Genomic DNA, 57,671 nt, shown 5'->3' on the forward strand with positions numbered 1-57,671 from the left:
CCTGCAACATCGGAATTACGAGGATTTTTGTTGATTATTATGTGCGAAGTTTGAGTTAATTAAATATTCTGCCCGTTTACTTAAGATTCTTTTTTTATCAATGCTTTCCTACTCCTAAATGGCCTTATCAAAAAATCCGTTTGATAGGGTATCAAAAATTATTTCCCGCCCAACCGGTTCTCAGCCCCTTAAAATCCCAGCAGATCCAGCACCTTATCATCGACATGGCGGTTCTTGCCAACAAAGGGATAATTGTGAATATGCAGGGCCGGGTTGAAATTCAGTTCGATGATACTATAATTCTTGTCGTCAGGGACTTTTTGAATATCCTGGATAATGATATCCGCGCCACAGATTTTGGCTCCCACCGCCTGCGCCGCTTTAACGGCAATAGCCTTGTAATCAGCAATGATCTCATCGGTAAAATCAAGGCTGTCACCGCCAGTGCTGATGTTGGAATTTTCCCGCAGATAGACGGTTTCGCCAGGGCCGGGAATGGTCTCGATCGATTTAGACTGCTCGCTGAGAAAGGCAATTTCGGTTTTATCCAGCCGCAACTTCTCCAATGGCGTGACATAGCCCTTACCCCGCAGCGGATTCAGGTTTTTCTCAGCTACCAGTGCTTCGATGGTATGCACCCCATCGCCCACCACATTGGCCGGAACCCGATGAAGAATCCCCACTACCTCATCGCCGATAACCAGAAAGCGATACTCCTTGCCGGGTATGAATTCTTCAATCAGCACCGCGGTATCATGAGTGAAAGCCTGGATTACTGCCATCTGGTAGCAACTTTCACACTGGAGATTCTTATGAATCACAATCCCCAGCCCAAAGTTCGAGGATTTGGGCTTCACCACAATATCTTTGCCCCGAAATTCTTCATAATACACCATCGCTTCGGCTGCCGATTTGACCTTAATCCCGGCCGGCACGTTGATGCCCTTTTCACGCAACACCAGCTTGGTGACTTCTTTATTCTCCATAATCAGCGGTGCGATATAGGTGTCGGCTGATGTCCGGGTCGCCTGTTTGACATACTCTATTTTATCGCCTTTTTTAAGCCGGATAAAATTGTCTTCAAGATCCAGGATCTCAACCGCAATCCCTCTGCGCTCGGCCGCGTTAATCAGCATCGCCGTTGATAATTCCAGTTTTTTATCATTTTTTTCAAACATCACTCTTCTCCCTTTTTATCGCCGCAGCTCTGGCTATAAAGTCTTGATTCTTTATTATAGCAGTTTTAACTATTGATAACAGTCTGTTTTGAATAAAGTATCCAATTTTTGTTGACATTTTTGTAGCATCAGTATAGAATGAGCTTGTGAATTATTTAACTAAATAGAAAGATAGCTCCGAGCCTTGATTACCTAAAGCATTGCTATGGGATCAGGCCGATAGGGTGTAGATGGAAACGTTTGCGCCTCCACGTTGGGAAGGGGTTAATTCTTCAAATCACAAAGCAATATTCTGATTTATTTAGCATACTTGTTTTGATTTGGTATGCTTTATTCTATTTCAGTATGCTTATTTTGCTTCGGCTTGCTATGATTTGATTGCGTTAATTTAAGAAGACCAACTGGTCTTCTTTTTATTTTTGTTTTAATGATTCCGGGGGAAGTGGCTTCCCCGACTTGTTATGCACCATCAGATGAAAGGAGGTTTCAATTAATGGAATCAATCACATTAACATCAGACTCTTCCTAACCCAGTTATTCTATCCACGATTCAGATCATCGGAAATCATGAAAGAATAAAAAACTTTGGAGGAACTATGGAAACCAAAAAATATTTTGCACCATCGGAAATTGTTGACGTTGCCATTGGCGCAGGGATAAAAAAAGTCTCAACCCCCTATTTAAAAGAATTCATGCTGGCAATACTGGCCGGTGTTTTTATCGGCTTTGCATCAGAAGGTTCCAATATGGCCGCTTTCAATCTACTGGCAGATCCGGGGACTTATGGACTTGGCAAATGCCTTGCCGGAGCGATATTCGGTACCGGACTGATGCTGGTCATCATTGCCGGTGCTGAAATGTTCACCGGTCAGACCCTGATCACTGCCGCCGTGTTGGACAAAAAAGTCCGACTCTCTCAAATGCTAACTAATTGGGGACTGGTATGGATCGGAAACCTGGTCGGTGGCGTCTTTCTGGCCTACATGATGAGTCAGAGTGGGCTGTTCAACAGCGGTGACAGCCTGCTGGGTGCCATGACCATCAAAATTGCCGTCGGAAAAGTCACCATGCCGTTTATGTCAGCTTTCTTTTTAGGGCTTATGTGTAACTGGCTGGTCTGTTTAGCTGTCTGGATGTCCTTTGCCGCTAAAGACATTACCGGCAAGATTCTGGCCATCTTTTTTCCCATCTGGCTGTTCATCACCTCTGGTTTTGAACACAGTGTGGCGAACATGTATTATATTCCGGCCGGGATCTTAGCCAAAGCCAATCCCAAATGGGTGGAAGTTGCCCTGGCTCATGGCGTCACCCAGGATAAACTGGATGCGCTCAACTGGACCTCCTTTTTTCTAAACAACGAACTGCCCGTGACTCTGGGTAATGCAGTCGGCGGTGGCCTGCTGGTAGCTGCTTACTACTGGTTTGTCTATAAATCAGACTTTGGTAAAAAGGATGAACTTAAAAACTGATTCCCATCCATTAGACCCTGATCCATCCGCTCAAAAAAGTCCGACAGCTGAGTTACTTCACCTCAGCTGTTCGGACTTTTTTATCGCAACTGTTGTGGTTATACCTAATCTGATCAACTCAGATATTAACCGCACAAGGGGCTTTATCTTGATAAATCCGTAGCAATCAAAGCTCTTTTAACAGCACCGTCAAGCGCTCACAGGTATCGTCCAGCTCGCGAATTTTATCACCCAGCTGTTTCGAGGTATCTTCTTTATCGACGATGACCCGATTGACCAGCTCGCTGAGTTCCTGTTTTAGTGTCTGCGATTCCCGCTCCAGCACGCCCTTAAAATCCCGGACACTCTCGCGGACCTTGTACTGATAATTATAAATCATGTTATTGATATTGTGCTCCACGTCAGTCTGCATTTTGCTCAGATAACGGGTGTAGATTTTTTTATTGACGTAACCCCGGGGCATCAGGTAAACCAGATCATTCATGTCCACCAAAAAGGCCGCCGGCTTCTGATTGACCTTGACATAGAAATCATCCCGAGAGGACAGGGTATGTACGGTAGTGTCAACCTGATAGTTAATACCGAAGAGTTCCGCCACCACTTTGCTCAAAAAGGCCTTCAGATCATCAATTTTCTGATTGAGCAGCTCAGCCAGATGTTCGTACCCCGACGAAAGGCTGGCTAGACCCCGCTCGCTGAGGTCATTGAGCTGGGTCGACAACTGGATTTCCAGTAGCGTCATCAACACTTTTTCCAGTTCTTTCGGTTTCGCCTCCCGATTCTTTTCATAAGCGGCGGCCATTGCCACTGTCAGTTTTTCCCGAATCCCGGCAGAACCGTCCTGTAACTCGGTCCGAATCTGCTCCAATAGCTCATCAATATGGCGCAGCAGATAAAAGGTGGCATCTTTGGTAATCTGATCCAGACTGCCCAGCTTCTCTTCCAGTTCCCGGCGTTTTCCCTCCAGATTTTTAAGGGGCATGCCATAAGCCCGGCGGTACAATTCCAGGTGGGAAAGGGCCACCCCCAGCACCTCGCGAAATTTGATCTGCACCGATTCGACAATGATCTGATCGGCCGAAACTGTAATGTCTGCCGCTATTTTTGCAAACAGCGTATCCATCCCCGCGTTGGTTTTGGCACTGATGGCAAACAGCTCAATGGTATCCACGGCCATAATCTCACAGAGAATCTCATGGCAATAAGCCAGATAGATTTCCAGATCATCCTCGCTGATGGTATCGATCTTATTAATCGCAAAATAGAATTTGGCAGTGTAATTTCTGGCCTCAACCAAAAATTCCCGCTCGATTTCGTTAATCGGACTATCCACCGAGAGCATAAAAATGATCGCGTCGCTATCCTTCATAATGGCATAGGCTTCATCGGTATTGTTCTGATGAATCGATCCCACCCCGGGAGTATCCACCAGGGTGATGCCGTCTTTGAGAAAATCATCGGGCAGAAAAAGATTGACAAAAGAAACCCCCTTCTGGTTGTTAGGGTTCTGCTGTTCGGCAATATACCCCACCAGCTGCTCCAGCGCCACCGTCTGACTCTCCCCGCTTTTAAAATGAACCACAGCCAGCTCATTTCCATATTGGATGCGCGTCGCCACCGAGGTCACCGGAATGATCCCCACCGGCAGTACCGCTGCCTCCAATACCCCATTAATAAACGAAGTTTTACCCCGTTTGAACTGGCCAATCACAGAAATGACCAGCTCCCGGTTGGCAATTTTTGTTTTTAGATTTTCGATTTTTCTGATGTCTTCTTCACTAACCCCTGTTCTCTGGAGTAAAGCTGTTACAGTATCAATCGTTGTCATCATATTTTTTTTGCTCATCCACAATTCCTCTCTTCATCGGATCTTTTGACTGCAGCTGGTATTCATTTTAATGTTTTTTGCACAAATCAAAAAAGCCGATGCTCCTGTATAATTAACAGAAGTCATCAGCGTGTCAGCATTTTGGCCAAAGTCAGGGCGAACTTCATCACCTGTTTAATTAGTTAATCGATTCAGTCGAAAAATTCAATCGCTAATTGTCATATTTGTCCAAATATGATGGCAATTATTCATATTTTAATTTTGATTTCGATTTCATTCCACCTTTTGTTGACACGATTATTGCTCCATGATAACATTATTTCATACAAGGTGATGGAGTTCACCTGAATTGCGTACCAGCTGATGACTCCTGCAGGATTTGTAATGCTGCAGGTTTTTTTATTGTCTGAAATTACCCGCCCTTACAAAAACTGATAAATAAAACCCTTCGTGTCAAACTATTTGTTCACTTGAGTCAGGAGGACTATCATGAAAAAATATTACTTTATCGCCGCTGGCGGCGCTGTTGGCGCCCTGTTGCGGTTCGAGCTCAAAAACGCCCCCACTCTTTTTCAATCGGCGGATCAGCTGATCAATCTGGCCCTGACGATTTTGGTCATCAACCTGATTGGCTGCCTGATATTGGGGATGCTCAATGCCGTTTTCTCAAAAACTGAACGAATCAGCACCGATGTCAAGCTGGGCTTAACCGCTGGATTGGTGGGCGCCTTTACCACCTATTCAACCTTCTGCAAAGAGAGTCTGAATATTCTCGATGCCGGCTACCTGCGTTTTTTCTGTTACTATGTGGCGGCCTCCATTATCCTGGGGGTCGGTGCTGTTTACCTGGGCCATCTGATCGGCCATCATATTTTACATCCGGTAGGCCTGAATCTGGTAACCCGATTCAGCATTGATACCAATTAAGGAAAACAACTCATGGAAACTTTATGCGTCATTGTCGGCGGTGCTTTAGGCAGCACCACCCGTTATTACCTGGGCAAACGTTTTGCCTCCCGGCACCAGCACATTCCGGTCGGGACCTTTATCATTAACGTGTCCGGTGCCTTTCTTCTCGGTGTCGTCACCGGTTTTGATATCTCAGCCCTGCTTTATGGTTTATTTGCCGAAGGCTTTCTGGGGGCCTATACCACCTTTTCCACCTTTATGTTTGAGGACTTTGTCCTGCTCCAGAATAACCGGATCCTCAGCGCCATTGTCTATGTGCTGGCTACGCTGGTTTTGAGCTTTCTGGCTTTTTATGGCGGATTCGTCGTTTCTGCTGCATTTATAAGTTAACAACAAAATTTAACAAAAAAAACACATCAGCGCCTTTTACCCGGCAATGATGTGTTTTTTTTAATTAGTTGGTTTAAAGCGCTAACCCTTCACCACATTCCGAAACTCACCTTTTAGGAAACAGGCCAGATTATCAACAGCAATGTCCATCAGCCGTTGCCGGCTTTCCCGGGGGGCCCAGGAAATATGCGGCGTGATAATGATGTTTTTGGCCTGGAGCAACGGGTTGGTCAGTTTGATCGGCTCGGTGGAGACCACATCGACCGCGGCGCCGCCGACCTTACCACTGTTGAGGGCATCGCGGAGATCTTCTTCAACAATCAGCTGGCCCCGGGAATTATTGATAATCAGAACCCCATCCTTCATCTTGGCAATATTTTTGGCATTGATGATCCCCCGGGTTTCGGCAAACAGTGGGCAATGGAGGACGATCACATCGGCTGCTGCAAACAATTCGTCCTGGGTTACATATTGGCAGTTTTCTGCTTCCAGCTCCGGGTATTTATTGATATCATTGGCCAGTACCTTCATCCCCAGGGCTTGGGCAATGTGACCGGTACGCTGGCCGATTTTTCCAAAACCAATGATTCCCATGGTTTTTCCACTGAGTTCAATCAGCGGGTGATTCCAGAAACACCAGTCCGGGTTATTTGTCCAGTCACCGCCCAGCACCGCCCCGGAATGATCACCAACCCGATGACACAGTTCCATCAGTAGCGCGATGGCAAACTGCGACACCGCATAGGTGCCATAGGTGGGAATATTGGACACGGTAATACCCTGTCCACTGGCGGCTGCCACATCCACCACGTTATAACCGGTGGCCAGCACCCCAATATATTTAATCTGTTGGCAAATGTCCAGGGTTTCGTTGGTAATCGGAGTTTTGTTCGTGAAAATTATTTCCGCATCACCAATCCGCTGGCAAACCTCCGCTTCGGTGGTTCGCTCATAAACTGTTAACCGCCCCAATTTTTCCAGATTTTCCCAGCTGAGATCACCGGGATTTAATGTATATCCATCTAAAACGACTATTTTCATTTCGGTCACCTGTTTTCTGTACGATTTTGTATGCTCTCTTTTGTCACTTTCTTTTTTACTCCGGCAGCACATCCGGCGGCGGCGCCTTGATCAGAATCAGCTCCAGGGTTTCGGGATTGAAGTTATTGAGATTCATTTTGGTATTAAAGGGTATTTTTAAAACCGTCCCCGCCGGATAGGCGTAATAATCCTGATCATCCAGCTGCAGCGAGACAATCCCCCGCACGACTGTCATATAGACGACAGCATTGGTATAGTGCTCGGGGAATCCGTCACTCTGATTTATAATTACATGCATATAATGAAGGTTTTCATCGAGAATAACCTTTTCAACCACCTTGTCATCTCCGCCTGTCAATTTGAAAATCTGCTCAACCATTGTCTTTCTCCTTTTCTGTTCGCTTCTGCAACCATACAATTGATACGATGTTAGGTATATACCCGAGTGTCAGCATTTTAAAAGATTGAAACCAGTATTTTTTAGCTGTAACTAAGAAATTTTTAGCTTATCTGCTGTTTTTTAACTGTTTGAAATTGAAAGCTTTTATTTAATCACCTCCTGGTTGATTTTATCAACTATAATCAACTGCAAATCGATTGTGCTTTTATGATAAAGGTTCTATAATCAGGATGAGGTGATGAAATGAAAGAACTTAATATTGGTAAAACGATCGTAACCAAGCGGCGCGAAAAGGGTTTGACCCAAGAAGATCTGGCTGCCTATATCGGGGTGTCCAAGGCCTCGGTTTCCAAATGGGAAACCGGCCAGAGCTACCCGGATATTACCCTATTACCCCAGCTCGGAGCCTATTTTAATATTTCCATCGATGAACTGATGGGCTATTCCCCCCAACTGACCCCGGCAGCGATCAAGGCCCTTTATCATCGGCTGGCCGATGACTTTGCCAGCATACCCTTTGATGAGGTTCTGGCCGAATGCGAAACGATCATTAAAAAATACTACTCCTGTTTTCCACTGCTACTGCAGATGGCGGTACTGCTGGTCAATCATCATATGCTGGCTGCTAATCGCAAAAGCGCCAAAACGATTCTGGATCAGGCCGTCACGCTGTGCCAGCGGATCAGAGCCGAAAGCGATGACCGGAACCTGACCCGGGATGCGATCGCAATTGAAGGCACCTGCTATCTGATGCTCAACCAGCCGGCACAGGTTATGGAACTGCTGGGTGAAACTGTCCGCCCCTTCCCCACCGATACCGAAATGCTGGCCCAGGCCTATCAGATGGCCGGTAACCCGGACAAGGCCCGGCAGGTGTTGCAGATCAGCAGCTATCAGCATCTGCTATTTCTGGTTTCCACGGCTTCCGCCTATCTGATGCTCAATGCCAATGATCTTGGCTCGGTTGAAAAGATTCTGACCCGCACCCTGGGGGTGGCCGAGCTCTATGATCTGGATGCCCTCCACCCTAATACCATGGCTCAGGTTTATTACGCCGCCGCTCAGGTCTATGCCAGTCATCAGGATGCCGACACCGCCCTGGCCTATCTGGCTGACTATACTAAGGTCTGTGTTTCTGACTTTTTCCCCTATGCCCTTCACGGTGACGACTATTTTGACGCCATCCAGCCCTGGTTTGAGGATTTCGACCTGGGAGTAGGACCTCCCCGCAGTGAGGAAGTCATTAAACAAAGCATGCTGGATGGCTTGGTGGAAAACCCCCAGTTTGACTTTATTAAAATGGATCGCCGCTTTCAGGATCTGATAAAACAATTGGAAGCACATTTAATTAACAAAGGAGACAATCAATGAAACGACTCGGAATATTTTTAGGATTAACTTTTTTTCTGACCTGGGCTCTGGAATTCGCTTTAATGGCCAATGGCGGGCTGTCCAGCAGCTATAGCATTTTTGTTCTATCAGCGGTAATGCTGATGCCGGCTATTTCAGTGGTGGCAACCCGGCTAATTACCAGAGAAGGGTTTAAAGATTTTGGGCTCAAGCCCCATCTGAGAGGTAATGTCCGCTATTATCTGATCGCCTGGTTTGGCCCGGCGCTGCTGATTGCATTGGGCGCACTGATCTATTTTCTGCTGTTCCCCAGTCAGTTTGACCCCACCATGAATCAGATGGCCAGCCTCTATGCGGCACAGGGTGTATCCCTGCCAGAAGGTACCCTATTTACCATCTTTATCGCCCAGCTGGCGTTGGGAATTTTTTTAAGCCCGCTACTGAACATCATCACCACCTCTGGCGAAGAAATCGGCTGGCGCGGTTATCTGCTACCCAAGCTGATGGAAAGCTACAGCCCCCGGGTTTCGATTATTATTTCCGGGGTCATCTGGGGTTTGTGGCATGCGCCGATCATTGCTATGGGGCATAATTACGGCACCGGCTATTCCACCGCACCCTGGGGCGGGATTCTGGCGATGGTCGTCTTCTGTTTGTTTATTGGTTCCTTTTTCTCATTTCTGGCAATTCGCACCAAAAGCTTTTTGCCGGCTTCGATCGCCCATGGTTCCCTGAATGGCTTTGCTGCTATATCAATCTGGTTTACCCTGGGAACCCCCAGCCCCTTTCTCGGGCCCTCGCCCACCGGCGTCATCGGTGGCATCGGCTTAATTATCGTGGGTATCATCTGTTTTATCCTGATTGGAGCAAAAAAACCAGAATTACCGAAATAATGTATCAATTGGAAAGTCGCTTATTGTCATTTTTACAGGCAAACAACAAGCGATTCTTCAAATTTTTATCGACATTTCATTAATACGTTACTAGTATCTTAAATAATACTAATACCACTATTAATTTAATTTCTTCTTATTTGTATGCATGATTCTAACCTGATAAAAAAAGTCTAATATCATAAAAAATAAACGGTTTTACGATAATTAATGATTTTAAGTTGACATTATCATATAGCTTTGATATAATGTAATCAATAAAGTTGTGAAGTATATACTTTGAGTAGTTTTTCTGGTGAGCCTGTTTACGTGTTGAGAAACGTGGAAATATGTAAGCCGGGAGCATAATAAACGAAATCTGTATAAAAAAACATTTTTATGGAACTGGGGCTTGTGTAGGATCGAGAGGTCATACACTATACTATTGGACATTTTTGTCACAAATGGTATATTGTGAGTTATTTTTATAGCGAAGCTAGGGCACTCTAACTCTGTATTTTCAGAGTTGGAGTGTCCTTTTTTTATCGGTTTTTCCTTTACGATTTTGGATTTCTCGACGAACTCGGTATACATTGCTTTTCCTTGATTTTAAATCACTCAATCGCGAATGATTCAATCAAGTTAATATAAATTTACTACTTACATTCAGGAGGAAAAATGAAAAAGAAAAGAATAATGATCATGATTTTAGTGGTGCTGCTGGTCGGTGTTTTAAGTGGCTGTTCCGGAGCATCCGCTGACGAAACCACCTATTCGAAGATTATCGAAAAAGGTGAGATGACCTTTGCTATGACTGGTGCCTATCCCCCCTTTAACTTCATCGATGAAAATGGTGAATTGGCCGGATTTGATATTGAAATCGCCCATGCTATCGCCGCAAAAATGGGGGTCACAGCCAAACCCATCACCGTCGAATGGGACGGCATCATCGGCGGCCTGACTGGGAATCGCTTTGATATGATTATCGGCAGTATGGCGGTGACAGATGAGCGCCTGAAGCAGGTTAGTTTTACCGATCCCTACTACTATGACGGGGCCCAGTTTTTTGCCAAAACCGGTTCCGGATTAAAGAGCATCAGCGAACTGGAAAATGGCAAAGTCGGCGTTGTAACCGGTACCACCTTCCATGAATATTTGGACGGGATGACAAACATTGCCGAAATTCTTCAATTCCAGAGTGATGTCGATAACTTCAAAAGTGTCGATCAGGGCCGTTCCGATGGGCTGGTTACCAGTAAGGTTGTTGGCGCTCGCGCTCCGATTGATTATGGCGTCGCCATTGAGCCAGTCGGCGATCTGCTTTATACCGAAAACATCGCCATTGCCATTCGTCAGGAAGACACGGAATTACTGGAAGCCGTCAACCAGTCTCTTGAGGCGATCATAGCCGATGGCACCTACTCCGAAATCAGCAACCGCTGGTTTGGCATGAATATTCTTGAAAAATAGCAACCTGTTATTCAGGCAGTCCGGTACCTAACCGAACTGCCTGAAGCCATTTGAATACTAATCACAACTATCTGAATTTAAACCAATTCTAAAACGGTGACATCCGTATTTTTTTGTAAAGACGATACGGATGTCATCATTTTATAATGATTCTAAAACAGGAGGTATCCAATGGATGCTGTCATCAATAATAGTATCGAATTTTTTAAAACGGTGGTAGAATTTGCGCCGAAGTTTATTCCCGGTGTTGTTTTAACGCTACAACTGGCCTTCTTTTCAATCATTCTGGGAATGATCATCGGTCTGGTGGTGGCCGTTTTAAAACTGACCAAATATAAGTGGTTAAAGAAAATTATGGACGTTTATATCACCATCGTCCGGGGAACTCCGTTATTACTTCAATTGTATTTTATCTTTTATGGACTCCCCAGCCTGGGCATCATGATAGACTCCTTCCCCTCTGCGATCATTGCCCTGGCCCTGCATAATGGCGCCTACATCAGCGAAATCTTCCGGGGCTCCATTGAATCCATCGACTATGGCCAGCGTGAAGCTGCCCGGTCGCTGGGTATGACCAAATGGCAGGCGATGAAACGAGTGGTGCTACCCCAGGCCTTTAAGCGATCAGTCCCGGCTTTGGGAAATCAGTTTATCATTGCCGTCAAGGACTCTTCCCTGGCCAGTGTTATTACCATCACCGAAACAATGCTGTTGGCCCGTCAGTTTAGCGCCGCCACCTTTAATGTCTTCCCGATTTATTTCACCGCCGGAGTGTACTACCTGATTATTACCATGGGACTGACCAAAGTTCTCAGTCAGGTCGAATTAAAGTTAAAAGTGAATGAGAGGTAAACAATGAGCATGATTGAAATTAAAAACTTACACAAATATTTTGGCGAACTGGAAGTGTTGCGTGGCATCGATTTAACCGTTTCCGAGAGTGAGGTCGTCTGTCTGATTGGTTCCAGTGGATCGGGAAAAAGCACCCTGCTGCGCTGTATCAATTTCCTGGAAGAAAAAAACGAGGGTGAAATTTATATTGATGGGCAAATGGTAACGGCCAAAGAGATCAACGAAATCCGCCAGAAGGTGGGCATGGTTTTTCAGCGCTTTAACCTTTTTCCCCATATGACGGTGCTGCAAAATGTGATGGAAGGTCCCATTACGGTTAAAAAAATGGATCGGAAGAAAGCCCGGGAGCTGGCCATGACATTGCTTGAAAAGGTTAACCTGCTGGATAAGGCCAACGAATACCCGGCCATGCTCTCCGGTGGACAGCAGCAGCGGGTGGCCATTGCCCGCTCGCTGGCGATGGAACCCAAGGTGATTCTTTTTGACGAACCGACCTCGGCCCTCGATCCGGAGCTGGTTGGCGAGGTCCTGGGCGTCATGAATGACCTTGCTAAAGAAGGCCGAACGATGATTATTGTGACCCATGAAATGGGCTTTGCCAAAGAGGTGGCGGATCGGGTCATCTTTATTCATGAAGGTCAGATTGCTGAAGAAGGTACCCCGGAAGATATTTTTGATCGCCCGGAAAACGAACGACTGCAGAACTTTCTGGGGCAAATTTTAGTCTAACCGACAATTTTGCCTGAACCAAAGTACCAGTCTCCGCATCAATCTCTTTTGATTTAGCTATGCTGAAGTGCTATACTGTTGATACGACAAATTTTAATCCACAGTCAGTACAGGAGGAAATCAATGAAGTTATTTGTATATGTCTTAAGCCAGCCGGATAAACTGGATCCACTGCTGGCAGCCTTGGCGTCCAAACAAATATGCGGAGCCACAGTGCTGGAAAGCCGGGGCATGGCCCGACACCTCAGTCATCTCCACGATGCCGATGAAATCCCGATTCTCGGTTCGTTAAGATCCTTTCTCAATCCGGATGTGGCCCAAGGCAATGTTATTTTTGTGATTCTCGAGGACGAAAAAATAGGCCAGGTTATCGACGTGATTGAAGCCACGGTCGCCAATCTGGATGAACCGGATTCAGGGATTGTCTTTACCATCCCCGTCGACTTCGCGAAAGGTCTGTGTTCAATTGGAAACTAAAATCATCATCGAAATTGCAATCATGCTGTTAGCCGGAATTCTGCTGGGACGATTGGCCAAACAATTCAAAATGCCCAATGTCACCGGATACCTGTTTGCCGGACTTATTTTGGGCCCTTCGTTTCTCAATCTCATCTCGATGGATATGGTCAGCGGTTTTGTGGTGATCTCGGATATTGCCCTGGGTTTTGTCGCCTTTTCAATTGGCAGCCAGTTTGACCTCAACTATTTTAAAAAGGTCGGTATCGCTCCGATTGTGATTGCCACAGCGGAAGCCCTGATGGCCGTCATTCTAGTCACTCTGGTGCTGATACTCTTCGGTTTTGATCCCAAGCTTTCGATCATGCTGGGAGCCATTGCGGCCGCCACCGCACCGGCTCAGACCATTATGGTGATCAAGCAATATGATGCCAAAGGCCCCATGACTTCGATGCTGATGAGCGTCGTCGCCATTGATGATGCCATTGCTCTGATCGCCTTTGGTTTTGCCGCAACCATTGTCAATGCCATGAATGCCACGGTTAAAACCAATCTGATTCTCTCAATCCTGGCGCCTTTTTATGAGGTACTGATTTCATTTATTCTGGGCGCTGTGGCGGGAATCCTGATGAAAGTGTTTTTTCGTTATTTCAAGAAGCCCTCCAATCAAATCTGCATTGTTATCGCTATGATTCTGCTGACCTACTGGGTCGCTGATGTGTTTCATGGTTCCCCCTTACTGGCCTGTATGGCCCTGGGCGGTGTCCTGGTAAACATTTATCGGGATCATATCGATGCCCTGATGAAAACTACCGATGCCTTTACGCCACCAATTTTCTTGGTCTTTTTTGTGATCTCCGGTGCCGGATTTCAGGTTTCTGCACTACCAGCCATTGGACTAATTGGCATTATCTATGTGGTCGTCCGGGTTATCGGCAAAATGGCCGGTGCTTGGTTTGGCGGGCGCATCACCCATCAGAACGAAAATATCTGCAAATACCTGGGCCCAACCCTGATGCCCCAGGCTGGCGTCGCCTTAGGACTGGTGGTCGTGGCAGCCAAGATTGTGCCTCTTTATGCCGAACAGATTCAGGTCGTCATTTTATGTTCCACCTTCATTTATTCGGTAGTCGGCCCGGTTGCCGCCAAGTATGCCCTGGTTAAAGCCAGAGAAATCACGCTGCCTGAAACCAGAACAATAGCTCCTAAAAAAATTCATTCCTAAACCTGCAATGGCGATGCTTCCTTAAAAACAGGAAGCATCGCCATTGTTACTTTATTTCCACGTTATTGGGCTTTTAAGAGCTGACGCTCTTTTTTAAAACTTCAACCTCGACAGGCAACTCAAATCAAAAGTGCCAACAACTTGGCCGAACGCATCCCGGACGCCAATCTGATTGATGCCGTTTTCCAGACAGATCCGGATCCCGACAATCAGCGGATCCGTCTCCCTGGCCCACAGCATCGTTTCTTTTTCTGAGACATTGCCGTTAAAAGAACAAACCACCTGAGCGATTTTGACAATATTCAAATAGGACAAAAAGCCCTTGTTGCCGATAAAATCATCGGCAAAATGGCTCTTGCTGTGAAAGACGATGGTATCCCGGGACCCCATTTCCATGATTTGACCCTGGTTCATTACCACAATTTTAGTCCCCAGCTTGATGGCTTCCTCAATGTCGTGGGTGACAAAGACGATGGTTTTATTCAGGGTTTGATAAATCCGGATGATTTCATCCTGAAGCACCGCCCGATTAATCTGATCCACCGCCCCCAGAGGCTCATCCATCAAAATAATCTCGGGATCGGCCGCCAGGGCCCGGGCAATGCCGACCCGCTGTTTCTGGCCGCCGCTTAATTCCTTGGGATATTTTGGCAGATAATCTTCTTCCAGACCAACCAGCTTAATAAGCTCCCGGGCCCGTTGCTTTTTGAATGTTTCGCTGGTCTTTTGAATATCAAGAACATAGGAAATATTTTTTTCGATGGTCAGATGGGGAAACAGGCCGACCTGTTGAATGACATAACCGATGTTGCGTTTTAAAGTTATTGGATCCCACTCTTTGAGTTCTTTTCCCTTGATCCGGATTTCGCCACTATCCGGCTTGATCAGGCCATTGATCATTTTTAACAGGGTCGTTTTGCCGCAGCCGGAAGGGCCGATCAGCACGACAAACTCGCCCTGTGAAACGGTCAGGCTCAAATTTTTTATAATCGGTTTCCCGGCTTGATACTGCTGACTGACATCACGAAACTCAATCATTGGTTTATAACAAGCCCTTGGCTTTCAGGAATTCGGCGGCGACTTCCCCGGCATCCCGGTTTTCTTTTTCGACATAATAATTCAACTGCTGCATTTCCTGATCACTGATCTGCCCCGCCAGCTGATTAAGAATTGCTTCCAGTTCAGGGTACTTATCCAGCGTGTCCTGACGGATTACCGGGGCAGCTTCATAGGCCGGGAAAAATCCCTTATCGTCTTTTAACACCTTTAAATCATATTCGGCCAGTAGACCGTCGGTGGAAAAATTATTGATCACATCCACCTGACCCTCGCCGATGGCCTTATATTTCAGGCCGATATCCAACTCTTTGGTTTCCTTGAAATTAAAACCATAGGCGGTCACTAAACCCGGGTAGCCGTCTTCCCGTTCGTAAAAATCATACTCGGCGCCCAAAATCAAATTATTACTCTGAGCCGCCAGATCCGAGAAGCTATTAATGCCCATGCCATCCGCTTTGCCTTTATCCATGGCCAGGGCATAGGTGTCATTAAAACCGTAGCGATCCAACCAGGCAAAATTATATTTTTCCTGATACTGGCTCTTTACTCCTTCATAGAGGGCTTGAGGATCGGTCACCAGCTCATTTTTCAGGACAAACAGCCAGCCGGTTCCGGTATATTCTGGATAGATGTCGATTTCTCCGGCTTCCATGGCTGGCTGAATGTTGGAGCTTCCGCCACCAATACCCATTTTATACTCGACTTTTATATCGGAATTGGCTTCGATCAGCTGACCCATCATTTCAGCAATGATATAGCTTTCTGCCATCGGTTTTGACGCAATAACAACTTTCTTTTCCTGATTTTGACAACCGGCTGCTAACAATACCAGCACGCCAATTAATGCTAAACCTATCCACTTTTTCATTTTGTCCTCCTTAATAATCTTTTTTCGATAATTCCCAATAAGCCATCAGCCACAAAAGCCAGCAAGGCCACCAGCAGACTGCCAGCCACCGTCATTTCATCAAAATTCGTGGTAATCCCCCGCCAGATCGCTACCCCCAGGCCACCGGCGCCGATAAAGGAAGCAATCCCGGCCAGAGCGATGGTCATCACCACCATGTTGCGGATCCCAGCGATAATCACCGGTAAGGCCAGGGGAAATTGAATCTTTGACAGCAACTGCCAGGGGGTGCTGCCCATTCCCACCGCCGCCTCAAGAATCTGATCATCTACTTCAGTGAGCCCCACATAGGTATTGCGGATTACTGGCAGCAGCCCGTAAATCACCAGGGCGATGATCGCTGTGGTATTGCCGATGCCGGTGATTGAGACAAAAAAACCGAACATGGCAATAGAGGGAATGGTATAAAGCACGTTAGTCAGGCCAATCACCACGCTAGCCGCTTTTTGTGATTTGGCAATCAGAACCCCGGTGGTCACCCCCACTACCGTAATAATCACAATCGCAATCAGACTCAGCACCAGATGCTGGAGCAGCAGTTCAATAAAAAAGTCGCTGCGGGTCTTAAGCAATTCGCCTAAATTTTTAATGAATTCCATCGGCATTTCCGTCTCTTTCATCATGTTTTAAATTATTTTGACCCCGTCGTCAGCGACTGCCATCAATCCGACCGATTTAACTGGAAACCCTCAATATCGTTTGCCAGACGACTGCATGGCTACTGCCATTAATTGACCAATGGCAAAACAACCCAGCCTTCCATTTGTTATTACCAGACATTCTAGTTTATACCCAAATATTTTTGTCTGACACAAGGTAATTCCAAAGATCGTCTTGACACGGTTAATCATCTCCCATTGTGTTCTAATGGCCGCCAATAATTCCGCTTAATTTTTATTTATAGGTGAATATTTTTAATTCATTTGGGTAGGCATCTAATAGGATTAAGATTCACACCCGAAAGGAGAACCAATGAAACTAATCATTCACGACTTAAACCAAAGTGAAGCTGATCGTTTATTCGGACATCATCCTGACGACGCAATCTTAATTGGAAAAGATCAGGAAATTCACCAATGTGTTGGCTGTTTTGGCTGCTGGGTTGAAACACCGGGATTCTGCAAAATAAAAGATGACTTTTGCGATATTGGAAAACGGATGGCCCAAAGCGACGAGGTCGAAATCGTTAGTCGCTGCCTTTATGGGGGGTTCAGCCCCTTTGTTAAGAACGTCCTGGACCGCACCCTGCCTTACCATCAACCCTACCTCACAATCAGAGACGGCGAAATGCATCAGAAAGACCGATATAAAAATCATGTGAATCTAACCGTTCGGTTTTATGGTGACGATATCACCCTGCCGGAGAAAACCACGGCAGAAAGATTTGTGGAGTATAACGGGGTCGACCTCGATGCCCAATCCCATACTGTTAGCTTTTACAAAAATATCGAAGAAATGGAGGCCGCACGACAATGAAAATTGGATTGATCAACGGTAGTCCCAAAGCTATCGGCAGTACCTCGGAAGTGCTGCTTGACGAACTGAAAGGACTGATCCCTGACGATCATGATCTGGTCAGTGTTGGGATGCATCATGCCATGCTTAGTTCTACCCAGTTGGAAGACATCGCCAGTTGTGATGTCCTGGTTTTTGCGCTGCCGATGTATATGGGCGGAATCCCCTCACATATGCTTCACTGCCTAATGCAATTGGAAAAAGCCCTGGTTGAATCGCCGCATCCCATAACTGTTTACGCCATCGTCAACAATGGCCACTATGAAGGGATTCAAAACGAAACAACCATCGCCATGATCAAAAACTGGACCAACCGGGCCCATCTAAAATGGGGTCAGGGTATCGGTATCGGAACTGGTCTAATGATCGCCCTGGCAAAAGATGTCCCGATGGGACATGGAACGAAAAAAAATCTGGCCCATCCTTACAGCACCTTTGTCAATAATCTGCTGGATCGGCAATCCGGCGATAACCTCTATGTCAACCCCACCTACCCCCGTTTCGCCTTATTGCAGGGCGCCAATCACGACTGGACCAAACAAGGCAAGGCCCACGGATTGCGCAAAAAAGACTTAACCCTGGCACCTTAAAACAACAACGACCTCCACATCAGTGGAGGTCGTTGTTGTCGATAAACTACCGTACCGACCAATTGTTAATCTGTTGTATGCGCACAATTCGTACAGTTGCTATTAAAGATTCGGCTAATTATGACCGTTTCAGCGCAACTGTTCGCCTTGAGGCACACAACATGATCTAACAATTGTCGGTACTGGGTTAGCTTTTTTAACGTCTGAGACCTCCACGTCTGTGGAGGTCTCTTTATGGCTTAATGTATTAAGCTCAGCTGCTTCTCAAAGTCGGCTGCAGGCAGCGGTTCGCCCCAGTAATAGCCCTGAACCTCATGACAGCCTTTTTCCTGGAGAAAAGCCAGCTGTGCCTGGCTTTCCACACCTTCGGCAACTACCAAAAGCCCCAACTTCTGGGCCAGATGGATCATCACCGAAATAATCGATTCATCCTTGGGATTAACTCCGATACCCCAGATAAAGGAACCATCGATTTTGATGCGATCCACCGGCAGGTCGTTTAAGCGGCTCAAGGACGAAAACTCGGTACCAAAATCATCAATGCTAATGCCCAACCCCAGTGCCTTAAGCTGGTGAAGGGTCAGAATCATCCCACAAGATTCGGCCATGGCGATGGTCTCGGTGATTTCCAGCTCCAGATATTGCCCGGCCAGGCCGGTTTCGGTCAGGCATTTCTCAACAATAGCAGTCAGATCACTGTCAAATTGCGCCGCCGACAGATTGACCGCTACCGGCAATGGCCTAAATCCCTGCGCCTGCCAGGCTTTGTTTTGGGCGCAGGCAGTCTTAAATACCCATTGGCCAATTTCACTCATCAACCCTTTTTGCTCGGCAATCGGAATAAATACCCCTGGAAGAATCATTCCCAGTTCCGGATGTTGCCACCGTAGCAGAGCCTCATAGCCAACCATCGTTTGGCTGCTTACATCAAATTTGGGCTGATAGTAAAGCGCTAGTTGCTGCCGCTCCAGAGCCCGATGGAGACTGTTGGTCAAGATCATTTTTTCCCGGATACAATTTTTCATCTCCTCAGAACAAAACACTACTTGTCCCTTGCCATTTTTTTTGGCGTCATACATGGCCAAATCGGCATGTTTGATCAGTGCCGAAACCGTCTCCCCATCTTCTGGAAAGACAGCGATTCCGCCACTTGCCGAAATATAAAACTCCTGCTCCCCCAGACACACGGGCTCTTTAAAAACTGCCATCAGTTGCCTTGCCACATCAAGCAGCTCATTCTTATGATTCAGCTGTGAAACCATGATCAAAAATTCATCTCCGCCAAACCGGGCCAGAGAATCGCCTTTACGCATATTGTCTGACAACCGTTGGCCGATATGGTTAAGTAGGTGATCGCCCCAGTCATGCCCCATGGTATCATTGACTTCCTTGAATCCATCAAGATCCACAAAAATAACACCCAGCTGACTACCGTTTGACTTCATAGCAGCCATTGATTTTTCCAGTTGTTCATGAAAAAACACCCGATTGGGTAAACCCGTCAGCGTATCATAATAAGCCCGGCAGTGAATTTCGTTTTCATTCTCAACCTTACCGATGGCATCAGCCAGCGTATTCGCCAAGACGCGCAACAATTCCGGATCCGTCAGCGCTGGCACTTTGGCTTTTCCGATTTTGTCAAAGCCCAGAAAGCCAATGATTGTTTCCCGGCTCTGAATCGGAATAAGTAGCATTGCGGTGATTCCCTGCTGCACCATCATCGCTTTTTCCGGTTGGGCTTCAGCCGGTAGTTCATCGCAGGATCGCAGATAAACCAATTGATTATTAAAAATTGTTTTGGTAAACCAGGGGAACTTAGTCTGCCGGATATCTTCGTTAAGATTCACCGACGGAAAGTAGGGCTCGGCCAGCCACTCATTGGTGCAGCGCAGTTCACCCGAATCCTGAAAAAAACGTCCCACAAAAACCCGGTCGGCATTCATAATTTCACCACTGGTTTTTAATAAATACTGAACCTTCTCGTCAAAGTTGTTGGCAGACACCGACACAAATTGAGTCGTGACCTGGGAGATCATCTTTTGAAAACTGATCTGGCGGTTATTCTCGGTCAGTCTGGCAATATAAATGCGATTGGTATAACCCGCCAAGAGAATGGCCACCAGGCAGATAAAAAGTCTGGCCAGATATTCCCGGGTGCCCACATTGACCCATTGATCGGATTTCCATAAGACGATCACCAGACCACTAATAACGGTCACGGTCGCCAACAGTATAAACATTCTCTTTTGTTTAAAAACGATGGTTACTGATAAAAAAATCAGAGGCACTGCCCACACTACATTGGTCAGATAGGTACCGGGGCGAAAAAGTGACAGCGGAATGGCCACCGCCATCAACGCCGCGATCATCCGATCCTGATTGGCAATTGACAGTCCCGAAAAAGGCAGACTGTAAATAAACAGCCCCAGAACCAGATCGATGGTACTGACCGCCATTAAGCGCCATAACGGGAGATTGAAAAAGATAGCATTCCCCAAACCAATAACACTGATCACCACAAAAATCATCGCTATTGATCGAAACAGGCCCCGATGGGTTTCATCGCTGAGAATTTCACTGAACTTAACTTTTTTGTCTGATTTCTCGGGAACCATCAGTTTATACTTCTTGACATCAAAGGCAAAGGCCGTCACCGGAATCAGTATAATAATCGGTGCCACCGAGGGAATCGGGTAAGCCAGCAGGTTGTTTGCCATCATTTCGGTGAGCGTACCCAAAGCAATCGCAATCGCAAAGGCCAGTAATAGCCAGAAGGCCTGTTGTTGTTTTCGGCGGTCTGGGGTGCTCCGGTACCACTGAAACAAAAGTCCCAGTGTCAGCAACGAAAAACTCAGGTAATAAAGATTGTAAAAGATATCCCAGAAATTGTTGACAGGAATATTTCCCCATCCCATTGGGGTTTGAACCAGATTGTACTGGGCATCAGCCAGCTGGGGAAACAGGGCAAAAACTGCAATCGTGATCACTGCTGGCAGATAAATGGCAATTCGAATCTTAAGATTACCCAACCACTGCTGGTGTTCGGTTAAAATCAACATAAAATGGAGCATCACACTAAAGGCAACACCCCAGCCCAGGGCCGCAATCCGCCGCCAGATCAGCACACTCTGGACATCACTTAGGGTATTTGAAATGGCAAAGCCAAAGGCCCATACCGCATAGCTCATGCATAACCAGAAAAAAACCTGATTGAGCTGTTCTTTTTTGTTGAGAAACAAACAGAAAAATCCCAGGCAGCTATATAGAATAAATATCAAATAGAATAAAATAGAAATTTGGGTTTGCTGCATTTTATCCCCTTACGCTCTTTTTTATGTACTTGCAACCGGGCCTGGCTAGCCGTTTACGCAAATTTTTCTTGCGCCAGCCGCACTTCCTGACAAACGAGCCTACTCGCCCCATCGCTTACCGTTAGTTTATCCCGGCAAACTGCCTGGCATAAATTTCTGCTTCAATTGCTGCCGCCGATACCGGCTTGGAGAAATAAAATCCCTGGATTTCATCACATCCATGCGCCTGAAGAAAAGCCAGCTGTTCGGCTGTTTCCACCCCTTCGGCAGTGACGGCCAAGCCCAATTCCCGGGCCAGATCGATCATGACCGTGACCAACACTTCATCCCGGGGCTTCACCCCGATTCCCCAGACAAATTGACGATCAATCTTAATCCGATCAACCGGCAGATTCTTGAGTCGGTTCATCGATGAAAAAGCCGTGCCAAAATCATCAATACTGAGATCCAAGCCCAGCTTTTTTAAGGCTTGCAGTTGCCGGATAACGTACTGGGAGCTTCTCATGGCAACCCCTTCAGTGATTTCCAGTTCCAGATATTGGGGTTTAAGCCCAGTTTCAGCCAGACAATTCTTAATAATCCGCTCCAGATTGGAACTGCGAAACTGCTCCACCGATAAGTTCACCCCCATCCGCACTGGCTTGTAGCCCTGATCCTGCCACAACTTGTTCTGAGCACAGGCGGTTTTCAAAACCCATTCACCGATACCGCTAATGAGTCCACTTTGCTCCGCCAGCGGAATAAACACCTCCGGGGAAATCAGTCCCCGCTCAGGATGCTGCCACCGCAACAGCGCTTCAAATCCGTTTATTTCCAGGGTACTGGCACAAATCTGCGGTTGATAATGCAACAACAGCTCTCCTTTTGCCAGCGCCTGATGAAGACTGGTCGTCAGTGTCATCTTTTCCAAAACTGCTGCTTTCATCGTCCCGGAACAGTAGGCAATCCGACCCTTGCCGCTTTTTTTAGCGGCGTACATGGCCAGATCGGCATTTTTTATCAGGGTATGAACCGTTTCACCATCCTGAGGATAAACAGCGATCCCGCCACTACCGGAGAGGTACAGTTCCTGTTCAGCTACCAGCATCGGCCGATGAAAAATCGACATCACCTGCTCAGCCATTCTTTCCAGTTCACTGGGCTTTGAAATCTGCGGAACCATAATCAAAAATTCATCGCCACCAAACCGCCCCACCAGATCAACGTGTCCAAGACAGTCCGTCAGGCGTTTGCCAATCCGGGATAGTAACTGGTCTCCCCAGTCATGGCCCAGGGTATCGTTGATTTCCTTAAAACCATCCAGATCAAAAAATATTACGCCCAAGCTCTTTTGGGTTTTTCGGGCCAGATCGATAGCCTGTTCCAGCCGCCTAAAAAACAGCGACCGATTCGGGATACCGGTGAGCGGATCGTAGTAAGCCAAATAATTCATATCATTCTCAGCATCAACTTTGGCAATGGCGTCAGCGAGAATATTGGCCAGCAGCTGCAACCAATCCCGATTAATCCCCCTCAGACCCTTGCGGCCATCCAGTACATCAAAACCCAGTAACCCGATAATACGGTGATTACTCTGAATCGGTACCAGAATCCGGGATCGGACTTTTTGCTTTTTAAGCGCCAACTGCTCTGCCTCCGCTTCAGCTGGTAGCCGATCAACACTGGGGATGTAGACGATATCATTCTTTAAGATTTGGCTGACACTCCAGGATAACTGTTCTTCCCCTTGGGCGTGTTCAATCGAACCCTTCAGAGATTTGATGCCATCGCCTAACCATTCATGGGAATATATAACGATGTTGTCATGACGGGAAAAGCGCCCCAGATAAACCCGATCCGTTCCGGCAAAAAGACCGCTCTGCTCAAGCAGGCGATTGACTTTCTCATCAAAATTATCACGGTTTGTGGTAACAAAATCGGCCGACAGCTTTGCAATCATTTTTTGAAAGGCATCCTGTCGGCTGTTTTCCTTTAGTCGTAACACATAAATCTGAGTAATAATAGCGGTCAGTCCGACGCCAATCATGTAGAACAAGAGCCGGTAACAATAGAGCCGCTGATCCACAAGGATCCCATAATCCGGTAGCAGTAGCCAGAATAACAGTTCCAGTAGCAGTGTTAAGAATCCCAGACCCAAAAATATATTCCGGTTATTGAAAATCACTGTGAGCATCATAAAAAAGATTGGAACCGGCCAGATAATATTGCTGAATTCTGCATTAAAATGCAGCAGCATCACCACAGGCATCATAAACCCCACCATCAAACCTAAGGCATTCTCCTGCGCCGTGATGGACGTAAGAAAATAGGGAATGGCCATCACAACCGCCCCCATCATCACCAGTAAAAAATTTAAAAACATACCGGTAATCCGGGTATCACCATTGGCGATCCGGCCATAAAAATTCAGGACACTGCCGACAATCAATACAAAGCTGATGTACTTGTAGAGCCTGGAGCGGCTAAACGCTGTCAGAATCATGCCTTCCTGCTGGGCATCATTGTGACTGTCTGGGGCTGATATCATTCCATATTTATGGATCAGATAAAAGATTGCCGCCACTGGAAAAATCACCTCCACCGGAGCCAGCGACGGAATCCAGCGGTCTGGCTGGCTGGCCAACACAAAATCGGTGATGGTTCCTAAAAAAAAGGCCCCACCAAAAGAAACCATCAGAAGCATGGCTTTGGTTCGATCCGCAGAATTCTTTCGTTTTTTATACCAGCGAACCAGTAACAGCATCGAAACATAGGTAAAACTGAGATAATAACAAAGAAACATCAGATTAAACCATTGCGCATCTGTCGTGGAAATCCATCCGCCATCGGTTTTAACCATCGCGATGTGACCATATTCCGGCATGCTATAAATCAAAAAAGCGATAAGATTAATCAAAGCCGGGATATAGAGCACCGCTAACAACAACCCTTTTTTATCGGCTTGACTCCAGGGAGCATTTCTAAGAAGAATAATGACGTGCAGAAAAATACTGTAAGCCACCCCCCAACCAAGTACCGAGAAACGCCGCCAGAACAACGCTTCGGCAGCTGTCGCTGCCGAGTTGGTGGCCGCCCCGGTCAAACTCCAGAGGGCATAACAAAAACACAAGGCCGCAAAGACCCGGTTCAGCCGGGCGTCCTTATTGAGGGTTAAAGTATAGGTGCCCAAAACCACATAGATGACAAATGTCAGATAGAGAGTCATGGAGATGCTATTCTGAAGTGTCATTTGTCCTCCTTAAAAATAATTGATCAACGCTAATTTTTCTAATTATACTATATATATAGTCGAATAATCAATTGGATATTCATTTATTGCGGTAATCAGCACTTATTTTACTGACTGGAATTTAAATGGATTCAAACGAATAGAAAAATGGCCTCCAGCGTCTGGAGGCCATTAAAATCCAAATTAATACCTAGTTTAAACACATCGTAATTCGGTCTGCTCCGCCACTCCGAGCAAAACTCACTGGGACTGTTTAAAAAACGGGGCATACAAAGCCCCCAGCCGGATCGCTTCAATCAGGCTCACCGGGCTGGCAAGACCCTTTCCGGCAATATCCAGGGCCGTTCCATGATCCACTGAGGTACGCAGAAAGGGCATGCCGATGGTAATGGAAATTGTTTTTTCAAAGTCCACCATTTTGGTGGCAATGTGGCCCTGATCGTGATAAAGCGACAAAACCGCATCGTATTTGCCTTTTAATGCCAAATAAAAAACGCTGTCGGCACCAATGGGACCCTCCACATCGATGCCACCGCGACGGGCCGCTGCTACGGCTGGAATCACAGCCTCCACCTCTTCCCGTCCAAACAGCCCGTGCTCACCGCTATGGGGATTGAGACCAGCAACGGCCAGCCGGGGTTTTCTGACTCCCAGAGTTTTAAGCGCCTTCACACTCTGGTCAATAAAATTCGCCAGATTTTCCTGGGTTACCAAGTCGCAGGCTTGCCGCAATGAAACATGGCGGCTGAGAAAAAACACCCGCAGATTATGAACCTGAAACAGCGTCAAGGGATTTTTTATCCCAGTTAGCGCCCCGATAATTTCAGTATGTCCAATATAGGGCACCTTTGCGGCTTGCAGCGATTCCTTGTTAATTGCAGTGGTCACCAATACTTCGGCTTTTTTATCGAGACATAGCCTTGTGGCTGTTTCGATGTATGCATAGGCCGCCTTTCCCGTCATTGCCTGAACCGCCCCCAGCTTTAATTGACTAAGGTTAATATTTTTTAGATCAATCAGATTAAGAACCCCGGGACAATAGTTACCCTCCCGGGGTTCGTTAATACAATTGATGGTCAATTCGACCTGTGAATACCTCAAGGCTTGCTTGAGTACCTGACTATCACCCACTACGACCAGCTGCGCCATTTCGTTTACAGCTTTATCAGCCAGTGCTTTTACGGTTATTTCCGGGCCAATGCCAGCAGCATCTCCCATCGGAATGACCACGATTGGTTTATCCATTGTGTTCTCCTTACTGCCAGCTTTATTATCCTCGCCTGGCCTGTGTTTTCATGAAACGTCAAACAGTATTTTAATCAATATCCTGCGCCTGATCGGCAATCAGCTGGCCCAGTAAGGCTTCCAGTTGGTTTTCATCAATGGGCCGGGAAAAATAGTAACCCTGAACGTGATCACATTGATAGATTTTTAAACAATCCAATTGTTCCAATTCTTCAACCCCTTCCACAATCACATCCATATGAAGAATATGGGCCATCATAATAATCGACTCCATTAAATTCTCATTGGATTTCCTGATAAGCAGATCCCGGGTAAATGCCTGATCAATTTTTAAGGTGTCAATCGGCAGATTTTTAAGATAAGCCAACGACGAATAACCGGTACCAAAATCATCCAGTGACATCCGGATACCGATGGCCTTGAGGCTTTCAAAAATGCTGATGGCTTCTTCAAAGGAATTGATAAAGAGATTTTCGGTAATTTCCAGCTCCAGTAAGCTCGGTTCCAGCTTGCAACGTTTCAAAACCTCGGCGACCATTGCCGGAAAATTTTCCTGGCTTAATTGAACCGGAGAAACGTTAACCGAAATCATCAGTTCTGTGCCCATTTTCTGGTTGATCGCCACGATCTGACGACAGGCGGTTTCCAGTACCCAGGCCCCAATCGGGACAATCATGCCAGTGGTTTCGGCAATATGAATAAATTCCAGCGGTGAGACCCGCCCCAGCTGAGGATGATCCCAGCGGATCAGGGCTTCAAAACCCCGAATTTTTTTATTCCTGACATCGATTTGCGGCTGGTATTGCAGAAAAAACTCGTTATTTTTCAGCGCTGACCGCATCGAATTCTCCAAGGTCATATTCCGAATCAAATTTTGCTTCATGGCCGTTTCGAAAAACGCATGCTGGGCACGACGTCCCTGCTGTTTGGCAATATCGGCCGCAGTATTGGCATATTGCAAGAGTTCTTCAACATCCAGGGCATCATCAGGATAAATTGCGATGCCGACGTGAAAACGGAGATAGACATTATTCTCATGATAGGTCATAGCCTGGTTTAAAACCCCCTGAAGTCTTTCAATCTCGAACAGGGCATCGTCCGCTTGTTCCAGCTCCGTTAGTACCCGGATAAAATTGGAACCATTAATCCGAGCCACAAAGCCATGGGCACAGTTTAAGGCCAGCAGCCGGGCCCCCATCATTTCCAGTATCTTATCGCCAAAGGAAGGGCCATAGGTATCATTGATCCGCTTAAAATTATGGATGTCAAAACAGATCACCGCAATCTTCCCCTTATTATTATGAATCAATTGGCCAAGCTGTTCATTCAGATAGGCCGCATTGGGCAGTCCGGTCTGCGGATCATAATAAGCCAGCACCTTTAGGGCATCATCCCGCTCCTTCACCGAGGCCACCATGCCGTTAAAATTAGCCGTCAGCTGATCAAATTCGTCAAAACGATTATCGGTATCAATGGGATGATAATCGCCAGCGGCAATTTCCTTTGTCTGGCGGTTGAGTTCCCCAAATGAATGGTTAATGTCCTTAAAAACCAGCCGGGCAACAAACCGGGAAAACAAGACCAGCAAAAGTGTAAATAGCAGCATCATAATGATAAATGGTCTGAGCGCTGCATAAATGGAATCATAGGCTTCATAGACAAAGACATGCCAATTGGCATTGGGAACATCGGCATGACTGACCATGGCAGTCTTTCCTTCGTAGGTGAAGGTATGAATCGGATCGGCTGTTTCTTGATGCACGGCCTGGTAATTGGCTTCAATCTCCCGCTGGTATACCTTGTTGATATCGGTATGGGAAATAAAAACCCCATTGCCGTCGGTGATGGCGACGGTTACCGAATCACCGAAGGTTCGGATATGATTTCCCGACAGCATACTGATTTCTTCCAGATTTAAGTAAGCCACCAGAACCCCATCACCGTGGGGAAGAGCAATGGTGATCGTGGGCTGTCCCGTTTGTTGCGAAATAAAAGAAGACGATACAAAGGGTTTCCCGGTCGTGCGGGTTTCGGCAAAAAATGGCTGTCCAGTCCGATTGGCTCCCAAAATATTGACATTTTGAGGCGCCGTATTTTTAACGATTCCATTGGCGTCTAAAATCTCAAAGCCCTCAATCGAGTCCGAACTCTCCAGTAGCCCATTTAAATAACGCTGGATCGTTGCGTCATCCTTTAGGGTTCCATCATCGAGCAAACCATTAATCTGCTTAAGAACCTGGAACGAATCATCCATGAAATCCGACATCCGCTGAGCAATGGCTGCTGCAATCATCGTGTTTTTTTCATGCATATCTTTAAGCAGGTAATCATAAATTATCGGCGTAACCAAAAGACCCACAAGAATCAGCGGGATGATGATGGAAAACATGTTGTTAATCAGAATAAAATCTCGCAGCTTCTTAATTCGCTTCATTTACTACTCCGCCTTTGTAAATTGACCATTTTTAACAACATATTCATAAATGGTTCGGCTGGCATCACCGAAGCCATCAATGGTTATTTCGTTTTGTAGCCCCGGATAGATAGCTTTTTGCAGGATTGCTTTTTTGACCGTTTCCGGGTTGGGATTGGCAGTTTCTGCTACTGTGTTAAGCAGTAACATGGTGGCTTCATAGGTATATACCGCAGCAAAGGTTGGCTCCGCCCCATACTTTTTTAAATAGTTCTCCCGAAATGCCGTGTAGGCCGGGGCTTTTGATTCCAGATCAATGAGACTGGTGATTGTGACCCCTTCAACTGCTGCGCCACCCTGTAAAAGCAAATCATTATTCATCGACCAGGCGGCCAGATAAATCGGAGTCTGATTATTCAGTTTATAAAACTGCTGACAAAACATGGCGGCATCAAACGATGAGGCCAGGATCACAATGCTATCGGGCTGCGTGCTTAATACCCGCTGCGAAATATCCAGGTAGTTGGGGTTGGCACTCGCTAAAAAGGCTTCTTCATAAATAATTTGCCCCCCCACGGGTGCTAAGTCCTGAGCAATTCCGTCTTTTACCGTACCGGTATATGCCAGATTCTGAGATTCGTAAATCACCGCCACCCGCTTCCCGACGCTATCTTTCACCATGCTTTCTTTAATGATTGCCGCCTGATCACTGTTTGGTGAAACAACACCGATGACATGGTCGTCCTGACCAAACAAGGTGGTGGCACTCATCGTCGGATTAATCATCAACATATCCTGACTGTTGACAAAAGGAACACTCAAGGTCGCCATGTTGCTGGTCATATGACCGACGATAAAAGAAATCCCGGCTTCCTGAAGTTCCCGATCAACCGCCAGGCCAACTTCCGGGTTATTCTGGTCATCCTTGATTACCACTTCCACAGCCTTGCCATTAACTCCCCCGGCCGCATTGACTTCTTCCACTGCCATCATCAGGCCATTGCGTCCGTTTACCCCCAGCTCCGAAGTGCTGCCCGTAAGACTGGCAACAAAACCAATGGACAATGGTTTCTGCATAAAACAGGATGTCAAACATAGAACGGTGACGGTCAACAGCACCAGTGTTGAAAAAATCTTCTTCAATTTCATGGTCAGCGTCTCCTTTGGGTGTTAATACAGTCCTGATCTTCATAACTGTTCAAGAACCATTAAAATATTCCCTATCAATATACCCTTTTTTATCTCCTACAAACCTGTTTTGCTTGTCATACCTATTAGTTTTTGCAAGCAATAACCAGATGGTTCCGACTGCAACACCATGCCCAAACCCTACTTGCAATTATTTCATGAAAGACTCTAGATAATTATTCTAGAGCATTTTTCTATCCAGAACAAGTGATAAATTATCTTGCTTATAGTTATTTTTCTCAGCTGGTTTAAAGCGCTCGAGCGCAGTCAAAAACTATTTTTAACTATACTTTGGATGTTTATTTTATAAATCTCCGGGTAAAAATCTGATCAACAAGTTGCTTTCTTATCGCTTGATCCGATGTCTATTTTAAGCTAAACTAGGGCTACTCTGTTTTATCAGCGACGATCAATTTTTTCATCAGTGATGATGAGTCAAAGGAGAAATGAAATGAACCAGAAAAAAGGATTACTCTTAAAAATGTTGTTGTCCATCGGCTTGCCAGTTGCGATTATTTTTGCCATTGTAGCGGGTATATCGCTGTATATCGTGGATCAGGCCATCACCCGGATCACCGTCAACGAGCTATCGGCCCGGTCACAGGCAGTTTCCAACGAAATTGAAAGCTATTTTACAACCTATCTGGAAGCGGCCAACCAACTGTCGACCAACCCTGAGATTCGCAGCTATTTTGAACAGGTCACACCGGGCGTTGGCATTACCTCAACCCCCAATTTCCCTGAAGTTAAGCAGACCCTGGACAATGTGGTTGCCACCGATCCGGAAAATATCCGGGTGGCCTGGGTCGCCGATGTTGACTCCAGTCAGTTTACCCAATCCGATGGTTCCTCGTCCGACGGTACCTACGATATCAACGCCCGCCCCTGGTTTCAGGAGCTCGTGGCCCAAAAAAAGGTCTTCATCTCTGAGCCCTATCTTGACGTGGTCACCAATGAAATCATTGTCAGTGTGGTGGCGCCGGTCTTTAAACCAGGCACCCAGGATCTGATCGGTGCCACCTGCGTGGATGTTTCCATCGATCGGATTAAAGAAATCATCGCTGAAAATAAAATTGGCGAGACTGGATTCTTCATTGTCTCCACCAATAGTGGGATGGTTTTTGATCATCCCAACCCCGATTTTATCAACGGCCCCCTCAGTGATACCGATCTCTCGGAAAACATCATCGCTGCACTGACCGATAAAACCGCCGGCCCGATAACTTATGACTCCGCCGGCACCACCAGCCAGGGTTATGTTACTGAAATCGGTGATACTGGCTGGGTATTGGCCACCGGTCTGCCGATGGCGGAATTCAACCAGTCTTTTGCCACCATTCAAACGATGATGCTGGTGATATTCGGACTCGGTCTGCTGGTCATCATCGGATTGATTGTTGTGTCCACCCGCAGCTTTATCCGACCGATTACCAAACTCGCGGCAGCAGCCGACCACCTGGCCCTGGGTGCAGTTGATATTGACTACGCAATGGCTGATGATGCCAAAGCTGATGAAATCGGCGAACTGACTAAATCCTTTGTCAACATGGCCGAAAATATCCGGGATCAGGCTGAAGCCGCCCAGAACATGGCCCAGGGTAATTTATCGATTGATATCCAGCCCAAGTCAGAAAACGACGTGCTGGGAAACAGTATGGTTTCGATTAAAAAAGCCATCAGCAGCCTGGTTGCCGATACCATCATGCTGTCCGATTCTGCCATTCGTGGCGACTTTACCAGACGGGCAGAGGTTAAAAACCATTCTGGCGAATATGCCAAGGTTATTGCCGGGGTCAATCAAACCCTCGATACAGTCGTTGACAATATGTTCTGGTATGAAGCGATTATTGATGGCATCCCTTTCCCGGTTCACGTCACCGATATGGATATGAAATGGACTTTCATGAACCGGGCCTTTGAAGATCTGATGATCAAAAATGGTGTCATCAAGGATCGGGTTTCTGCCTGTGGTATGGATTGCTACAATGCAGGTGCCAATATCTGTCAGACCGAAGGCTGTGGTATCCGCCGTCTGGTTGATCAGGGTCTGGCGGACTCCTACTTTGAATGGGTTGGGCGAAATAATAAACAGGATACCGCTTACCTCAAAAATAAAAAGGGCGAAAACATTGGCTTTGTCGAAATCGTCACCGATTTAACTCCTATTATCCGGGTCAGTGATTATACCCATGCTGAGGTTACCCGCCTGGGCGATAACCTGATGCGGTTAGCTCAGGGAAATCTGGACTTTGATATGAATATCAGCGAAGCTGATGAATACACCAGCGATGTCAGCGTTCAATTCAACGAAATCAGTCATAGTTTAACGGCCGTTAAAACCTCTATCGGTGAAATGATCGAGGCCGCCACCATGATCACCAATGCGGTGATTGATGGAAACCTCCAGACTCGAGCTGATGCCAGCAAATTCCAGGGTTCCTGGCAAGATCTGGTGGGCGGTATGAATGCCATTCTGGACGAAATCAATAAACCACTCGGTGAAGTCATGGTGGTAATGGATGCCATATCAAACGGTAATCTCCATGAGCGTATCACTGGTAATTACAGCGGTGATGTGGATGCTCTGAAACAAACGGTTAACACTACTGCCAGTCGTCTGGAAGCAGTTGTTAGTGAAATTACTGAAAAGATCGAACAGCTTTCCAAAGGGAATCTTAATATCGAAAACGCCCGGGAATTCCGGGGCGACTGGGTTACCATTTCAAATGCCATTAATGTCATTATTCAATCGCTGAATGATGTAATGGGTGATATCAACGTCGCTGCCGAGCAAGTTGCCTCCGGTTCTGGACAGGTCTCCGCCGGCAGTCAGTCATTGGCTCAGGGTTCCACCGAACAGGCCAGTTCCGTTCAGGAACTCACTGCCTCCATCTCCGAAATTGCCGATCAGACCAAGAATAATGCTGTTGATGCCAATAAAGCCAGAGAACTGGCTGATACCGTTAAAGATCATGCCGCCAAAGGAAATGCCCAAATGTCACAAATGCAAAACTCAATGGTGGCCATTAACCAGTCTTCGGAAGACATTTCCAAAATTATCAAGGTTATTGATGACATCGCCTTCCAGACCAATATTCTGGCGCTCAACGCCGCTGTTGAAGCAGCTCGGGCCGGTCAGCATGGCAAAGGGTTTGCCGTCGTAGCTGAGGAAGTCCGTAGCCTGGCTGCCCGTAGTGCCGATGCTGCCAAGGAAACCACCGCTTTAATTGAAGGGTCTATCGATAAGGTTCAGGAAGGTACCAAAATTGCTGATGATACTGCTGCAGCTCTGGATGACATCGTCGCCGGTATCGAAAAGGTCACTACCTTAATTGGTAATATTGCCGTCGCTTCCAATGAGCAGGCTTCGGGAATTGCCCAGATTGACACTGGCGTGGAACAAGTTGCCCATGTCGTTCAGCAGAACTCTGCCACCGCCGAAGAAAGCGCCGCTGCCAGCGAAGAACTGTCCGGACAGGCCGAGCTGCTAAAACAACTGGTTGATACCTTTAAACTCCGAAGTAAAAGCGCATCAAGTGTTAAGCCAACAACAGTAAATAAACCGATTGCAGACGTCCCAAGCTCAACACCCGAGCCAAACATTGATCTTGGTGAACTAGATAAATACTGATCTTTAATCCTCTGAACGATTACCCCGTACCGACAATTGTTACATCATGATATGCATCGGAGCAGACATAGTATCGCCTGTCCGATTTTGTAACAAACAACAGATTAACAATTACATCGGTACGGGAGTTTATCGAAATCTTCAACAGATGCCATTAAGGCGTCTGTTTTTTTCTTTATTCGACTTAATCTTGAATACGGGTGATTTTAATGGGTATAATTTTAAAAGAATACAATCCCAACCAAATCTTATCGCATTAAAACCCCATACTTTAAAATGCTTAGCATTTTTTATTAAAGTTATATGCGCATATGTCGATATACTGTTATACAAAGTCAAATCATGTTAAGATATTGTTTTCTGTAGTTACTTAGTTTCTCTAATTATTTACGATAGTCTTTTGCATGAGGCTTAACCTTTGCCAATGTTTGTTCAGAAAGGAGCATTATTATGAAAACTTCGCACACGCAATCCAATCAAACCAATGTTAAAATGCGTTTATCGACAAAATTAGTGGGGTTTACAACGCTGATTCTGGCGATTGCCGTTCTAACGCTGGGGCTGATTGCCATCAATTATGGTTCGGCCGCCCTATCCAATGAAGCCAGTACCCAGGAAAGCGCTTTCGCCAACGAAGGTGCCGGTCATATCGGTGCCATTGTTTCCGGTAATCTGGGAAAACTTGATGAAATCGCCCTCCGGGCTCGAACTGCTACGATGGACTGGAATACTCAGGTTACTTCCATTGCCGGGGATGTAGATCGTTTAGGTTATCAGGATATTGCTGTCATGGATCTAAACGGTAACGCTAAATATATTCTTGGCGGTCAGGAGTTCAAATCAGAAGGTCAATTCTGGTACGAAGAAGGCTTTGCCGGTAAAAATGCTATTTCCGATGTTGCCATCAGCAAGGTCACCAATGAACCAGCGGTCTTTGAAGTAGCGCCCATTAAAAACAATGGTCAAGTCGTTGGTCTCCTCGTTGGCCGCAGAGATCCAACCTTCCTGCTCGATGTCACCAATGCGATGGGCGATGGCGAACGCAAATATGGCATGGTCGTTAACGATGATGGTGCTGTTATGGCCCATCCCAATGAGCAGCTGATTCTTGATCAATCCAATATTTTTAAAGATATTGAAACAAATGGACCGTTAAAAGAACTTGGTATGGCCATAAAAGAATTGGGTGTCGGGCAGTCCGGTAATATTTCGTATAATTATCTTGGCGAAACAAAACTGGCATACACCAGTGCTATTCCAGGAACCAACTGGACGCTCATTGTCATCAAATTTCAAAGTGATGTACTGGCACCAATCAACAACTTACGAAACACAATTCTGATCGCCTCGCTTCTGATTCTTCTAATCGGTGGTTTTGCCACTTATATTCTGGCCCGGAAAATTTCCAGACCAATTGTTTCATTAAACCGGATGATCAAAGAAATGACACTTGGACATCTCAGTGACCGTCTGGAAGTGGTGTCCCGTGACGAAGTCGGTGAAATGACAACATCCATGAATCAACTGGCTGATGACCTCCAGAATGTGGTTATTGCCACCATGGATCAGATTTCCAACGGTGACGTTTCAGCCAACATCGAATTACGGGATGCCCAGGATGAAATTGCGCCAGCTCTTAAACTGACCATTGAAACCATCCGAAACCTGATCGCCGAAGCTACCATGTTGTCTCAGGCTGCCATTGCCGGTCAATGGGAAACCCGCGGCGATGCCGATGCCTTTAAAGGCGGTTTTAAAGAAATTGTTGAAGGGGTTAACGCCACTCTGGACACCGTCGTGGATCAGATGGTCTGGTATGAAGCAATCATTGACGCGATTCCATTCCCTCTTCATGTTACCGACAACGATATGAAATGGACCTTTATGAATAAGCCGTTTGAAGATCTGATGATTGCCAATGGCGTCATTAAAGATCGAAATTCTGCCTGCGGCATGGATTGCTACAACGCCAATGCCGATATCTGTCGAACTGAAGGTTGTGGCATCCGCCGACTGGTTGATCAGGGCTTAAACGACAGTTACTTTGAGTGGGTTGGCCGAAGCAACAAGCAGGATACCGCTTATCTTAAAAATAAGAAGGGTGAAAACATTGGTTTCGTAGAAGTCGTCACCGATTTAACCCCGATTATCCGAGTCAGTGATTACACCAAAAACGAGGTTACCCGACTTGAAAATAATCTTAGCAGTCTGGCACAAGGCGATCTCAACTTTGATATGAATGTCGGCGAGCCGGATGAATACACCTCAGAGGTCAGCATTCAATTCCATAAAATCGGTGACACTCTGGCTGAGGTTAAGCAATCCGTTGGTAATCTGATCGATGATGCCAGCATGTTGGCCCAGGCCGGTATTGATGGTAAACTCAGTACCCGGGCTGATGTCAGTCGACATCAAGGTGACTTTGCCAAAATTGTAAATGGTGTCAATGCCACCCTGGATGCTGTTGTCGCTCCGATCAGGGAAGCCTCTGATACCCTCCAGGATCTTGCCAAAGGTAATCTTAACACCGGCATGGTGGGCAATTATAACGGCGATTACACCCGCATTAAAAATGACATGAATCAGACCATTGCCTTCCTTAAAAATTATGTCGATGAGATTGCCAAAACCCTACTGGAAATGGGCCAAGGCAATCTGGATATCGAAATTACCACCGACTATCTGGGCGATTTCCAGGCCATTAAAACGGGACTCAATGGCATTGCCGCCACCCTCAGCGACACCATGGCTGAAATCAACGAAGCCGCCGGTCAAGTTGAAGCCGGTGCCCGCCAGATTTCGGATGGCGGACAGGCGCTGTCTCAAGGTACCACCGAACAGGCCAGCGCCATCCAGCAGCTAAACGCCTCCATTGAAGAAGTGGCCGGTGAAACCAAGAAAAACGCCACCAATGCCAACGAAGCCAACGAGCGGGCTTTAGAGGTTCGCAACAATGCCGAAGTTGGCAATGAACAAATGACCAAAATGGTTTCAGCGATGATCGATATTAATGAGTCCTCCAAGAGTATTTCAAAAATTATCAAGGTCATTGACGATATCGCCTTCCAGACCAATATCCTGGCCCTTAACGCAGCTGTCGAAGCCGCCCGGGCTGGCCAACACGGCAAAGGCTTTGCCGTCGTCGCTGAAGAGGTTCGCTCGCTGGCAGCCCGCAGCGCCGAAGCTGCCAAGGAAACCACCGGTCTGATTGAAGGCTCCATTGACAAGGTCGAAGCCGGTACCAAAATCGCCGATGAAACCGCCACCAGTCTCGTTGAAATTCTCAGCGAAATTGAAAAAGTAACCGCTCTGGTCGGTAACATCGCCCGCGCCTCCAATGATCAGGCCACCGAAATCGCTCAGATCACTCAGGGCATCGAACAGGTTTCCACCGTTGTTCAGACCAACTCCGCCACCGCTGAAGAAAGCGCCGCTGCCAGTGAAGAACTGTCCGGTCAGGCCGAAATGCTCAAGCAGATGGTGGGTGCTTTTAAACTAAAGAAAAAAGGCACCACCGCTCATACCTCCTCCAAGCCTTCAATTGAAAAACCAGTAAAACAAAAAGATACTGAAAAAGCACCACCCCAGATCGTTCTGGATGATCTGGAGATGGACAAGTACTAATTGAAAATGACTAACTGCAAAAGCACCGTTTCGGTGCTTTTGTTTTGCATTCTATCACAACTTTTTAACTGTTTTTTCATACGGGCATATTAATATTTATTCTAATTTTTATAATTTTCCACTCGTAAAATCTGAATTTAAAAAACATCCATGTTCGCTTTAAATTTTTTACTTATTTGTCTATTTTATCCAGTTTACCGGAGTTTTTTTGTTTCGGTTCTGGTTACCCTACAGATCAGGTAATTTATCAGATTCTTACAGAAAATATTGATTCTTTTGTATCTTTTTACTATAAATTCTTGTATAATCTAAAAAATATCGTCTTTTTATACAATCAACGATCATCAATTCTATCTATACTCAAATTTCTTTTCCTTTTGATAATCGTTGATAAACATCCATCCTGTTTAAAATTTACTCGATATGGTTTTAAGATGGTAAGCTTATTTTTTAAATCAATTCAATGCCTTTTTATATAAATTTTAAACGATCCAAATGGAGGAAAGAAAATGAAATGGTTTTACGATATGAAAATCCGAACCAAGTTATTAAGCGGTTTTATGGTGGTTGCCCTAATCGTTGGAATTATCGGTTATGTAGGTATTAAGAACATCCTGGAATTAGACCATTCAAGCACTGTTCTTTATGAAAAAATTACGATCCCGGTTGAAGAATCTGGCAGTATGTCTACCGCCTTCCAACGTATGCGCGTCAATATCCGAGATATGATCGCTGCAAACGATGCCCAAAGTATTCAAGATTTTACCAATCGCATTGCTGAACGCCAACGTGATATCGATGAAATCGCCAAAGATTTTGAACAAACCTTAATCACCGATGAAATGAAAACTGCCTTTGTAGAGTTCAACGAAGCCCGCAAGGCGTCCGATGCGGAGTTTAATACCCTGATTACCCTTGCCACTCAGAATCAGGATGCTGAAGCGCTGGCCCGCCTCGCTGAAACAGGTCCGGCCGGTATCGCCTCACGAGCCGAACAGGATGCGCTGGAAAAACTTGTTGCGCTCAAAATCGACGAGGCCAAAGCGACAGCTCAGGCTAATAGTGATCTGACAAACAGTGTCATTACCACCATGTCCATCTTCATTGGCATTGGTATCCTCGTTGCGATGATTTTGGGCTTTATTCTGAGTTCAATTATCTGTAAACCCCTGAGACAAGCCTCCCATATGCTTAAAGAAATGAGTCAAGGTCATCTGAGCGAGCGATTAGGATTAAATACAAAAGATGAAATTGGACAGATGTCCAGCGCCATGGATCAATTTGCCGACGATCTCCAAAACATGGTGATCGGCACTATGAATCAGATCTCGAATGGCGATGTATCGGCAAACATATCCCTGAATGATCCTCATGATGAGATCTCGCCAGCCCTTAAACGAACCATTGATACAATTCAGTCTTTGATCACCGATGCTACCATGCTTTCTCAATCAGCCGTCGAGGGACGTCTGAACACCCGGGGAAATGCGGATGCCTTTAGTGGCGGGTTTAAAGAAATTATGGCGGGGGTCAATGCTACCCTGGACGCTTTGGTCGGCTTCATTGATGTCATGCCAAGCCCCGTTTTGATTATTGACAATGATTTTTCTATTCTTTACCTCAATGAATTAGGTGCTCAAGTCGCCGGTCTTGAGAAATCCAGCGCAATCGGCAAGAACTGTTACAGTCTCTTTAACACCTCAGATTGTCGCACTGAAAAATGTGCCTGTTCCAGAGCAATGAACTCCAGTAGTGCCGCCACCAGCGAAACAGATGCGCATCCAACTGGTTTGGATCTGGATATTTCTTATACCGGCGTTCCCATTATGGATCGTTCTGGAAACACCATTGGAGCCCTGGAAATCATTACCGACCTTACCGCTATCAAGCAGGCTGAACGACGAATGCTAAAAATCGCCGATTACCAACAGAACGAAACCGACAAGCTGGTTGACGGACTTACCAAACTTTCCTGCGGAAATACTGCGGTAAATATTGTCCTTGCTGACGGCGATGAGGATACCCGGGATGTCCACGACACCTTCCAGATTATTGGTGATTCTGTAAACAAGTGTGTTTCATCCATCAGTGCTCTTGTTGCCGATGCCCATATGCTGGCTCAAGCTGCTCAGGACGGTCACCTGAATGCCCGTGCCGATGCCAGCCGACATGAGGGAGATTTTGCTGAAATCGTCACCGGCATCAATAGTACCCTTGATGCCGTAATCGAGCCGTTGACAGAAGCCTCCAAAACACTCAAAGAGCTTGCCCAGGGAAATCTTAACTCCAACATGATTGGTGATTATAACGGTGACTATGTCCTAATCAAAAATGACATGAATCAGACCATTGCCTTCCTTAAAAATTATGTCGATGAGATTGCCAAAACCCTACTGGAAATGGGCCAAGGCAATCTGGATATCGAAATTACCACCGACTATCTGGGCGATTTCCAGGCCATTAAAACGGGACTCAATGGCATTGCCGCCACCCTCAGCGACACCATGGCTGAAATCAACGAAGCCGCCGGTCAGGTTGAAGCCGGTGCCCGCCAGATTTCGGATGGTGGACAGGCGCTGTCTCAAGGTACCACCGAACAGGCCAGTGCCATCCAGCAGCTCAACGCCTCCATCGAAGAAGTAGCCGGTGAAACCAAGAAAAACGCTACCAATGCCAATGAAGCCAACGAACGGGCTTTAGAGGTTCGCAGCAATGCCGAAGTCGGCAATGAACAAATGACCAAGATGGTTTCAGCGATGATTGACATTAACGAATCCTCCAAGAGCATTTCTAAGATTATCAAGGTCATTGACGATATCGCCTTCCAGACCAATATTCTGGCCCTCAACGCTGCTGTCGAAGCCGCCCGGGCTGGAAGCCACGGCAAAGGCTTTGCCGTCGTCGCCGAAGAAGTTCGCTCGCTGGCCGCCCGCAGTGCCGAAGCGGCCAAGGAAACCACCGGACTGATTGAAGGCTCAATTGACAAGGTCGAAGCCGGTACCCGAATCGCCGATGAAACCGCCGCCAGTCTCGTTGAAATTCTCAACGAAATTGAAAAAGTAACCGGTCTGGTCGGTAACATCGCCCGGGCCTCCAACGATCAGGCCACCGAAATCGCCCAGATCACCCAGGGGATCGAACAGGTTTCCACCGTTGTTCAGACCAACTCTGCCACCGCTGAAGAAAGCGCCGCCGCCAGTGAAGAACTGTCCGGCCAGGCACAAATGCTCAAACAGATGGTGGGTGCTTTTAAACTAAAGAAAAAAGGTGCCGCCCATCACACCTCTCCCAGGCCACCGGTCGAAAAACCAGTGAAGCAAAAAGACACTGCCGAAACTTCACCCCAGATTGTTCTGGATGATCTGGAGATGGACAAATATTAAACAAAAAAACAGGCATCCGCTTTGGAGCCTGTTTTTTTTATCTGTAATCGAACTATTTTAGGGTATCTTCACCATCTTGTCTAATGGTTTCGGTTGACGCTTCGATAATTGCGGTTCCTTCTTCCATGTCAATGATCTCATCAATCATAAGAAGCTCGCCGTCGCCGTCATTCCGTTCATCTTTTAGTTTTCGATTGGCGAACAGCACATTGTAACAAATGAAACCCACGCCAACAACATAGAGGAAAAGATAGACAACAAAGTTGATAAAGGGAATATAACCCAGAACGATCGCTGCCGCAGCGATAATCAGGATTGAAACAAACGAGCTAAGCAGTGGTTTCATCTTATCATCAAAGAAGCGGGTCAACAGTTTGGATAGAACCACCGCAGCCACCGGCATCGCTAGAATCGTCAATGCGATAATCCCAAAGGTCATGGCAACTCCAAACGGTGCATAAATAATAAAGGACACAATCAACAACAATGGGGTAATGAAGAAAAATCCGGCCCCGATTCCCAGCGATGCCAGAATATGCTTTTTGGCTATCACTGAAGTATTGGCGTTAAATTCTTTGGTCATAAAGGTAATCAGCACCCAGATGACCAGAATAAAGGCCAGTTTGGTAATGATTGATAAAAGAATCGAGCCAACAGATGGTCCTTTATCTGCTTCAACTGCCTGTTCTTTCGATACCTTTTCCCAGCTGACTTCCGGCGCATTGGCACCGGGTGCGACAATCGCTTCATTGGCACTACGGTTATTAATTGGTCCGACGATCGTTGCACCATTGTTAATGGTTAACTGATCCACGTCGGTTTCCACAAAACCGTTAATCGTGCCGTTAATTAAGACATTGCCAGCACCAGCCCGAAGATTTCGACCAACGATTCCATCAATATTCACATTGGCTGCCGCAAGATAGGCATCCCGGTTAATAGTGGCTGATTTGCTGATGGTCAGATCAGAACAGCCAGCAAAAAGATCCCGGGTTACCTCACCATTGATGATGACCTGGTTGGCACCGGTATAGAGATTTCCGTTAATTTTACCGTTGACCGTTACCGTATTTGCCGCTGCAAAAACGTCACCGTTATATTCCCCATCCAGAGTGATGGCATTACCGGCAAAAAAGGTGGTGGTGTCAAACACCGAATTGGCAGTGATGTTTGAACCGGCAAAGGCGAATTCCGTATTGGGAACCGTTGCTCCCTCAATATTTACATTTCCCGCTGAATCTTCGTAAGGCCTGATATCGCTATTGGTGGCCCCAAAAGCGGTGGAAACCGTAATAAGCAAGATCATCACCACCATTAAAACCGACATACTAAATCTTTTTAACATTTTACTTCTCCTTTAAATTTTTTATTTATTAAGCCTAACAAAGGTGATTCTCATTTTTTAGATAATTAATCATCACCCCTGTTCCGACACAAATACCAATTGAAATTAAAAACGACATGGCAGTAAGACTGTTCTGAAGCTCCTGAGAATAACGAATGACGATGCTGGTAAAAACCGTCATCATGGTTGAATCTCCGGTTTGCGTAAAAACAATAAAACGCATTATCAACACTAAAAAAGCAATGGATAAAATATAAAACAAGGAAAACAAATCTGAAGTTTTGGGTTTTTCCAAACTCGTCTGATTGATCCGCTTCATAATCTCCAGCTTCCTACTGGTAAAAGGAATCGCATTGCCATAATTTTTCACAGCGATCTCGTTAAATCCCAGACAGAACATCATTTTATCCAGTTCATTCATGGTCATATTTCTCCTTCGTACAGGTTTTTGAGTTTTTTACAGGCCCGGTTCAGCCGGGAAGACAATGTTCCCATGGGAATATTTAAAAACTCACAGATTTTTTTATAATCCCAGTCATAATAATATCGAAGGATCACTGCCCCTTTCAGCTCATGCGGTAATTGATCCAGAGATTTTTGAATCTCCCCAAAATCAAACGACTTAATATTATCGTAACTCAGCGCTTCGTCAGTATATAGACTCTCGCTATTTTCCTGATCATCCAGATAAATCATGGTTTTGTTTTTTCGTAAGAGATCAAAGCTGGTGTTATGGACAATTTTTAAAAACCAGTTTTTAAAACTGCTATCCAGCCGATACTGTCTGATTTTGCTAAACGCCTTTAAAAAACTTTCCGCCACCACATCCTGTGCGTCAAATTCGTTCTTCATAAGAGAATAGGCATAAACATAGGCGTACCGCTCGTACCGTTGAACAATGGGTTCAAAATACCCAGAATTTCCGGTTGCGATATACTTTTTAATCAAGGCATCATCGGCCTCCTCTTCCCTATGTTCTTTCAACAAATTTCACCTCCATTTTATCTGCACATCTATATAACGTATAAGCCCCAGTTTTTCTTCCCAAAAAATAATATTTTTTTTATATTTTGAAAATACCAAAAAAAAACACTGATTCAAAAACCAGTGCTTTTAAATTCTGGCACTATACAGAATTTAACGCCTTTAACTGTTCCCTGATGCGCTAAAAATATTACGTAAAACCCATTTGGCTTGTTTCACACTATGTTCCAATACAATCTCAAAGCAACACCAACAAGCGAAGGATCAAAAACACAGGCATAAAAACAGGTCATCCCGCTTTAACATATTTTTATCGCTCTTCTCTTAACTAGAAATACCACCAATCTACATATCAAAACAAACTTTCTTTAAACTCAGCAGCCAGAACTGTATTTGTAGCGGCATCAAAGGTCACCACCAGAACCGATCCATCCGTATTAATCCAAGCCAGGGCATAAGCCTCTTTGTCTGCGCCGCCAGGAGTTACCATTCGCAACATCTCAATCCCCTGTCCCACTAATGCTTTCTTAACATTGCTCAGGGTCATACCCGGGGCAATTTTAGCGGCTTGTTCTTTTGAAACACTGGCGTTGCTCAGCTCAATCAGTTCACGAGCTCCAGTAGTCGGAATCAGGACTTTTAGTGCTACCAAATCGTTGGTATTGAAAAACACATTGACAGCATAGCCAGTATCTGGATCCAGGTAAACATAGGAACCTTCTGCCGAGGTATTTCCAGTGGCGCCTAAATCTTTTTCAATATCTGCCTTTTTGTCATTGATATCGATCTGGTTATAAAGAGCAAAAATTACATTGTCGGTAAGATCATTTGATTGCGCATCATTACCTCCAGCTTTTGCTGAAGCTTGTCCCCCATATGCAGAACACCCTGAGGTTATTGCCATAATGGCGAGGATTAGAATTAATCCAAAACACTTCAAATATCTTTTTTTCATTCTTGTCTTGCTCCCTTCAAATATCTCTGCACTATCGACACTATCAGTATTTATAACATCAATTAAAGCTGGTCAGAAAACCAGCGATCACCAATCTGATTTTTTTACTATTATACCCTTGAATTGGCGATTAAAACTCTGATCAATTTTAATCATTAAAGTAAAAACGTGTATAATGTAAAACAATCAGTCAAGAAATGCGCCAGTTACTCCCTTGTTTCTCTATCTGGATAAACTACTTTGTTTCAAGCTGCATAAAATACTGGCTAATAATATCATAACTGTCCTTTAGACGTTCTCGATAGGTTGGAACATCCCAGGTATCCCAACTAAAAGCTTGCTGATTGGAAAGACCGATGCTGGCAATCATCTGGTTACTATCCTTATTCACCAGTAACCCGCTAACCAGGATTCCATCTGTGACTACTGTGTTGAGCTGGTCAGTGGTGGGGCTTAGAATTACCCGGGGGTCATCCAATACCCGCATGGTGGAGGGATCAGTGACATTGATCCGGGTCCAGGGAATTCGAATCGATACGGTTTTGCCTGAAACCTGAATCTGATTATGGGAGTTGTCTTCCAGACTACCAAAAGATAATTGACTTAAATCCTGAACCACCGCCTCAATTTTGGTCCCATCTTTGGTTATGGTTTCCTTGTTGGTCAGCATCAACATTTGCTCAAAAACCCCGGTTGTAGATAAAGTTGAGGCATAGTGCCCGGTAGTGGGATTATATCCCGGTTGTACCAGCAGTTGGCCATCCTTTTGATTATTTATTTCAATGATGTATTCCAACCCTGTAGATGCATTCACCGCAATCGCTTCTCCAAATTTCAGATCGCCCCGGGAACGATCATAGGTATCCAGCCCGAGAATCAGTTTTTCTTTTGAGAAATCCATCGGCTGGTTCAACTCCAGATCAATATGGAGGTAGGTTTCATCTGCTGCCAGGGACATTTTTTTGATATCTCCGCTTTCCTCAATGGTGTACGGTTTTGATACCGGCTGGTCTGATTCCATGGCGTAAATGCCATAGTTCTGTTCCGGATCAACGCCGTTGTGCCAGAGAGGATTCCGTTCATATGGAATAATATAGGGCTCAGTAGTCCAGGTCTTTTTGGCCCATTCATCAGTCCATTCAAAAATAATACTGCCCGCATATCCTTCTTTTTCGATTGCTTTCATCATCCGAACAATGCCATTGCCCTGATCTGCTTCGGTGAGCCCGCCGTGATTGTAACCATCAGGGTTTTCATGAGCATTTCCCATCCCTGTGGCCAGGCCAAATTCCGCCACAATCGCCGGGTATTTCTGATGACCAGCAATAAACTCCTGGAGGTAGCCCCCATAACGGAAGCTGCCTGTTTCATCCGAGTAGGCTGCATAGGATGCTTCATTATTCATAAAGTCCGGATAATTGGGATAAATGTGATAGGCCCCGAAGAATCCCGCCTGGAGTTTATCCCGGGTGGCGATATGGTTTATATCCACCGACACCGCATCATTATACTGCTTGCTTTTATCCCCGGTTTCATTCCATTCCGAATCGTGATCAATGGGATCCAAAGTCGGCCAGCTGACAATCCCCACCGGATGCTGCCACTTGTAGGTATCTTCTTCATATTGCAGTACATAGTCGCAGCTCATCGCCAGCCATGCCTCCGTTGGACTGGCGTTGGTTTCGGTAAACAGATAATTGCCGTTAAAGGTAAAACCATGATTTTTTTCGTTGGTGCTGAGTACCTCCTGTGGTTCCAGTTCCCGGCCGACCAGATAGCCCACAATATAGGGAGAAACATCAGCAGTATAATAACCATAGGCCCGCCCCTGCCGCTTGGAAATATTGGCCTGACCATGGATGGCATCGAGATCCAGTTTAATTTCCGTCTGATAGGCGGTATTATATTCGGCTCCCAGATAATTATGATCGGCGGGGTTCTCTTCCGGCCATATTTCCTGATAGAGCCAGAGCCTAGAATCCGGATGCTGTTCATTATAATAAACCAGCGCCGAATAAAATTGCGGCGGCAATAAGGTATAAACCCGGATGGTATTGGCATTCATTGCCCCTATCATCTCAAACCATTTCAGATACAGGGCCTCGTCATAGGAAAATTCCGTAAACCATTTCCCAGGAACGGAAGAACCGATATTAACCCCTTTAGCATAAAAGTCTTCCCAGTTGCCATTCACCAGAACCTGGAAACCGGCACCCGCTGTCCGAGCCTGGATCTGGATTCCTTCTATTGCCGAGTTCGGTTGCGGCATTTCTGGTTTATCCTTTATTTCGCCAATGATCTGCTGTATCAACGGCACGTAGCAACCCCAGTAAAACTTGGTATCAGCATTGGGGTTGGCAAAAGAAAAGAGACGCTTGATTGCAGAAAATCCGGCATAATTCCAGAGGGCTCCTGAAAAATCCATCTGGGCGAAGTCGCCGGCAAAGTAATAAGCCCGGTACTGGGAATTGACTGACCGGGTTATAACCGCATAGTTTGTCGTCAAGCCATATTCCGCCAGAGCTGTTTTTCCCGCCTCGGTGACATCCAGACTTAAGGTCGCCAAAGTCTCTGATGACGCATCAGCTTTAACCAGATCAAACCACTGTTTATAGGGAAAACGATCGTTTATCCCAAATTCATCCTGGTAGGCAGGATTAAACGACAAACTAACCCCATCTTTGCTTATCGCTTCTTTATCTTTCAACACCAGCACCTGATCCTGATTTGACACCAACACCAGACCGCCACCGGTATAATCCCAGATTTGGCCAGTTTGCTTTTCATAATTGTTAACAATGATTTCAGGAATTTCAACATCTGTTTTAAGATCCGGAAAGTAACGACCACTCCAGCCAGTAAATGAAACCCGGAAGATGTCCTGAAGTCCCTGCTGACTGTCGGCATCCCAAATGTCAAACTCACCAATGATCGTATTGCCGCCACCCAAATTGTTTTTTATGCTGGCCAGTTCGGCTTCGCTGAGATTACCCACCAGCGGTTTTTGAGGAATACCCGCATAAATGGCATCACTGGCAGTGCCGTTAAAATCGCTGGGATATACTCCATCGGTATCGGTCAGATAAATCAGCTGCGGCATTTCTTTTGTTTGAGGAATTCCCTTCACCTCATAGGCTTCATCGGACTTTGGAAAAACACCAAAATAATCACTGTCGTAGCGCAAAGGGTTGCCGGTGCTTTCAAGCACAATTTTTTCACTGTTTAAGGCCCACATCAATCCCTTATGCTCTTTATAGCTGGTATCCGGTACGGTTTTATCCACCACCCAGATATTTAAAGGTGTTGATGCCTGGCTGTTCCAGATTAAAAACGGCATTATAAAAACACAAAATAACACTGCTACAATTCCGATACTCCAAATAACCATCGACTTTTTCTTCATGATGTCACCTCATCTGCTTTTGCAGCAAAACCTTTACGATCTGCCTTCTGCCAACCCGCCGGTTTTTTGAACATGTTAAGATAGCCCCCAAAACGCCAGAGACTGAAATACTGCCGTACCCCAAAATTTTCGATGACGGCGTAAAAAACCAGAATCCACAATTCTTTCCGGGAAAAATTCTGACCATTTTTTTCGGATATCAGCAAAGAAGATACTGAAACCAAAATGCCCATCAATACCATCGAAACAAACAGAATGATGGCAATCTCCACGTTGAAAATACCTAGAAACGCCGATAAAATGACCATCAAATAGCCCTGAATTTCAAAAAGCGGACCCAGCATTTCAAAAATATAAAAATAGGGCATCGCCACTGTACCAATTCGGCCATAACTGGGGTTAAACATCATTTTTCGATGAAAAGCCAGAATCTCAATCAAGCCCCGGTGCCAGCGGTAGCGCTGTTTTTTTAGGGTATTAAGGTCCTCTGGCACCTCGGTCCAGCAGTTAGCGTTGTAAGCGTAAAGAATCCGGAAGGGTCGCTTCGCTTCTTTCATCTGACGACTGATCCGCACCACTAGTTCCATATCTTCGCCAACGGTATCGGTTTTGAATTTACCACTGCTGGTCAGATACCCCCCCACATTGATAATCCGTTCTTTACGAAAGAGCCCAAAAGCCCCGGAGATAATCAGCAGACAGTTAAAATAAGACCAGCCCAGCCGCCCTGACATAAAGGAGCGGATATACTCAATGGTCTGAAACCGGGCCAGCTTACTTTCAGCCAATCCTTTCTGCGAAATCTGACCGTGATCGACGGTGCAGCCGTTAATCGGCATAATATTTCCCCCCAAAGCCGGGGTTTCGGTTTCTTCATCCAGGGTTAACGAGGCCAGCTTAATCAGGGCATCATCTTCCAATAGTGAATCGGCATCAATCCCACAGACATATTCCTTGTTGGCAATATTAATCCCCACATTAAGGGAATCCGCTTTGCCGCCGTTAAGTTTATCGACTACAATCAGCTGAGGCCGGGATCGGTTTAAATAGACCCCCCGAACCAGTTTGGTGCTGAGGCGGCTATCGTAAAGATAATCAACTCGTTTTAAATCATAATATCGGATCAGTGTATTTAGGGTCTGATCTTTGGAGCCGTCATTAACGATGATCAATTCATACTCCGGGTATTTGAGATTTAGCAGCGAATTGGCACTTTCGATAATTGTTTTTTCTTCATTATAGGCTGGCGCAATAATTGAAATCGACGGTAGCATCCGTTTTTTAAACAGCAGTGACATATCCTTAATCTTCCACAAGCGCTCCTGCCTGAGCACACAGATGTAAGAAAAAAACAACAGTGCCAGATAAATCAGATTAACTGCCATCGCATAATAGGCAATATAAAAATTAAAATCCATTACAAAAAGTTCCAGCTGTTCCGTAAAAGGCATCACAAAAATAATGCTCCAATGGCGTAAACAGTAAATGACGGGAACGATCATACAGCTCGCGAATAACAAAATAATCAGCCTCCGGGTCATTTTTTCATCCCGTTTTGCCGGTTCGTTGACGGTTGGCTCGGCAACTTTGATGAGACCACATTTTTTTGCCAGCCGTTCGTTTAGATAGTGGGCAAAATCATTTTCCAAATCCTTGGACTCTGCTATGACTTGTTTTATAATAGCAAGCAGTTCATTTTCAGTGTTAATGTCACTGTTCTTATTGAGAAAGTCAATAACTTCACTGGTTTTTCCCATCAAAATGATTTCACTGACAATTTTTTTTGCATCATCATTGCTTTTTCGGGTCAATTTCATTATAAAATATTCAATCCGTAGGGCTAAAATCGTAGCCAGATCTTTCTTCACCCGACAATCCGTTTCTGCCAAAAAAGCTGAAATGACCTGATTTAAATAAACCCGGTTTTTCTCAATCAGAGCAGATATGCCATTAATGGCACCTCTTGCGGTATCTTCCTGCCTTAAAAAACCCAGCAGTCTGTCCAATTTTTCGGGTGACTTAAAATTGGCCAAAGCTCGCATGGCAGCATTTCTGATTTCCATATCATCTGAATACAGATACCGATCGGCATCCAAAACTTTAGGGTAATACTCAGCAACGATTTCACACGCTTTAACGACCAGTTCTCGATGTGCCGCCCCACTGTTTACACTTACCGGCAACAGTTCATAGCGACGACAACTGAAATTAGGTTCCACATTCCCCTCATATCGGCACAGCATCTGTGTGTCATTTGGCAATGGTCTACTATTAACACAGTTGATACAATGATTCCCCTTAGCCTCACAATAACGGTTTTCCAGACGCTCAATGGTTTCTTTACGGCTTCTGATCAGCTCAATCAGATAATTTTTTAACGTCTCCGAAAAATATACCCCTGAAAAATCGACAATCAATTCCTGAAATTCAATCCGCTGACTATTGATGATTTGGGGCAAAAATCGATGAAAACCTTCCCCAAAATCTGAAATCAGCATATTCACCTTATTGCGGTAAAAACGGCTCTCACTCAACAGAGAATTGGTAAGCACTGCTAAAGATTCTGGGTTACCAATATCAGTCAGCCCATTGGCAATATATAACTTCAAGGTACTGTTTGTTTCTTTTTTCAGTGCATCCTCCAGCGCCCATCGGGCTCTGTCGGTACCAAGAACACCTAAATACAAGGCTGCCTCAGCCTTACGGGGAATGCTACCGGATCGAAGTCCTCGAAGGGCCTTTTTTTCAAACTGTCCCACATCGACCAAATTGGCGATGTTGTCTTTAAGTTGCTGATCATAGCGTACCGATTGACTGATTTGGTAATAATTGTCCATTTCCATGTGTTCACGAGTTTCCGCTGAATTTCCATAAGCTACGTCCAATAAATGATCTTTTTGCATCTTGATAAAAAGCTTGTTTCTATCACTTTCCCGCCTACCCCGAATCAATCGCAAAATAATCACCAGATCAGCAATCAATAACAAAACCCCAACAATGATCCAGATTTCAAAAACTTCGATCATTGGCCCAATTCTCCTTTGATCTTATTCTGAATAACCCCCATTAATTCTGAGAGCATAAAGGGTTTCTTAAAATAATGCTCCACCCCCAAATTAGATGCCCGGAGAACAGACTCATCATTCTTTAAATAGGATAAGAAAACAAACGGAATTTTATTGGTATTGGAGTTTGCAAGCATTTCTTCGCGGAACAGGAAACCATCCATTTTGGGAATCATCACCTCAGAAACAATCAAAAGCAGGCTCTCATCCACAGCGATTTGTACCGCTGTCCGCCCATCACTGGCAGTAATTACCTGATAGTTAATGTTTTCCAGTGCGGTTTTTAATACATCCACCGTTATTTCATCCGAATCGACGATCAGAATTTTTCCAGTTGCATTCTGATATTCGGTCATGGATGACTCACTGCAGACAGTGTTTCTGCCCATATTTCTGGCAAGTTTAACCCGCATGGTTGCCATATTATAAAAGGCTGTATCCAATTTTTCGCTGTAATTATCTTTTTCTTTTATCTCATCGAGACTGACCAATCCGATTGAAGCCGTAATTTGTTCAATAAATTTCTCCGAAGAGACAATGGCATGTCTGATCTTTTCAGCAAAATTCTGAGCTGCCGCTTTTGAGGTCTGCGGCAGATAATAGGCGAAGGTAAAGCCCTGGAGTTCGAACAACATCTCATTCCGCTCTTTTAAACTCTCCAAAATGAATGTCACATTTCGCTGAACCTCTTCTACCTCGTCATGGCCATAAAGATATTCGATCCGTTCAAGATTATCCAGACTGATGATGACCAGTCCCGGATTTTGATCGGAGCGATCACTGAAAATACTATTAATTTCACTGGTCAGATAATTCTTAAAAAAGCTGAAATTATACAATCCAGTAACTGCTGAGCGTAACAATTTGTTTTGAGATTCCTGAATACTGGCCTCCAACCGGGTATTGATTTCTTTTAACATCCGGTTTTGTTCACTGAGGCTGGACGCTTCATCTTCGATCTTTTTGATATGACTTTCAAATACATCCGGCATGGGAACATCGTATTCTTTAGACAACGTTTCGGTAAAGGGCTCAATGACTATCAGCCAGGTTGTCCCTTTTCTGGCCAGAATTCGCTCGAAAATCATGTTCCACAATACCGTGCCGGTGACATTATAGTCTGTGATGTTGAGGTTTTCATCCAAGGTCAGTTCCAGATCTGCTACCAAATCCCGAACCGATTCCTGATTGAAAATTGACCCCAGTCGTTTCAGCACGGCTGAACAAATGCCCATGTACCCTCCAGACTTAGCCAGATCCCGTTTAATTGGATTGAGCAGGATGCCGCATTCCAGGTCTCTGAGCGCTTTGATGTAGGAAATGATGTTTTCCCTGATAATTGACCCGTGTTGGGGCGCAATCATATTGATATCCATCCCCAGAAACATTTCCATAACTGGCCGCAGAATACTGTTGGATGGCATATAATGTTCATGAAATGTTTTCATTTTTTCCAGATAATCATCCTGGGCATAAAGACTCCATTCGTAGGAAAATGCCCCGAAGAGATCGCTTGAAAGAAGTATTTTTGTCTGATTATCGTATGTGGTGAAAGCTCCTGGGAAATGAAGATAGGGTGTCAGAATAAAACTCAAAGTCCGTCCGGATGCCAGTTTCAACTCAAAATTTTGGTCATTGATAATATAGTAATCGGATTGAATACCGTAATATTTTACCAGCGTTTGAGTTCGCCAATGGGTAACCACCTCAAACGTTGCGCCTGTTTTTTCAAAAAGTGGGACTGCTGAACAAAAATCCGGATCCTGATGATGTAAAACCACATATTTGATCTGCTCCAATGGGATGATACTGCAAACATTTTCAAAGACATCCTCAAAATCCAACACAGAGCCGGGATCAAATAATATGCCTTCTTCACCATCCACTATTAAATACGGATTGCAGTGTAATCCGCCATCTTGAGCGCAACCACCGACCCAATGTATTCCTGATGCTATTTCTACTGTACGTGGTGTTACCATATTCTCCTCCTAATATCGAATCCAATCAACCAATAAAACCTGATCTTCTGGTGTCGGAGTTCCCGACAGCCAGTTGGGATACCAGGTATTGACCATCAACTGCATCGGTTGTCCCCTCGGGAATCCGTCTTGCCATTTTTTAATAAATTTGTTATCCACATAAAAAGCCACCTGATCTTCAGTATAGTCAAAACGATAATGATGAAAGTCGGCGGTGGGATCAAACCCTAAATCCCCCACATATTCGTTCTGGACTTCGCCGTCAGCATAAGTAGTGAGTAATATTTTTCCTTCTTTGGTATTGTGTATTTCAATGTCGATTTCATAAAAATAATCTGGCGGTGCATACAGGAAAAAGCCAGTAATCGATGATGGGGCATCCGGCAGCTTCATCCGACTTTCATAACTGCCATAGGACACCGCTTCACGGCTAGCAATTTCTCCCCCTGACAGGGTATTCGCTGGCATCCGGATATTGAGGAAATCATCCTTAACCATCACATTTTCCGGGTTTAGCAGGGTTCGTCCCAATGTTTTACTCGAAATTGCCCAGATATTTTCGTCCAAATTATCGAAATTCTCCTGATTCATTTTTCCTTCTCTATCATCGCTCTTCGGCTGGTTTACACGAGCGATAAATAACATCATACCAATCAGTAAACACCCTAAAAATATGATGAAAATGACCAACGATTTTTTCATATGAATGCTTCCTTTCTTCTGCAAGTACAAGCACTTTATCCTTCTGATACCCACTAATGGATTTCAATTAAATATTATTTCTTTTTTATCAGTATTTCTGTCAATTCTCTATGTTTTTTAGAATAACTCCAGCCCTTTTGTCGCAAATAATTACTAATCAGCCAAACACCCCAACTACCTCAACAAAGTTACGTTATACAGATCTATGGAAAAAAGACCAAAGTCTCACTTTTCAAGACTTTGGCCAGATTTATTTATCATTCAACGCTTTTGGACTTAATGATTTATTCGGCTGATATCTGCCAACCAATCCCAAACTTATCGGTTAAGGAGCCATAGGCCTTGCTCCAGAAGGTTTCCTGAAGCAACATCTCCACTGTCCCTTCTTTACTTAACAAACCAAAAAGCCGCTTGATTTCCTCCACATCATCATGCACAATCACCAGCGTGATATTATTGCCTTTTGTGAAAGGCATCCCCGGTGGTACATCTGAAAACATGATGGTGTTCCCGTTAATATTTAGTTGGGCATTCGCCACAAGCTCTTTAACGCTGTCTGGCATGTGATAATTGGGATCTGGTGGCATTTCCCCATAAGTCATGATATTCGGTTTCTGAGCCTTAAAGACTTCTGTATAAAAATCTACAACTTCACGACAATTTCCTGGAAAATTAATATAGGGACCGATCTTCATTTTTCTCTCCTCCAGTTTTATCTAAAATTTCTGATTCTCGATCGTTTCATACCCTTTAGCGCCCGAATTTATCAATATAATTGAATATTATTTGCATTAAAAAACATCTGCATAAACGTTATACAGATGTTCTTAAAGCTAATTAACAGATCAAAAATAGTTATTTGTTAAATTTTCTCTGGAAAAATTTGACACTTTCAACAATTGGAATCACCACCACGGCAAGACCCATGGCTACAACGTATTCCCTCAGACTGATGGGTTCAAATTCGAATGCTGCGGCAATGCTGGGAATATAAATAACTGCCGTGGTCAACACCAGCGAAGCCGCCATGGCCAGGAATAAAAATTTATTCTGATGTGGCATTTTAAAGATGGACTGACGTCGGCTGCGCATATTCAACGAATGGAACATTTCCGCCATTGAAAGGGTTAAAAAAGCCATTGTCATCCCGTCAGCACTTTCAGCAATTTCCCAAACTCCAGCTTCGATGTAATGTCCCACAAAATAGGCAACAATGGTGACCACGGCCACCATGACCCCTTGCCAGATCACATCGACTCCCAGTCCCCGGGAAAAAACACCTTCTTGAGATTCCCGAGGTGGATGCTTCATGGTGTCAGCTTCTTCGCCTTCAACGCCCAAGGCGATGGCAGGAAAGGAATCCGTAATCAGGTTGATCCACAGTAAATGTACTGGTTTTAGAATTGTAAATCCCAGCAAAGTTGCCACAAAAATGGCAATGACTTCTGATAAATTGGAAGATAACAGAAACTGGATGGCTTTACGAATATTGTCGTAGATGCGTCGGCCCTCCTCCACGGCATTGACAATTGTGGCAAAATTATCGTCTGCCAGCACCATATCGGCCACATTTTTTGTTACATCGGTGCCGGTGATCCCCATTCCCACCCCAATATCGGCGGTTTTGATCGACGGCGCATCGTTGACACCATCACCAGTCATGGCGACAATCATGCCCTGATTCTGCCAGGCTTTGACAATCCGCACCTTATGTTCCGGTTGAACCCGGGCATAGACTGAGAAACGACCAATTTTTTCTTTGAGCTCGGTTTCGCTGATTTCGTCCAGCTGTGCTCCTGTTATGGCTTCTTTCGAATCACTGATGATTCCCAATTGTTTGGCAATCGCAATGGCTGTATCCCGATGATCACCAGTGATCATGACCGCTCGGATACCTGCCGACTTACACTGGGCAATCGCATCCTTGACTTCAGGACGGATCGGGTCAATCATTCCAGTTAAACCAACAAAACACAGCTCATGCTCCAGATAATCCGGTGACTGATCTGTCGGCATCGAATCCCACCTACGAAAAGCCCCGGCCAATACACGTAGAGCCTGGTCCGCCAGACCTTTATTGGCTTGTCTGATTTCCTCGTATATAGCATCGGTTAGCGGTAACTGCGTATTACCGTCCCAATAGCTGGTACAGCGGGAAATCAGTACATCGGGAGCGCCCTTTACATATTGGGTAAAACTGCCATCTGCCATTTGGTGAATGGTGCTCATCAGCTTTCGGCCGGAATCAAACGGTGCTTCACCCACCCGGGGCGTTTGTTCTTCCATCTTGCTCTTATTTAATCCCAACGAAAAACCATAGTTGACCAGCGCCGCTTCAGTCGGCTCGCCTTCAGCTTTGTTCGCTTCATTTAAATGGGCATCGTTACACAAGGCCATCGTTCTTCCCAACAAGTACTCATCAAAACCAAAGTGATCCACCACCGTCATTTTGTTTTGGGTCAGGGTTCCAGTTTTATCCGAACAGATTACTTGGGTACATCCCAGAGTTTCGACAGCTGTAAGCTTACGAATTACAGCCTTTTCTTTGGCCATGTTGGTCACTCCCAGCGATAGTACAATCGTGACCACCGCCGCCAGCCCCTCGGGAATGGCGGCGACCGCCAGGGATACGGCCACCATAAAGGTATCAAGAACACCGATCCCAGTAATGCCGTCACCCAAGTACAAACGCACCAGACTTAAAGCGAAAATAAACACACAAATTCCCAATACTAACCAGCTTAACACCTTACTTAACTGATTCAATTTAATTTGTAGCGGTGTAGCATTTTCTTTCGCCTGGGTAATGGCATTAGCGATCTTCCCCATTTCTGTTTGCATCCCGGTGGCTACTACTGTTGCCGAACCCCGGCCATAAACCACGGCACTGCCCATATACACCATGTTTTTGCGGTCACCCAGCGAAATGTCTTTTTGATCCCCCAGATTCAGCGCACAAATTACCTTCCCCACTGGAACACTTTCTCCGGTCAGGGCCGCTTCTTCAATTTTTAGACTGGCGCTCTCCAATAATCTGGCATCAGCTGGCACCGCATCACCGGCTTCCAGTAGTATAACATCACCAACAACCAGATCTTCACTTTTAATTTCACAAATCTTGCCATCCCGTCTGACTCGGGAGGTGGCTGCTGAAATCGCCTGAAGCGCCTCAATGGCCTTTTCTGCCTTACTTTCCTGATACACACCCAGTACCGAGTTAATGATCACCACAGCCATAATGATGATCACATCCGCAAAGGATTCGCCAGAATAGGCGGCTGTGATGCCGGAAATAACGGCAGCAGCAATCAGGATCACGATCATCGGATCTTTTAGCTGATTAAAAAGCCGTACCACCAATGAATCTTTTTTAGCCTCATCCAGCTTGTTTTTCCCGTTCGTTTCCAGCCTCTTGCCAGCCTCGGCCTGGGAGAGGCCGTTGCTACTGGAATTTAAATCCTCCAGCACTTCTTCTGCAGTCTGCAAATACGTCTTCATCCAATCCTCCTTCAAAAATCTACACCTGGTCATACAAAAAATAAAAAAAACCAGATGCCTCTGCACCTGGAAAAAAATAAACCCAAGTACAGAAAAACTGTACATGAGTCTCACTCATTAAGATAAGCCAGGTATTACTACCATGCATGTTGACTTATCACGCAAATTGCGCAAATTACTCCCTCATAACTTCTATATTTTACCCCGGCGCATTGTCTTTGTCAAGCTAATGCGCCGGGGTTTTTGGACAATTTTTTTTAATTGTTTTCAAGGAATGGTTGTACCATCGAACCCGGAGCCGCCGTTCCTTTTGGCAGCACCTGAATCTCAATGGCTTCCAGTCGATAACCAAACCCGGCCGTGCCCGCTGCAGCACCATTACTTGCCCAATCCATCCAACCGACGTTCTGGGCATGAACCCGGTAATAGACATCAAACTGCGTCGCATCAGCTCCAGTTAATTGAATCTTAATGGCCTCCAACCGCAGCGATTGGCCTTCGGTACCACTCATGATCCCATTACTTTTTAGCTCCTGCCAGCCCTGATTCTGGACGTGGGTACAATAGTCAATCCCCAGATCATAGCCCTTGGTGTCCATTTTTATTTCAATACCTTCCAACCGCAAGGATTCTCCCGAGGTACCGCTGGCTCCACCATTGCTCAGCCAGTTCTGCCATCCCTGATCTTGCACATGGGTGCGATAGACACAATTTGCATAGGTATCCCGGCTTTGCGTAAAGGCTTTGATACACACATTGCTGAGACTTTTTTTAGACGTATCATACCAACCGCCAGTTCCGGTATTGCTGGTAAAACTTTCTCCGGGGTTGGCTGTCACAGCACTGCTGTAGTTTTCAAATCGGCTTTCCACCGGTACTGAATCATTCGTTCCTGGGGTTCTATATTTAACAACCACCGCAAATTTTTGTCCGGCAACCAATCCCACCGGATTGTCCAAATCGATTGTATAATAACCGCCCCGCGAAAAAGTTGTGGTCTGAGTGGTTCGCAAGGTGCCACTGCTTGGTTTACCATCATTCACATCCGTATAAACCTTGATTTCTGCTGAAGTTCCGGGGGTTAACGCATAGGTACTCACAGCCATCAGATTGTCGCTGGCCGTTGCCGTGAAGATATTAGCACCCCAGGCAGTGTTGTCCCCATCGGTATAACCCATGGCTGAGATGTTACCCAGTGGGTCATACTGATAAATAGTGCTATAATTATTGGTCGCTTCAGCATTATGAAAAGCGGTCACATTACTGCCTGCATAGGTATCATAGTAGGACATATAGAAATAACCGTCATCTCCCCAATCCGCTCCCCAGCTGTTGCGGATAATCCAGGCTCCATCACCTTCCGGTTTTTTGTTGAAATTATCCCGGCTGTAATTGTCATCCCAGCCAACAATCGCGACATCGTGATCAGGTTCTTCCGTACCATCGTAATAAAATGCAAACGTGTCCGGGTTG

At 45.5% G+C, this 57,671-nt stretch carries 38 protein-coding genes and 3 riboswitches (1 of these 41 running past the window's edge); of the genes, 15 read left to right on the forward strand and 23 right to left on the reverse strand.

All coding sequences use genetic code 11. From position 1 onward, the window contains the following. Positions 1–188: 188 nt before the first annotated feature. A complete protein-coding gene (gene gshAB / locus Q7P33_RS05900; protein ID WP_303868371.1) occupies positions 189–1,178 on the reverse strand; it encodes a bifunctional glutamate--cysteine ligase GshA/glutathione synthetase GshB in 990 nt (329 codons plus the stop codon). A gap of 163 nt (positions 1,179–1,341) precedes the next feature. Next, positions 1,342–1,458: riboswitch (molybdenum cofactor riboswitch) on the forward strand. Between the two features lie 316 nt (positions 1,459–1,774). Between gshAB and Q7P33_RS05905 the strand changes: the two genes are divergently transcribed. Next, positions 1,775–2,647 (forward strand): formate/nitrite transporter family protein, encoded by an 873-nt coding sequence (locus tag Q7P33_RS05905; RefSeq protein WP_303868373.1) that lies wholly within the window; start codon positions 1,775–1,777, stop codon positions 2,645–2,647. A 166-nt stretch (positions 2,648–2,813) separates the two neighbouring features. Here the strand turns inward: Q7P33_RS05905 and Q7P33_RS05910 are convergent, their stop codons facing one another. Next, positions 2,814–4,493: a dynamin family protein gene (locus Q7P33_RS05910; RefSeq protein ID WP_303868375.1), complete on the reverse strand. Its 1,680-nt coding sequence runs from the start codon at positions 4,491–4,493 to the stop codon at positions 2,814–2,816. A 91-nt stretch (positions 4,494–4,584) separates the two neighbouring features. Beyond that, positions 4,585–4,655: riboswitch (Fluoride riboswitch) on the reverse strand. A gap of 140 nt (positions 4,656–4,795) precedes the next feature. Next, positions 4,796–4,855: riboswitch (Fluoride riboswitch) on the forward strand. A 109-nt stretch (positions 4,856–4,964) separates the two neighbouring features. On the opposite strand from Q7P33_RS05910, the gene Q7P33_RS05915 reads away from it, so the two are divergent. Then, on the forward strand, positions 4,965–5,402 hold the full coding sequence (locus Q7P33_RS05915; protein WP_303868377.1) for a CrcB family protein: 438 nt from the start codon (positions 4,965–4,967) through the stop codon (positions 5,400–5,402). A gap of 12 nt (positions 5,403–5,414) precedes the next feature. Then, positions 5,415–5,774 (forward strand): fluoride efflux transporter CrcB, encoded by a 360-nt coding sequence (gene crcB, locus Q7P33_RS05920; RefSeq protein WP_303868379.1) that lies wholly within the window; start codon positions 5,415–5,417, stop codon positions 5,772–5,774. 81 nt (positions 5,775–5,855) lie between these two features. Here crcB and Q7P33_RS05925 read toward each other — a convergent pair whose 3' ends face one another. Together Q7P33_RS05925 and Q7P33_RS05930 are read right to left on the reverse strand one after the other, a co-directional pair. After that, entirely contained in the window at positions 5,856–6,815 is a 960-nt protein-coding gene (locus Q7P33_RS05925) for a D-2-hydroxyacid dehydrogenase (RefSeq protein ID WP_303868383.1), read from the reverse strand. 55 nt (positions 6,816–6,870) lie between these two features. Continuing rightward, positions 6,871–7,194 carry a cupin domain-containing protein gene (locus Q7P33_RS05930; protein WP_303868385.1) on the reverse strand — a complete coding sequence of 108 codons (324 nt, stop codon included), beginning with the start codon at positions 7,192–7,194 and terminating at the stop codon, positions 6,871–6,873. Between the two features lie 264 nt (positions 7,195–7,458). Between Q7P33_RS05930 and Q7P33_RS05935 the strand changes: the two genes are divergently transcribed. The 7 genes from Q7P33_RS05935 (at position 7,459) to Q7P33_RS05965 (ending at position 14,169) form a co-directional block, all read left to right on the forward strand. Next, positions 7,459–8,586, forward strand: coding sequence for a helix-turn-helix transcriptional regulator (locus Q7P33_RS05935; protein WP_303868387.1), 1,128 nt, complete (start codon positions 7,459–7,461; stop codon positions 8,584–8,586). Continuing rightward, positions 8,583–9,458 (forward strand): CPBP family intramembrane glutamic endopeptidase, encoded by an 876-nt coding sequence (locus Q7P33_RS05940; RefSeq protein ID WP_303868389.1) that lies wholly within the window; start codon positions 8,583–8,585, stop codon positions 9,456–9,458. Before Q7P33_RS05935 ends, Q7P33_RS05940 begins: the two co-directional genes overlap by 4 nt. 657 nt (positions 9,459–10,115) lie before the next feature. Beyond that, positions 10,116–10,907 (forward strand): transporter substrate-binding domain-containing protein, encoded by a 792-nt coding sequence (locus Q7P33_RS05945; protein WP_303868392.1) that lies wholly within the window; start codon positions 10,116–10,118, stop codon positions 10,905–10,907. A gap of 171 nt (positions 10,908–11,078) precedes the next feature. After that, complete coding sequence (locus Q7P33_RS05950) at positions 11,079–11,759, forward strand: amino acid ABC transporter permease (RefSeq protein ID WP_303868394.1); 681 nt, start codon at positions 11,079–11,081, stop codon at positions 11,757–11,759. Positions 11,760–11,768: 9 nt separating this feature from the next. Further along, on the forward strand, positions 11,769–12,488 hold the full coding sequence (locus Q7P33_RS05955) for an amino acid ABC transporter ATP-binding protein (RefSeq protein WP_303868719.1): 720 nt from the start codon (positions 11,769–11,771) through the stop codon (positions 12,486–12,488). A gap of 123 nt (positions 12,489–12,611) precedes the next feature. After that, on the forward strand, positions 12,612–12,965 hold the full coding sequence (locus Q7P33_RS05960) for a P-II family nitrogen regulator (protein ID WP_070371315.1): 354 nt from the start codon (positions 12,612–12,614) through the stop codon (positions 12,963–12,965). Next, complete coding sequence (locus tag Q7P33_RS05965) at positions 12,955–14,169, forward strand: cation:proton antiporter (protein ID WP_303868399.1); 1,215 nt, start codon at positions 12,955–12,957, stop codon at positions 14,167–14,169. Before Q7P33_RS05960 ends, Q7P33_RS05965 begins: the two co-directional genes overlap by 11 nt. A gap of 93 nt (positions 14,170–14,262) precedes the next feature. On the opposite strand, the gene Q7P33_RS05970 is transcribed toward Q7P33_RS05965, so the two are convergent. From Q7P33_RS05970 to Q7P33_RS05980, 3 genes are read right to left on the reverse strand one after another with little or no spacing between them, the layout of a single operon-like run. Then, positions 14,263–15,207 (reverse strand): ABC transporter ATP-binding protein, encoded by a 945-nt coding sequence (locus tag Q7P33_RS05970; protein WP_303868402.1) that lies wholly within the window; start codon positions 15,205–15,207, stop codon positions 14,263–14,265. Positions 15,208–15,211: 4 nt separating this feature from the next. Then, the gene (locus Q7P33_RS05975) at positions 15,212–16,096 is read right to left on the reverse strand and encodes a glycine betaine ABC transporter substrate-binding protein (protein WP_303868404.1); all 885 of its coding nucleotides are present in this window, start codon (positions 16,094–16,096) and stop codon (positions 15,212–15,214) included. Further along, on the reverse strand, positions 16,093–16,758 hold the full coding sequence (locus Q7P33_RS05980; RefSeq protein WP_303868406.1) for an ABC transporter permease: 666 nt from the start codon (positions 16,756–16,758) through the stop codon (positions 16,093–16,095). The genes Q7P33_RS05975 and Q7P33_RS05980 overlap by 4 nt, the downstream gene beginning before the upstream one ends. 349 nt (positions 16,759–17,107) lie before the next feature. Here Q7P33_RS05980 and Q7P33_RS05985 point away from each other — a divergent pair, with 349 nt between their 5' ends. Together Q7P33_RS05985 and Q7P33_RS05990 are read left to right on the forward strand one after the other, a co-directional pair. Then, positions 17,108–17,611 carry a flavodoxin family protein gene (locus Q7P33_RS05985; protein ID WP_303868408.1) on the forward strand — a complete coding sequence of 168 codons (504 nt, stop codon included), beginning with the start codon at positions 17,108–17,110 and terminating at the stop codon, positions 17,609–17,611. Then, positions 17,608–18,240: a hypothetical protein gene (locus Q7P33_RS05990; protein WP_303868410.1), complete on the forward strand. Its 633-nt coding sequence runs from the start codon at positions 17,608–17,610 to the stop codon at positions 18,238–18,240. Before Q7P33_RS05985 ends, Q7P33_RS05990 begins: the two co-directional genes overlap by 4 nt. 239 nt (positions 18,241–18,479) lie before the next feature. Here Q7P33_RS05990 and Q7P33_RS05995 read toward each other — a convergent pair whose 3' ends face one another. From Q7P33_RS05995 to Q7P33_RS06015, 5 genes are all read right to left on the reverse strand, one after another. Continuing rightward, a complete protein-coding gene (locus tag Q7P33_RS05995; RefSeq protein ID WP_303868412.1) occupies positions 18,480–21,551 on the reverse strand; it encodes an EAL domain-containing protein in 3,072 nt (1,023 codons plus the stop codon). Between the two features lie 121 nt (positions 21,552–21,672). Then, a complete protein-coding gene (locus Q7P33_RS06000) occupies positions 21,673–24,780 on the reverse strand; it encodes an EAL domain-containing protein (protein WP_303868415.1) in 3,108 nt (1,035 codons plus the stop codon). Positions 24,781–25,020: 240 nt separating this feature from the next. Continuing rightward, a complete protein-coding gene (pdxA, locus tag Q7P33_RS06005) occupies positions 25,021–26,025 on the reverse strand; it encodes a 4-hydroxythreonine-4-phosphate dehydrogenase PdxA (RefSeq protein ID WP_303868417.1) in 1,005 nt (334 codons plus the stop codon). A 70-nt stretch (positions 26,026–26,095) separates the two neighbouring features. Next, entirely contained in the window at positions 26,096–28,459 is a 2,364-nt protein-coding gene (locus Q7P33_RS06010; RefSeq protein ID WP_303868420.1) for an EAL domain-containing protein, read from the reverse strand. A gap of 3 nt (positions 28,460–28,462) precedes the next feature. Beyond that, positions 28,463–29,587, reverse strand: a complete 1,125-nt coding sequence (locus tag Q7P33_RS06015) for an ABC transporter substrate-binding protein (protein WP_303868423.1) — start codon at positions 29,585–29,587, stop codon at positions 28,463–28,465. A 490-nt stretch (positions 29,588–30,077) separates the two neighbouring features. Between Q7P33_RS06015 and Q7P33_RS06020 the strand changes: the two genes are divergently transcribed. The 3 genes from Q7P33_RS06020 (at position 30,078) to Q7P33_RS06030 (ending at position 40,264) form a co-directional block, all read left to right on the forward strand. Next, complete coding sequence (locus tag Q7P33_RS06020; protein WP_303868425.1) at positions 30,078–33,257, forward strand: methyl-accepting chemotaxis protein; 3,180 nt, start codon at positions 30,078–30,080, stop codon at positions 33,255–33,257. 450 nt (positions 33,258–33,707) lie between these two features. Then, complete coding sequence (locus Q7P33_RS06025) at positions 33,708–36,881, forward strand: methyl-accepting chemotaxis protein (RefSeq protein WP_303868428.1); 3,174 nt, start codon at positions 33,708–33,710, stop codon at positions 36,879–36,881. Between the two features lie 509 nt (positions 36,882–37,390). Next, positions 37,391–40,264, forward strand: coding sequence for a methyl-accepting chemotaxis protein (locus Q7P33_RS06030; protein ID WP_303868431.1), 2,874 nt, complete (start codon positions 37,391–37,393; stop codon positions 40,262–40,264). A gap of 52 nt (positions 40,265–40,316) precedes the next feature. Here Q7P33_RS06030 and Q7P33_RS06035 read toward each other — a convergent pair whose 3' ends face one another. From Q7P33_RS06035 to Q7P33_RS06085, 11 genes are all read right to left on the reverse strand, one after another. Then, the gene (locus tag Q7P33_RS06035; protein ID WP_303868433.1) at positions 40,317–41,609 is read right to left on the reverse strand and encodes a hypothetical protein; all 1,293 of its coding nucleotides are present in this window, start codon (positions 41,607–41,609) and stop codon (positions 40,317–40,319) included. A gap of 34 nt (positions 41,610–41,643) precedes the next feature. Further along, the gene (locus Q7P33_RS06040) at positions 41,644–42,030 is read right to left on the reverse strand and encodes a hypothetical protein (protein ID WP_303868435.1); all 387 of its coding nucleotides are present in this window, start codon (positions 42,028–42,030) and stop codon (positions 41,644–41,646) included. A 2-nt stretch (positions 42,031–42,032) separates the two neighbouring features. After that, a complete protein-coding gene (locus Q7P33_RS06045; protein WP_303868437.1) occupies positions 42,033–42,593 on the reverse strand; it encodes an RNA polymerase sigma factor in 561 nt (186 codons plus the stop codon). Between the two features lie 352 nt (positions 42,594–42,945). Beyond that, positions 42,946–43,548: a hypothetical protein gene (locus Q7P33_RS06050; protein ID WP_303868438.1), complete on the reverse strand. Its 603-nt coding sequence runs from the start codon at positions 43,546–43,548 to the stop codon at positions 42,946–42,948. A gap of 235 nt (positions 43,549–43,783) precedes the next feature. Next, positions 43,784–46,951: a hypothetical protein gene (locus tag Q7P33_RS06055; RefSeq protein WP_303868440.1), complete on the reverse strand. Its 3,168-nt coding sequence runs from the start codon at positions 46,949–46,951 to the stop codon at positions 43,784–43,786. Then, positions 46,948–49,977: a glycosyltransferase family 2 protein gene (locus Q7P33_RS06060; RefSeq protein WP_303868442.1), complete on the reverse strand. Its 3,030-nt coding sequence runs from the start codon at positions 49,975–49,977 to the stop codon at positions 46,948–46,950. Before Q7P33_RS06060 ends, Q7P33_RS06055 begins: the two co-directional genes overlap by 4 nt. After that, positions 49,974–51,998, reverse strand: a complete 2,025-nt coding sequence (locus tag Q7P33_RS06065) for a diguanylate cyclase domain-containing protein (protein ID WP_303868444.1) — start codon at positions 51,996–51,998, stop codon at positions 49,974–49,976. Before Q7P33_RS06065 ends, Q7P33_RS06060 begins: the two co-directional genes overlap by 4 nt. Before the next feature lie 9 nt (positions 51,999–52,007). Continuing rightward, positions 52,008–52,700 (reverse strand): glycoside hydrolase family 16 protein, encoded by a 693-nt coding sequence (locus tag Q7P33_RS06070; RefSeq protein WP_303868447.1) that lies wholly within the window; start codon positions 52,698–52,700, stop codon positions 52,008–52,010. Between the two features lie 284 nt (positions 52,701–52,984). Beyond that, complete coding sequence (locus Q7P33_RS06075) at positions 52,985–53,395, reverse strand: VOC family protein (RefSeq protein ID WP_303868448.1); 411 nt, start codon at positions 53,393–53,395, stop codon at positions 52,985–52,987. A 160-nt stretch (positions 53,396–53,555) separates the two neighbouring features. Further along, positions 53,556–56,198: a cation-translocating P-type ATPase gene (locus Q7P33_RS06080; RefSeq protein WP_303868450.1), complete on the reverse strand. Its 2,643-nt coding sequence runs from the start codon at positions 56,196–56,198 to the stop codon at positions 53,556–53,558. Between the two features lie 257 nt (positions 56,199–56,455). Further along, positions 56,456–57,671, reverse strand: the 3' portion of a protein-coding gene (locus Q7P33_RS06085; RefSeq protein WP_303868452.1) for a lectin like domain-containing protein. The gene runs 686 nt beyond the window's last position; only the last 1,216 of its 1,902 coding nucleotides appear in the window; its start codon lies beyond the right edge, outside the window; it ends in the stop codon at positions 56,456–56,458.

Origin of the sequence: Acetobacterium wieringae, assembly GCF_026646375.1 — a bacterium.
Classification (GTDB): domain Bacteria; phylum Bacillota; class Clostridia; order Eubacteriales; family Eubacteriaceae; genus Acetobacterium; species Acetobacterium wieringae_A.

Coding starts and splice junctions, on each gene's coding strand:
- gshAB (WP_303868371.1), bottom strand. CDS start 1,178: ATGTTTGAAAAAAATGATAAAAAACTGGAATTATCAACGGCGATGCTG.
- Q7P33_RS05905 (WP_303868373.1), top strand. CDS start 1,775: ATGGAAACCAAAAAATATTTTGCACCATCGGAAATTGTTGACGTTGCC.
- Q7P33_RS05910 (WP_303868375.1), bottom strand. CDS start 4,493: ATGAGCAAAAAAAATATGATGACAACGATTGATACTGTAACAGCTTTA.
- Q7P33_RS05915 (WP_303868377.1), top strand. CDS start 4,965: ATGAAAAAATATTACTTTATCGCCGCTGGCGGCGCTGTTGGCGCCCTG.
- crcB (WP_303868379.1), top strand. CDS start 5,415: ATGGAAACTTTATGCGTCATTGTCGGCGGTGCTTTAGGCAGCACCACC.
- Q7P33_RS05925 (WP_303868383.1), bottom strand. CDS start 6,815: ATGAAAATAGTCGTTTTAGATGGATATACATTAAATCCCGGTGATCTC.
- Q7P33_RS05930 (WP_303868385.1), bottom strand. CDS start 7,194: ATGGTTGAGCAGATTTTCAAATTGACAGGCGGAGATGACAAGGTGGTT.
- Q7P33_RS05935 (WP_303868387.1), top strand. CDS start 7,459: ATGAAAGAACTTAATATTGGTAAAACGATCGTAACCAAGCGGCGCGAA.
- Q7P33_RS05940 (WP_303868389.1), top strand. CDS start 8,583: ATGAAACGACTCGGAATATTTTTAGGATTAACTTTTTTTCTGACCTGG.
- Q7P33_RS05945 (WP_303868392.1), top strand. CDS start 10,116: ATGAAAAAGAAAAGAATAATGATCATGATTTTAGTGGTGCTGCTGGTC.
- Q7P33_RS05950 (WP_303868394.1), top strand. CDS start 11,079: ATGGATGCTGTCATCAATAATAGTATCGAATTTTTTAAAACGGTGGTA.
- Q7P33_RS05955 (WP_303868719.1), top strand. CDS start 11,769: ATGATTGAAATTAAAAACTTACACAAATATTTTGGCGAACTGGAAGTG.
- Q7P33_RS05960 (WP_070371315.1), top strand. CDS start 12,612: ATGAAGTTATTTGTATATGTCTTAAGCCAGCCGGATAAACTGGATCCA.
- Q7P33_RS05970 (WP_303868402.1), bottom strand. CDS start 15,207: ATGATTGAGTTTCGTGATGTCAGTCAGCAGTATCAAGCCGGGAAACCG.
- Q7P33_RS05975 (WP_303868404.1), bottom strand. CDS start 16,096: ATGAAAAAGTGGATAGGTTTAGCATTAATTGGCGTGCTGGTATTGTTA.
- Q7P33_RS05980 (WP_303868406.1), bottom strand. CDS start 16,758: ATGATGAAAGAGACGGAAATGCCGATGGAATTCATTAAAAATTTAGGC.
- Q7P33_RS05985 (WP_303868408.1), top strand. CDS start 17,108: ATGAAACTAATCATTCACGACTTAAACCAAAGTGAAGCTGATCGTTTA.
- Q7P33_RS05990 (WP_303868410.1), top strand. CDS start 17,608: ATGAAAATTGGATTGATCAACGGTAGTCCCAAAGCTATCGGCAGTACC.
- Q7P33_RS05995 (WP_303868412.1), bottom strand. CDS start 21,551: ATGCAGCAAACCCAAATTTCTATTTTATTCTATTTGATATTTATTCTA.
- Q7P33_RS06000 (WP_303868415.1), bottom strand. CDS start 24,780: ATGACACTTCAGAATAGCATCTCCATGACTCTCTATCTGACATTTGTC.
- pdxA (WP_303868417.1), bottom strand. CDS start 26,025: ATGGATAAACCAATCGTGGTCATTCCGATGGGAGATGCTGCTGGCATT.
- Q7P33_RS06010 (WP_303868420.1), bottom strand. CDS start 28,459: ATGAAGCGAATTAAGAAGCTGCGAGATTTTATTCTGATTAACAACATG.
- Q7P33_RS06015 (WP_303868423.1), bottom strand. CDS start 29,587: ATGAAATTGAAGAAGATTTTTTCAACACTGGTGCTGTTGACCGTCACC.
- Q7P33_RS06020 (WP_303868425.1), top strand. CDS start 30,078: ATGAACCAGAAAAAAGGATTACTCTTAAAAATGTTGTTGTCCATCGGC.
- Q7P33_RS06025 (WP_303868428.1), top strand. CDS start 33,708: ATGAAAACTTCGCACACGCAATCCAATCAAACCAATGTTAAAATGCGT.
- Q7P33_RS06030 (WP_303868431.1), top strand. CDS start 37,391: ATGAAATGGTTTTACGATATGAAAATCCGAACCAAGTTATTAAGCGGT.
- Q7P33_RS06035 (WP_303868433.1), bottom strand. CDS start 41,609: ATGTTAAAAAGATTTAGTATGTCGGTTTTAATGGTGGTGATGATCTTG.
- Q7P33_RS06040 (WP_303868435.1), bottom strand. CDS start 42,030: ATGAATGAACTGGATAAAATGATGTTCTGTCTGGGATTTAACGAGATC.
- Q7P33_RS06050 (WP_303868438.1), bottom strand. CDS start 43,548: ATGAAAAAAAGATATTTGAAGTGTTTTGGATTAATTCTAATCCTCGCC.
- Q7P33_RS06055 (WP_303868440.1), bottom strand. CDS start 46,951: ATGAAGAAAAAGTCGATGGTTATTTGGAGTATCGGAATTGTAGCAGTG.
- Q7P33_RS06060 (WP_303868442.1), bottom strand. CDS start 49,977: ATGATCGAAGTTTTTGAAATCTGGATCATTGTTGGGGTTTTGTTATTG.
- Q7P33_RS06065 (WP_303868444.1), bottom strand. CDS start 51,998: ATGGTAACACCACGTACAGTAGAAATAGCATCAGGAATACATTGGGTC.
- Q7P33_RS06070 (WP_303868447.1), bottom strand. CDS start 52,700: ATGAAAAAATCGTTGGTCATTTTCATCATATTTTTAGGGTGTTTACTG.
- Q7P33_RS06075 (WP_303868448.1), bottom strand. CDS start 53,395: ATGAAGATCGGTCCCTATATTAATTTTCCAGGAAATTGTCGTGAAGTT.
- Q7P33_RS06080 (WP_303868450.1), bottom strand. CDS start 56,198: ATGAAGACGTATTTGCAGACTGCAGAAGAAGTGCTGGAGGATTTAAAT.